The organism is uncultured Draconibacterium sp., from assembly GCF_913063105.1.
In the GTDB taxonomy this organism is placed as follows: Bacteria; Bacteroidota; Bacteroidia; order Bacteroidales; family Prolixibacteraceae; genus Draconibacterium.
The window spans coordinates 1-57,671 of record NZ_CAJXYQ010000016.1 but is presented as its reverse complement, the minus strand read 5'-3'; the positions used below and the strand labels follow the sequence as shown (position 1 = coordinate 57,671).

The window sequence follows — 57,671 nt, the reverse complement described above, 5'->3', positions numbered from 1 at the left end:
CCACAGTGCTATGGCCGATACCAAGGCCACCTACGAAGTGTTAAAATCGCAACTGGATAAATATAAAGGCGTAGCTTATGAAGATGCAAAAGGCAAAAAATCGACACCTATAGAAAACGATGTGGATAAATTAAGCGAATTCTCATCGTACGACCGGAATGTGGATTTTGTTGGACGTATTGTATACGACGAAAATGGGGTAGAGGTATTTAATTTTGGTAAAAATAAAGGCATACCCGTTGAGCAGGTGCTTCAAGAACAACCCGGTTACTTTGGCTGGATTTTAAACAGCGAATTTCCACTGTATACCAAGAAAGTTTTAACACAGTTGAAACTAAAGATGATGAGTAAGTAAGGCTTGTTGTTTTGAAGAAAAGACGATTGAGAAATCTGTTAATTAATTTTTTCGGCATTACAGCCTGATTACTGTGTTCGAAATGACTATGAAATTGAAAAGTTTAATATCATGAAAATAATTTGCATAGGAAGAAATTATGTGGCTCATGCAAAAGAATTTGATGAGTTGGTGCCTGATGAACCCATATTTTTTATGAAGCCAGATACGGCTTTGTTGCGCAATAACGATCCGTTTTATATTCCTGATTGGACAAAAGATTTGCACCATGAGATTGAATTGGTAATAAAGATTAACCGGATTGGAAAAAATATTGAGAAACGGTTTGCCCACCGTTACTACGATGAAATTGGACTTGGCATTGATTTTACAGCGCGTGATGTGCAGGCAGAGCTGAAGAAAAAAGGCCTTCCGTGGGAAAAATCGAAAGCTTTTGATAAATCGGCAGTGTTGAGTAATACCTTTCTGTCGAAGTCAATTTTTCCCGATCCGGATGCAATAAGTTTTCACCTCGATATTAACGGAAAAACAATTCAGGAAGCACATTCGGGATTAATGATTTTTGATTTTGATGAATTGATTGCACATATTTCAAACTACGTAACACTTAAAATAGGCGATTTAATTTATACCGGAACGCCTGCCAATGTTGGACCGGTTGCTATTGGCGATCGACTGGAAGGCTATCTGGAAGACAAAAAATTGCTTGATTTTGAAATTAAGTAACAAGAACTTAAGTGTGGTGCACCGGCTATTGAGTCGGTGTTGTATTTAATGGGCATTAGCTTTTAATATAAAAAGATGCAGGATTACCATTTTGAACTTGAAATGCAGGTTCGCGACTACGAATGCGACATCCAGGGGATTGTAAACAACGCTGTTTATCAGAACTACCTGGAGCATACACGCCATAAATTTTTAAATTATGTTGGGCTTGATTTTGCGCAACTACACAATGATGGAATCGATGCAGTGGTGATAAAAGGTGAATTGGAGTACAAGTTACCGTTGCGCCCCGGCGATGACTTTTTGGTGCGACTAAAAATAGGAAAACAAGGTCGGTTGCGCATCGTTTTTTTGCAGGAAGTAATTCGCAGAGCAGATGAAAAGCTAATGGTAAGAGGCCGCATTACTTCGGTGCTCACAAAAAATGGCCGTCCTGTGTCACCCGAAATTCTTGAAAATAGATTTACAGCAGCAGGCATTGTGTTGGAAAACCTTTAACAAAGTTTCTCTTCAATCCGATATTCTTTTGCCTCAACGCCATTTGTTTTTAGCGCCGATTTAAATCCCTCGTTCATCATGCGTCCCAGGCGCATAGGCATATCCAGTAGTTTGGGGTAATTGCTCTTATCATCAGGATTGTTAAAGAACTGTTTGCAGCTTTTTACATCCGACGAAAGATAAATGCGACAGGCCATTGGGCGTGCTTCGTAAACCAAACAGGCTCCTTCATGTAACAAGGGGCAGGGCGTTTTTGCATTTAGTAATGCATCGCCTTCCAGTTGGGCAAGTTTTTCCCTTTTAAATTTTGCTTTTTTCTGAATTGCAGAGCGAGTTACAATATCAAAATTTTTATGTATAAAGTTGTTCAGGTAATTCAACTCGTAATCAAGTGCAAATACCGGCTGATGACAGCACCATGCACAACCTTTTTTGCATTCAATTGCCTGGTTTTGTTGTCGGGCGTATGCAAATAATGAATCGATTAAACCATCAATAATGGCATACATTTCCCTGATAACAGCATCAGGCACTGTATGGTTGTTCGTATTTTTAAGGGCATTTATGGCCAGTTGATAGCCATCGTGGAAAAAGGCTTTTTCAAGTTGGTCAAATTTTGAATTTGTCATGAAATTATTTTCCTTCAAATTATTGCTTTTCTGTTGAAAAAGCAATACCGGGCTCACGAGAAAAGACCTGGGGCATTAATTATTTTAAGCGTTATTACGCGTTCTTTTAACCAATAGCTTTTCTGCTTTCAAGCGCAAAAAATAGTCTTTGGCCGCCCTTTTAACATACGGCGACAAAAGAATAGTGGTAATAACGGTAGGAAAGGCCATCAGCGCAAAAGCAATATCAATAAGCCCGATAATAACCCGCAGGTTTGACACGGCACCTAAAATTATAACAGCAACAAAAAGGTAATTATAAATGTGCTGGTATTTGGTTCCGGCAACAAAACCCAGGCATTTTACGCCGTAGTACGGAAAGGCAAACATGGTTGACATGGAAAAGAAAATTACACAGGTAGCCAGAATATATTTTCCGTAAACAGGAATGGCAGAATCGAAGGCATGTGCTGTTAAAGTTATTCCATCGGCACTGCTTTCCTGCCAGGTATTTGTAATAATAATGGCAAGGGCTGTCATTGTACAAACAATAATGGTATCGATAATGGGGCCAAGCATAGCCACTAATCCTTCGCGGATTGGTTCGTTGGTTTTTGCTGCTCCGTGTGCCATAGGTGCCGTTCCCAGTCCTGCTTCATTTGAAAAGGCGGCCCGCCGAACACCGGTGATGATTATAGCCCCCAGAGAACCTCCTAATACCGCATTTCCGGTAAATGCATCGGCAATTATAGTTTTAAAGGCCGGGATAATTGCTGAGGTGTTAGAGAAGATAATAAAGAAAACGGTAATGGTGTAGACTACAACCATGGTTGGCACCAATCGTCCGGTAACTTTTCCGATGCGCTTAATACCTCCAATTACCACCAGGCCAACCAGTATCGAAATTATTATGCCTGTAACAATGTTGCTTGTAAACGAAGCCTCTATATTATTTGGAACCAGAATAACATCTCTAATCATTTGTGTGAGCTGGTTTGCCTGAAACAGCGGTGAAACGCCTATCATTGCCATAAGGGCAAAAAATACGGCAAGTGGTCGCCAGTTTTTGCCCAGCCCTTCGGTAATGTAATACATGGGGCCACCCTGAATTTCTCCGGCATCGTCTTTTCCCCGAAACATAACAGCCAGCGTACAGGTGAAAAATTTAGTGCTAACACCCAACAGTGCCGATACCCACATCCAGAAAATGGCTCCCGGGCCACCCATAGTTATGGCTACTGCTACACCACTAACATTGCCCATGCCAACTGTGCCAGCGAGGGCTGTGGATAATGCCTGGTAATGTCGCAGCTGCCCGGCTTCGTTAGGGTCGTCGTATTTTCCGGTTAATATTTGCAAGGCATGGCCAATGTAGCGTAAAGGGGCCAGCCGCGAATATACCAAAAAGTAAAAACCGCCACCAAGTAGCAGTATTAGAATGGGGGCACCCCAAATTCCATCAGATATTTTAATAATGAGTTCACCAGGATTGTCAAGCATTTGATAAAGAAAACTGAAATGATGTTAAAAAACAAATACAAAAAATGTAAAGAAAACTTGTCTTTTGTAGAAATGTAAAGTATGTTTGTCATATTGAAAAGTAAAGTTTACACTAATGAAAATCTACAGCATAATTAGTTTTTGTATTTACATCGGATTACTTCTGTACATAATTCCTTCCTCTGCATTAAGTTTCGATTTGTATGAGCGTAGATTCCGGTTGCTACCAAATTGGTTTAAAACAGTGGCGATCATCTTTACTGCTCTTGCTTTATTGGCACTATTAATTTTTAAAGACGCTATAGCAAACATGAATGAAATGCTAATTTCAGTTTTTAACCTCGCACTATTCGTAACATTTTTCTCGAAACAGAAGACCGAAGATGAATACTCGGAACAGTTAAGATTTAAGGCTTTTACTTATTCGTTTGTAAGTTTGGTGGCTCTGATTTTTGCCTTGAGTACAATGCGTATAACAGGCTCAGATGGCGGTTGTTGGAGTAACTTTATTGTTCAGTCATTTATGGGAGGAGGAATGCTAATTGCAACACTTTACTTTTACCTTACTCTTTATAAACTACGAAAATAAAATTGAAAAATATGGAAACAAAATTGGTTCAAATATTATTGTTAGTACTTGTTGTTTTGTCTATAGGACTTGTGTCGTGGCTTTTTAAAGAAAAGAATGATGAGGCTGTTTTTAAGAAACTTAAGTTGTTTCCTCGCTGGTTTAAACTTGTGGGAATTGTGGTGGTAATTTGTGCCATAACTTTACCATGGATTTTTAAGAGTTTGCTGGTTGATGGAAGTAATTATATTGGGGTTATTTATGTTAATTTTGGATTGTTTCTTATTTGTTTTTCGCGCGATAAGGTTGAGGATGAAATGTCTAACCTGATTCGTTTAAAGTCTTTTTATCGGAGCTTTGGAGCTGGTTTTGTGGGATTCTTTTTTATCACTTATTTAGAAAATAGTGTTTCTGACGATTTTAGTCAACTTTCAGCAGATACATTATTGGCAGTTATTTTGGGATTTTACCTGGTGAGTTATTACGTTACCAAATCAAAAATACGAAGTGCAGAATAGGCTTAAAATAGAACGGGCAATAAAAAATCTTACGCAAGACGATTTGGCAAAATTGATTGGTGTTTCGCGGCAAACGATAAATTCAATCGAAAAAGGGAGGTACGTGCCATCGACAGTTTTGGCGCTTAAAATCTCGACAGTTTTTGAAAAACCGGTAAATGAAATCTTTGAGTTGGATGACTCGGATTAAGAATTTTGCTCGCAGATTTCGCGGATTGCCGCAGATTAGTTTCTTTTAGTTTTTCAAATCTGCTTGAACCAATTCTCTTATTTCAACTGCAGTTGCACAAACACCGGCAAATGATCTGAAGGCCACCGTTGTTCTTTATTATCAGTAAGTACCGCATATTTTAATACCTTAAAACCACGAACAAAAATATAGTCGATACGGGTTTGTAATTCCGCGTCAAACTTAAAACCATTATATGTTCCTACTGGCCCGTAAGGTTTTTGTGCCGAAATATCGCGGCTGTCGTTCAGGTATTTTTTTAGCAGCGAAATGGGTAAGGTTTCGGGCTTTAGGTTAAAGTCGCCGGTTAAAAGTACAGGCAGATTATTTTTGTAAGTCATTTCTTCAATTTTATCGCGGATCAGAATCGCCGAATTTTTTCGTGCTTCATCGCCTCTGTGATCGAAATGCGTATTAAAAACATAAAATTTTTTGCCACTGATTTTGCTTTGAAATTTTCCCCAGGTGCAAATTCGGGTGCAGGCAGCATCCCAGCCTAATCCGGGCTTGGTGCAATCTTCGGCAAGCCAAAAGTTGCCTTTTTCAATTAAAATAAATTTATCTCTGTTAAAAAATACAGGCGAAAATTCACCCCCCTTATCACCATCTTCTCTACCAACGCCAAACCACTCGTAATTCGGAAGTGCTTCATCAATATCTGAAATCTGATTGAACAACGCTTCCTGCAGACCAAAAATATCAGGCTCGTAAAATTGTAGCAGGCCATTAACCATTTCAACACGGTTTGGCCAGGCGTTAATTCCATCATTGCTGTTATTGTATCGTATATTGTAGCTTAAAACATTTATTTGCTGGGCAGTCAGTATAATTGGAAACAGAAAAATAAGGCTGGCAAGAAATCGTTTCATTGTGAACAGTAGTTATAATCGTTAAATCGTTGAGCGTTGTGTTCTCCTTCAATTATGGTATGGCGTTGGTCGCCATTTTTTTCAATAACAAACTGGTGGCAAAATTCTGTAATTACATCAAAATAATCGGTAAAAGGCTGGCTGTGTAATTCGTGTCCTGCTCCGCATGAGGTGTGCAGCCAGCAGGGAACGTTTAGTTGTTTTAATTTTTCAGCAATGGTATGCGAGCCATGCAAGAGCCAGTAGCCTGGTGCTCCTTCTTTGCAGTAATGATGTGGAGCTGAACCATAAGGTACAAGCGGATCGTCTGAGCCATGAAACAAAAGCGAAGGAATAGCCGATTCATCATAAAGCGCCATAGTATCGGCAATTGCACCAGCCATACCGATAACCCCTGCAAACGATACCGGTCCGGAGTCTAAACCGTAGCAATACGGTGGCTGATACGCTGTATTTAAAGCTGTTTCGGCTCCGGCGCTGCTTCCGGCAAGAATAATCTGTTGTGGATTTATTGCATACTGATGCCTGTTCTCGATAAGGAAAAATGCAGCATCCTGCAAATCTTCTGAGGCAGAATAGATTGTGTTGATTTTTACCTGGGTAGGGCAATTACATCCAAAGCCTTCAGCTTTGCCTTTTCGCGTTAATCGGTACGAAATAGATGCAACAACATAGCCATAGCTGGCCAGGTTTGTACAAAACGATTTTATTTTCTCACTGTTTCGTTCACCACTACTAAATCCTCCACCGTGCAGGTAAATTATTGTTGCTCTTTCCGGTTCGTTATCGTATTGAGGGAGGTAAATATCCATATCCAGGTTTTCGCCATCTTTTGTTGCATATGTAGCTGTTTCAACCCTAATTTCTTCAAATTGTTCGTAGGCGTATCGGTCTTGCCCAGCTGCGAATTGGGTAATAAGCAGAAACAGAAAAAGGAGTTTTACATTTCTTTGCATATATTTTTTGTTGTGAATATAGGGTATATCAATTTACCAGCAAAAGAAAATGGAACCCAAAATTGAGTTCCATTTCTTTTAAGGAGTCTTTATTTCAAATCCTTATTTTTTATCTTCCTGATTTCGGATACCATTAAAACAAAATGTATACCATAAAATTAAAATGCATGATATCAGGAAGATAGTTTTAAGAGTGTATTTTTTGTGTTTTCAATATGGGACAATATTCCCTGATTTAGAATAGTTGGCCCGGAATTTTTGTGTTAGTTCTTTCGTGATTTAGCAGCCAGCGCTTGCGTTCTATTCCTCCAGCATATCCGGTGAGTTTACCCGAGCTTCCAATTATTCGATGACAAGGAATTATAATTGGAATAGGATTTTTCCCGTTGGCAAAACCTACTGCCCGCGTATTTTTTTCTGATCCTGATTGCCGGGCAATTTCAAGATAGCTTGCCGTTGCACCGTATTCTATTCCTTGCACCAGTTTCCATATCTTTTGCTGAAACAGTGTTCCTTCCGGTTCTAATTGAAGATTAAACGATTTTAAATTTCCTTGAAAGTAAGCTTCAAGTTGCTTTGCAGTTTGCCCGAGGATTATTGGTTGTTGCTCACTCCAATTTGAGCAGGCATCTACAAATTTAATGGATGTTAACGCTTTTTCTGACGATAATAACCGAAGCCATCCAATTGGTGAAGGAATATATCTTGTAAATTGTTTCATAAAAAAATCCGATACCCAAAGATACCGGATTTTATATGATTTGTTCGCACGGTAATTAATACCTTTCGCGCTTGGTGTATTTTGTATGCAGCAAGTGGTGCGAAATTTCGCCAAGCGGTTCTTTTAAGAAATCGTGATATAATTTCAGAACCTCCGGATTTTCATGCGATTTTCGTATCGTTAAACCTTCATCTTCAGCATAAATTGCTTCTGCACGTTTTTGCCTTATCTCGGGATTGGTTGGAATAGGCTGGCCTCCACCACCCAGGCAGCCACCGGGGCACGCCATAAATTCAATAAAATGATAGTCTGCAGTCCCGGCTCTCACTGAATCCATTACAGTTTTGGCATTTATTAAGCCGTGTGCAACGGCACATTTTAGCTCAACTCCATCCAAAAAGGCCCACTCTTTTAGTGGATTATCAATTTTAATTGAAGCTTCGCGAATGCCATCCATGCCGCGTACAGGAGTAATATTCAGGTTGTCAAACGGTACTTCGCGGCCTGTAACAATTTCGTAGGCTGTTCGTAAAGCAGCCTCCATTACACCTCCGGTGGCACCAAAAATTACTGCTGCGCCCGATGATTCTCCCATTAAACGGTCGTACTTAACCGGTTCAAGTTTGTTAAAATCCAAACCGGCTTGTTTTATAAGAATGGCGAGTTCTCGCGTAGTAAGTACGTAGTCTACATCGCGGTAGCCACTGTCGTGCATTTCAGGGCGGTAAGCCTCGTATTTTTTTGCTGTGCACGGCATAATCGAAACAGATACAATATTTTCAGGTTCAAGGTTGCGTGCTTTGGCATAATAAGTTTTAACCAGTGCCCCAAACATTTGTTGTGGCGATTTACAGGTTGAAAGGTTATTCAAATGTTCGGGATACATGTGCTCGATGTACTTAATCCATCCTGGCGAACAAGATGTTGCCATTGGCAGTGTAACCGACTCATCTTTATCTACCAGGGCTTTTTTCAAACGGGTAAGTAGTTCGGTACCTTCCTCCATAATTGTTAGGTCGGCAGTAAAATCGGTATCGAGTACCGAGTCGAAACCTAAACGTTTTAAGGCGGCTACCATTTGTCCGGTAACGCGTTTGCCTGGTTTTAGTCCCAGTTCTTCGCCTAAACCAACTCTTACTGCAGGGGCGGTTTGTACTACGACATGTTTTTTCGGATTTGCAATGGCTTCCCAAACTTCCTCAATGTAATTTTTCTCTACCAAAGCTCCGGTAGGGCAGTGGTTTATGCATTGCCCGCAATTGGTACAAACCACATCGCGCATAGCCTTCTCAAAGAAAGTGGTAATTTTCATTTTGTCGCCTTTGTGGGCAACAGTCAGCGCATTTACACCCTGCAGCTCGGCACAGGTTCTTACGCATCGCTGGCAGCGTATACATTTGCTGTCGTCTTTCATTATTGAAGGCGAATAAGCATCAATACTATATTGTTTTAGGGGAACGAGCTCGAGAAAGTCCTGGGTCATTATTTTGTATTCCGAGGCCAGTGTTTGCAGTTCGCAGTTTCCGTTTCGGTAGCATTTGGTGCAATCCGCATTGTGTTCTGCCAATAGTAATTCAATGATTTGTTTTCGTGAGTTACGAACTTTCAAACTGTTGGTCAACACTTCCATTCCTTCTTCGCAAGGCGTTGCACATGCAGCCGACAAGCGGTTTTGCCCTGCTACCTCAACCACACACACGCGACAGTTTCCGGCAACGCACAAATCTTTATGATGGCATAAGGTTGGAATGGTAATTCCTTGCTCTTCTGCGGCTTCCAGAATGGTTTTCCCGGCTGCAATTTCAACCGGAAAACCGTTAATGGTTATATTTAATTTTTTACTCATTTCAATACATTTTCCGGGTTAATAAATCATCTCTTCTCTAAAATTCTCAACAATCGACGAAAATGAATTTGCTACAGATTGTCCCAATCCGCATTTTGCAGTATACTGCATGGTTTCAGTTAGCCGCATTAGTTTGTCAAGGTAAGAAGCCGGTTTGTCTCCACGTTTTACAGCCTTTATGCCCAGCAATAATTGTTGGCAGCCAACGCGGCAGGGAGTGCATTGTCCGCATGATTCTTCGCGGAAGAATTCGAGGTAATTATCCAGCACGTTAAACATTGATCGAGAGCTGTTAAAAAGCATCATCGACCCTCCGGTAGGTAACGATATGCCGGTTAATTTTCCACGAAAACCGATAGCAGCATCTTTAAACTTTTTACGCGGAACCAGAAATCCTGAAGCTCCACCCACCTGTACGGCTTTGGTATCGCCATCGCCAAACTCGTAAACAAAATCCTGCAGGCTCATCCCCAGTTCCAGTTCGTAAATACCCGGCTTTGGTGTATCGCCCGATACCGAAAATAATTTGGTTCCTCTGGAATATTGAACGCCTAAATCGTAGAATTTTTTTGCTCCGTATTTAAAAATGGTATAAGTGTGCACCAGCGTTTCAACATTATTAATAACGGTGGGTTTGCCCATGTAGCCTCTTTGTGTTGGAAACGGTGGTTTATTCCGGGGTTCGCCCCTTTTTCCTTCCATCGATTCCATCAGAGCTGTTTCTTCGCCGCAAATGTAGGCGCCACTGCCCATAAATATTTCAATGCTAAAATCGAGATTAATTTCTTTGCAATAGTAGTCAAACTCGTCAATGGCTTTGTTTAGTTCGGGTTGCAAAAATTTGTATTCACCACGCAGATAGATAAAGCCTTTGTTAGCTCCGGTGATGTAACCACAAATGGCCATTGCCGTTAAAACTTTATAAGGCACCCGTGATAGAATTTCGCGGTCTTTAAAAGTTCCCGGCTCTCCTTCATCGGCATTACAAATTACGTATTTCTGTTTTTCTTTTGCCTCGGCAGTTAGTTTCCATTTTAGGCCGGTTGGAAACCCTGCGCCTCCTCTTCCTTTTAATTCTGAACTTATCAGCTCATTAATTAAATCCTGCGGTTTCTTTTTAATGGTTGCGGAAAGTATTTTTTCCCAGTCGTTTTCATTTCTGAAAATGAAATCAACACGTTTTAGTTGATGAGAACTTGCCATAGTTGCTTTTTTTAATGGTGAACGTTTTGTTTCATGTAATTCGACAGAATTTCCCTCACTTTTTCGGGTGTGAGTTCAGTATAAACGTCATCGTTTATCAGCATTGCAGGTGCCTTGTGGCACCATCCCAGGCAGTTGGTCTCTAAAAGCGTAAATTGTTTGTCGGGGGTGGTTTCCCCTAACTTAATTTTTAACATGTCTTGAATGGCAAATAAAACCTGGTTTTTACCTTTCATTGCACAGGTAATAGTTTTACATACCCTGATGGTGTATTTACCTGCTGGTTTTGTCTCAAGAAATGAATAAAAGGTTGCTGTTCCATAAACATCGGCAGCCGGAATGTCAATCTCTCTTGCAATTTCAATCATTGAGCGTTCCGACAGGAATTTCTCATGCTCAACAACGCCTTGCATAATGGGTAAAACACTTTCTCTGCGTCGTCCATGTTTATCAGCAAGATCTTTAATTAACGATTGGATTGGATCCATGTGATAAGTTTTTGTTTATAAAATGGTTTTTAGTTGTTATTGTTAAATATGGCGCCGGTTGCGGCAGGGTCGGTTGCTGATTTTTACTTTTAAATAAAGATAAAATTCTTTATTAGCTATAAACAAATGTACGCAGATAGTTGAGAAAAAAATAACGTATTTGCTTGATAACATGATGTTATTCAGCAGAAAACAATGATAGTAATTAAGTCTGTTTTTAAATAAGCAGAATTGGCTAACTTTTGTCATGTAACTTTATGTTCTTTAAAATGTTTTATGGGTGTTGCATACAATGTAGTCTAAATAAGGATTAGCTTTTTAAAAAATAATAAAGAATTATTTAACGATTTTTTGATAAAGTTTGAAACATAAAGCAACCTTTCTCTGCTCTTTTTTGTCTATTTTTATAGAGCCATAAACAATTTGAAACAATACAAAGAATGAAAACAGTATTAATCACCCATTTCGCCTTGCTTTTATTTGTAATTCCAGGTATCGGTTGGGCCCAGGTTGTTGCCATAACAGGTTATGTTAACGATGGCAGCAACGGAAAAGCTTTAGAGAATGTTAGTATTTTTGATAAAAACTCAGGAATAGGCACCATTACGAACCAGAATGGATTTTATAAGCTTATACTTGAGAAAGGAGATGTTAATTTATCGGTTTCAACAGGTGGCTTTAAACCGGCCATGCATCTTGTAAAAGCCATTTCTGATACTACGCTTGTGGTTAGCTTACAACCAAGGATAAACAGTAAAAACCGCCCCAAAAAGGAGGAGCAGGTACATGCAGATTTAAAGCCTGAAAAAAAGAGCAGGAAAGGATTTAATCTGTTTTAATTGCAAGGGCCTGGTGTTACTCGTAAGAACGTTTACTTTTTCAGTATTTCACTAATTATTTTTCCCTGGCATTTGTCGGGAATAGGAACATTAATTAGCTGCGCCAGTGTTGGTACTAGGTCAGCAGCATTGTAGGTGGAATTAATTTGTTGTGGTTTTATGCCCACTCCCCATAAAATTATAGGTATTCGCGATTGATCAGTGTAATTAACCCGTTTAAATTTGTAGCCGGGTTGCCAACCTTCTTTCAAGGTGTAAACAAAGTCACCCGAGCGGTTTTTATGGTAAGTGTTGTACAAGGGCTCAAACAGACCGTTGGCAGAGCTACCCTGCTCGAGCTGAAATGCCGGCATTGAAACCTGCACGCCTGTAAATTGATTGATAAAGTTTGAACATACCTCCCGAAGTTCGTTTAAGCTTACCTGGTTGCTTTTATTAATAATGTCGTGGTCGAGGTAAAGTTGTAAATCAGAATAATGTTCAATCCAGTTTTGTTCGCCATAGGTGATATTCAGGTATGAAGTAAGCAAAGCAATGGCACTTTCCACATTAAAATAGTCAACAGTAAGGTGAAACTCTTCTTTCAGGTACTCAATGGGGTACGATGCCGAAGTATTTGCTGTTAGAAAGAAAAGTACATTGTCCTTGCCAAATTTTTTCTCTGCCTCATCAATCAGTTCACCAATATATTGGTCGAGATATAGATACGTATCCATCATTTCAAGCGAAGCCGGTCCGAATGAGTTGTTTTCGTAATCCATACTCGAAAAAACAGCAGTCACAAAATCGGTAACATCATCTTTGCCAATATCTTCGTTTTCCAGCAGACGAAGGGTAAAATCTTTAATCATCATATTGGCAGAGGGTGTAGTTTTAAAAGGCCTGAAATCGCCTGTTCTTTTTATATACTTGTTTATGGCGTGCGGAAAGGTATTAAACTCGCCAAAGTAACCTCGCTCAAGCAGGTAGTCGTCGCGCAGGCATTCGGTATAGCTGGTTTCAGGCAGTAAGGTTGTCCAGGTGCGGTGACTGTAGATGTCGGCATAATTCTCGCTGTTAAACACCCGAACCCAATCGGGGAAAGTACTGACATAAAAAGAACTTGAAATCATACGGCCCGATTCGGTATCAAACCAGTAAGCACCGTCGGCGGCATGGCCGGCAGCAAAAATTGCCGATTCGCGGTTTAAAGCCGCACTAAATACTTTGGCTTTTCCTCCACTTAAAATTTTAAGGTTATCGGTAAGGGTTGTCGACAATAGGTTCGCTGGCGAAGCATTACCGGCATCGGTATCGGCACCCACAGTAAAATAATAGTCGTCTTCGGTACTATCAATCTCCTTTTTCTTTAACCTGTCGTACCATTGGTTTGAAACTATTCCGTGAATAGATGGATGAACACCTGTAAATAGTGTTGCCGTGCCACTGGCATAGTTTTGTTCGTGCAGGGTAAGTTTTACATTTTGGCAAACGGCTCCCTGCGAATAAATTTTCTTAAATCCATTGGGTTGAAATTTATCCCAAAACCGCTGAATATAATCGGAGCGCATATTTTCAACAACAATTCCCACCACCACTTTGGGGTTATTGTTTTTCGATTGCAAATTATTTTGAGCATGCGAGTAGCCACCAAAAATGAATAACAAAAAAACAATAATTACAACAACACTAAGCTTCATGATCAATACAAATTTAAGCTGCCAAAAGTAAGCATTTTGAATACCATCCACAAAGGAAACGGATAAAGTGCTTAAAAAATATCGGCCTTCAAAAAATTGTTTGTCAGGCGCTTGGCAAGACAGGTGGAAATAAATGAAAAAACTATAAGAAAAAAGTAGGGTGTTGAGTTTGAATTGCGGATTATATTCAGAAAGGGCAACTAAAAAAAGAAATTGATGATGCCTAAGGTTTTTTTGGGTATGGTATTTTATTAAAAAATACCGGTGATGTTAAGTTTTTGGCAAGAGATAAGAGAGATTAATTTAGATAAAAACAATTAAATTTTGAGCAGATGAAAAAAATTATTGGTTTCACAGTTATTGCATTAGCAGTAGTTTTATTTTCATGTAATACCAACACTAATGATGGTGTTGAGATTCCTGAAATAAGCGCAGAGTTAACAGCGAAATCGGCTGAAATTGCTGTAGCCGAAATTCATGCAGAAGCTGCAACAACAGAAGGGGCATACGAGGTAGAATTTTTTGCCAATGCTGAAGGTTGGTTGTCGCGCTGGTGGAAGATGGGCAAGCATTTTACCTGGAGTAACAAGCTCCGTTACCACAAAAATCATTGCCCCGATGTTTCTATTGAATCAGGAGACGATGGCGGTTACCCAAAAACAATTACCTTAAACTACGGCGACAGCACCTTGTTAAACAATGGTAAAGTGCTTAGCGGAGAAATTGTGATTGAGATTTCGGCGCACAGAAGTAGTCAGGATTACACGCGAGAAGTAATTTACAACAACTTTGGTGTAGATTCGTTGCTGATTAACGGAACATCAGAAATTGTAGTTGATAAAGTGGACAGTACGTACCGTAAATTCGAATCAGAACTGACCTTTGTTTATCCTGACGGAACCACCATTGTAAGAAGTGCCGAACGAATTTGGCAATGGAGTAATGGCTTAGATACCGATGAAGACCAAAGTGATGATATGGTGCACATTACTGGAGAGTTGACAGCCACCATTACCTGGCCCGATGGCTCTTCTGAAACTTATACCAAAGAAATTACTCAACCCTTAAAACGAATGGCAACTTGCCAGTATATTGTTGAAGGCGAGGTACAGGTACACCTGGGAGGTAACCTTGTATCGGTACTCGATTATGGATACAGCGAAGGCGACGATGAATGCAACCACTACGCTTTGCTAACCAATGCCGACGGTGAACAGGTAATCGACCTATCGGAAAGGAAATACAAGGGTAAAGAAGAGAAGAATGAGAATGGCGGTCAACAGGATAGTGACAATCAAAACGGTAATGGCCAAAACGGCAACGGATAGTGATTTTTACGAAAAATGGCGGTGAGAATATTGCCGCCGTTTTTCCCAAAAGTCGCAAACTAATGTAACTTTGCTTAAAACAATTGCTTCCGGATTTTGACTAAGAAAGAATTTAAAAAACTATTTGATGAGCATTTTGCGCAAATTCGCAGTTATGTGTTTTACCGGTCTGGAGATACCGAACTGGCAACCGACATTGCGCAGGAGGTTTTTCTTACCATCTGGGAAAAGCAACTACAGATTGATTTGAAACGAGTAAAGGGACTACTTTATAAAATTGCGAACAATATTTTTGTTTCACATTGCCGCAAAGAAAAACGTTCATTCGATTTTTTCGATCATTTCGAATACAATGGCGAATCAAGATCGCCCGAAGAAGAGATGGTGTTTTCTCAGTTAAAAGAAAACTACCGATTGGCACTGGCTAAAATGCCGGAAAAACAACGAACCGTTTTTTTAATGAGCAGAGTAGAAGCTCTGAGTTACAGAGAGATTGCCGAGATAACAGGTGTTAGTATAAAAGCAATAGAAAAAAGAATGAAACTTGCACTTGCTTATTTAAGAACAAGCTTAAACACTAATGAGTGAAAAAAAATTACATAGTAAGGCTTTAAATCACCTCGAAAAAGATCTCTTTGAGAAGGGAAAGATTAACTGGAACAGGTCGGACGAGGATGTTTGGGCAACATTGCAACGAGAGATTGATGATAAACCAGCCAATGTTGTTTCCTTTAAACAGGATGTAATTCAGTGGGTGGCAGCTGCTGTAATTTTTGTATTGGTCGGACTGCTTGGAGTGGTGTCAACCTATCATAAAACCATAAACTGTTTACCCGGCGAACGAATGACTGTTCAATTGCCCGATGGCTCTATTGTTGAGATGAATGCGGCATCAAAACTAGTTTATTACCCCTTAAAATGGAAGTTGGAGCGTAAGGTGAATTTTGAAGGAGAAGGATTCTTTAACGTTGAGAAAGGTTCAAAATTTACGGTGAAATCAAAATATGGCTCCACACAGGTTTTGGGTACATCATTTAATATTTTTGCCCGCGACAAAAAATACCGGGTAACCTGTTTAACCGGCAAAGTACAGGTGCGCACGGGAAAAGACGAAGCCGTGGTTTTATTGCCGCAAAACCATGCCGAACTGGAGGAGGGTAAACTGGTTTTAACAAAAATATTTAACACAGAAAAAGCTGTTAGCTGGAAACAAAACTTTTTCTTTTTCGCCGGCCGGCCGCTAAAAGAGGTAATTGATGAAATTGAGCGCCAGTATGCAGTAACAATAAAACTCGATCCGGAATTAAATAATCGTAACTTTGGAAGCAATTTTTCGAAACAACACAGCGTTGAAGATGTGTTGGATTTTGTTTGCAAACCCATGAGTTTGAAGTATACCAAACAAAACGAGAATGTGTATTTTGTTACAGAGGAAAGTTAATGAAGAAACTAGTTTCCCTGGTTTTTGTTTTATTAATAGGCGTACAGTTATTGGCACAAAAGCAGGGCACCATTGAAATTAACACGCGAAAAACGCCTTTAAATCAGGTATTACTTGATTTAAAGGAAAAATATGGTTTCGAGTTTGCTTACGACAGCGACTTACTTTCCGCATTCCCGGTAACAGCTATCAATAAACATTTCAACAGTAACGAAGAGGCTGTGCAATTCCTGATAAAGGATTTGCCCCTGAAGCTCGAACGCTCAGGCAATGTTTTGCTTATTATTCCGAAGAAAGAACCCCGGCAAGTTACCGGATTTACCCGCATATCAGGAAGGGTTATGGAGGCTAATACATTCGAGCCCTTACCTTATTCCTACATTTTAATTAACCGGCTTCCTGTTCAATCCGATTTGCAGGGACAGTTTAATTTTATAGCATCTGCCGATACCACTTTTAACCTGCAAATTTCGCACCTGGGGTATTTTGTGTACGATACAGTTGTTACCGGAAGTATTCATCGTAACTTTTTTTTGTATCCGCAAATTGAACGAATACAGGAGATTAAAATTTATAGTAACCCAATTGAAAAGTCGACATTGATTGGCGATATGCCGGGACAAATGAAAATTAACCATCAGATAGCACCAGTTTTGCCCGGACACGGCGATAATTCGGTTTTTAACCTTTTGCGATTAATGCCCGGAATTCTTGCATCAGGAGAACAATCAAACGATTTGTTAATCTGGGGTGCCTATGAAAGTCAAAGCAAGATTCAATTTGATGGTTTTACTGTTTTCGGCCTGAAAAACTTTAATGATAATATTGCAGTAGTTAATCCTTTTGTGGTAAAAAACATTGAAGTGCTGAAAGGTGGATATGGCGCCCGTTATGGCGAAAGGGTTGGCGGAATTGTTGACATACAGGGGAAAAACGGGAGCTTGTTGCAACCTGCTTTTACTTTTAATATTAACTCAACCACTGTGAATTCGATGTTGGAAGTGCCGCTAAGTTCAAAATCGTCGCTGCTGGCAGCCTACAGGCAAACCTATTATCAGCTTTACAACCCAACCAATATTACCTGGTTTGCCCGCGATAACTCAAACGGAAATGGGCAAGGTGCAGCACAGGGAAACAGTTCATCAAATGCCATTGATTTTGAAGTACAACCCGATTTTGTTTTTCGCGATGCTAACCTGAAATATGTTTATGAAGGGGAAAAAGGAAAACGTTTTGCATTTAGCCTGTATGGCGGTGGCGACGATTTTAATTATGATTTGGAAAGCGAGTTTGGCCGTACTATTTTTAATCGTTCAGAAAAGGAAAAGAATCAGCAATTGGGAGGTTCGGTGCAAATTGGTTTGCCGCACCGCAACGGAAATACAACCAATTTAACCTTAAGTTATGCTTTGTTTGAAAGACAAATATTTGAAAGAAACAAAACCGAAAACAACAGAACAGGCGAAATAAAAATCAGAAGAGAAATTACCAGTGAAAATACCGTGGATGAGGTGAGTTTCGGGGCTGAGCATATTTTTAATATGAAAGATGGTCATCGGGTGATTGCCGGTGCCGGAATTATTGATAATAATGTGGAGCTTTTGCGCATCTCTCTTAACCAGGAGCTGTTAAACATTACCAATCACTCGCCACGTTTGTGGGGCTATGTGCAAGACGAATATCCGCTTGGTAAACACCTGTTGTTTAAAACGGGTGGGCGTGTTACCTATGTTAACGAAGTAGAAAAATGGTACTTCGAACCACGATTATCAGCATCAATTAAGCTTTCTGAATCGGTAAAACTTAATGCATCATGGGGAAAATATAACCAGTATTTATCGAAAACAACTGTGGTTGACAGCTCGAATAATTTTACCAATTTCTGGATTAATGCCGATAATGATTTGGTGCCTGTTTTACATGCAGAACATTGGGTTGGCGGAATGTCGTACAATAAAAACGGATTTACGGTAAGCGCCGAGGTCTACAACAAAACTACCACAGGATTAAACCGTTTTTTTATAGGAAATAAACGCATAAACCAGGGCTTTTACACAGGTAGGGCTAAAAGCCGTGGACTTGATTTGTTTGTTAAAAAAGAATTAAAAAGGCACATGGCCTGGGTTTCCTACACCTTAAGTAATACCGAAGAAAACTATCCGTTTTATGTGTCCGATGAATGGCGACCCGCTCCGCATCAGCAAAAACACGAGCTTAAATTTGCAGGAGTGTTTAATTACCGGTCATTTTATCTATCGGCCAATTACATTTATGGTTCGGGTTTCGAGCGCTTTGATATCGACAGCAGCCTCGATCTCGACAGACCTTATCGGCGGCTTGATGCATCGTTGGTTTATAAATTCAAACCGGGCAAAGTTAAGGCCGAGGCCGGAATTTCCATTCTTAATATTTTGAATACCGACAACATAAAGTATTCAAATATTAGAGTGAGTACAGTGGATAATGTAAATTTAGTTGGTGTATATTCTGATGCTGTGGCTTTTACGCCGGCAGTTTTCTTTAAAATTACATTTTAGGCACCAATAAATCGCTCACTTAATTATTTGAAACTCGAAAATGTACCTCAATCATCCCCCTCAATTTCAGCTATTAGCGTTAAGGCCTGGTCTCGCAGTGGTTTAAACTGAATATACCACCAAATTACACCAACCAGAAAACTAAGCCCAAGTACAGGGGCAAACCAAATTTGTGTTTGCCAGATGTTACCATCTCCCGTGTGGTTAAGCACTAAGCCCGCATCTATAAAAAGTATAGCCAGCAGTGCCCATAAAGCCTGCCATTGAAAAAGCTTATGGCGGTAGGCTGCCTTTTTTAACATTTGCAGGGTTGGCAACGAGTAATCAACTTTGCTGTATGTTTTGTAGTAATACCTCATTAGAAAAGCAAAAATTAGCATGCCCGATAAAAAACAGGCACTTCCTATTACTTCCGTAAACGGATCATTGTTAAAAAGGTGTATAACAATAAGAATGAGGTACAAGGGAACTAAAACCCAGTAAATAGCTTGCACTCCTTTTACGATATTGGCGTATTTTGAATCGGCATTTTTTAGCCTTTGTATTAATTTGTTCAGGTTGTTTTCTGTGCTTTCAGTCATGGCTTGTATCCTCCAGTTTTTTTCTGAGTTGCGATTTAATACGGTGAATTTTAACTTTTACATTACTTTCTGTAATGCCAATAACGTCTGCTATTTCTTTCATGGTAAGGCCTTCCAGCATTAACGATATAAGTGCTTTCTCAATAACCGACATTGTATTTAGTTCGTTTTGCAGACGTTGCAGTTGCTTTTCTTCTACCAGCTTTTCTTCTAAAGTTTCAACATCCATTATCGAAGCAAGCTTATGCTGCTCGGCATCAACCATTACTTTTAAATGCTTATAGGCTTTACCTGTGTAACTTAACGAGGTATTAATAGCGATGCGGTAAATCCAGGTGTTTATTGAAGAATCGCCTCTGAAATTATCGAGACTCTTCCAAATGTTCACCAAAATCTCCTGGTACATGTCTTTTTGGTCGGTAGTGTTCGAGTTGTAATAACTGCAAATTCGCCGAATACGATTGTCGTTCTCTTCCACTAACCGGTTAAACTGTTCTTCTTTCTTCAACGATTTTTGATTTTTGTTTGCTACTTAGTTTCCGAAAGATACAAATGGTTACATTTTTTATTGTTTTATTTTTGTAAACGCTAAAATTTTATTGATAAGTTAGAATTAGAAATGACTGATAAAAACAGCAAAGTAGTTTTTTTGCCGAACCTTAAAAATTGAAGGAGTATGAATGGAGTATTTTGTATTTTGCGTTTTTAGTTCTTTTTCCTGAACCTATTTCAAAACTTTTGGTTAGAATATTCTGAAACATTTAATTGAAACATGAACAATAAGTATCTCGCACGATTTTTAAATATTGTTGAAAAAGGAGGAAATGCGCTGCCGCATCCTGCTACCTTGTTTGCCATTTTTGCGTTTTTGGTTGTTTTGCTTTCCGGTTTTTTAAGTTTGTTTGATATTCATGCCTTGCATCCCAGAACCGGTGAAATGATTGAGCCTGTAAACCTGATGTCGAAAGAGGGCCTGGGAAAAATACTCAAAGAAATGGTTACTAATTTCACCAGTTTTGCTCCGTTAGGAACAGTGCTAGTGGCTATGTTGGGTATTGGTATTGCCGAAAGCAGTGGCTTTATTGCTACTGTTTTGCGCCTGTTGGTAACCTCGGCACCAAAGCGTTTACTCACTTTTGTAATCGTATTTTCAGCTATATTATCAAACACTGCCAGCGAGGTGGGTTATGTGCTACTCGTTCCGCTGGGAGCCATTATATTCCTGGCTGTTGGCCGGCATCCCCTGGCCGGTATGGCGGCTGCTTTTGCAGGAGTTTCGGGTGGGTACAGTGCCAATTTATTGTTAGGCACCATCGATCCCTTGTTGGCCGGGTTATCAGAAGAGGCAGCTCAAATTATCGACCCTGAATACCTGGTAAACCCTGCCGCTAATTTCTATTTTATGTTTGTATCTACCTTTTTTATTGCCATTGTGGGAACCTGGGTAACCGAGAAAGTGGTTATTCCGCGATTGGGGGTTTACGATGGAGATGAAAAACCGGAAGAGTTACGCAAGTTAAGTAAAGACGAAAAACGCGGCCTGCTTTATGCACTTGTGGCGGGAGCTTTTTTAACTGCATTTTTATTATTTGGTGTAATTCCGGAGCATGGGTATTTGCGCGGCGAGAATGGTGATATATTACGTTCGCCATTTTTAATGGGTATTGTTGCCATAATTTTTATTGCCGCTGCCGTATTGGGGGTAGCCTACGGAATTGGTGCTAAAACCTATAAAAACGACTCGGATGTAATGAGAGGTATGGGGAAAGCCATGGAGACCCTGGGAATTTATATTGTTCTCACCTTTTTTGCAGCTCAGTTTGTGGCCTATTTTAAGTGGACAAATATCGGGTTGATTTTTGCCATTGAATCGGCCGATTTTATCAAATCCCTTGACCTGGGCTCCATTCCTTTAATGATTGCCTTTATAATTTTGGTTGGGGTGCTTAACTTATTTATGGGTAGTGCTTCGGCAAAGTGGGCCATTCTTGCGCCGGCTTTCATCCCCATGTTTATGTTGTTGGGCTATTCACCCGAGTTAATTCAAAATACCTATCGTATTGGCGATTCTGTTACCAATATAATTTCGCCAATGATGTCGTACTTTGCCTTAATTGTTGCCTTTTTTCAACGCTATGATAAGAAGGCCGGTATTGGAACCATTATCGCTACCATGCTGCCCTATACGTTTTTCTTTTTCCTGGTTTGGGTAATTATTTTGGTTGTTTGGTTGTTGTTGGGTTGGCCTGTAGGGCCTGATTCTGGCTTGTATTACCCGGGCTAAAAGTTTTATTTTATAGCCACTTGACTTTTAACAAAAAATGTATTAATTTAGATAAAGCAAGCAAAAATGATAAAACAGCTTGCTTTTTTACCCTGTTATAAACCGAAAAAAACTAAAAACTACTAGCGTTAAAACAATGACTCCATCCATTAAAAAAACTCATAATAATTAAAAAATTTAAGTGGGATTTAGCGTGGCTAAATCAATATCAAAAAAATAGTGAGGAAGGGACAGTGCACCGCCTTTGGGGTTTAAATAGCTCAGGGGCGGTTTTTTTTGTGGTTGACTTTTGTCGTTTTGCTGTTCGTATAATTCCCACTATTAAACTTTTATAAAACCTTGTTTTAATTAAGCTGTTGTTTCTTCTATCAACCCAATGTTTTGGCCGATGAAAAAATATATAGCCTTGTTGCGTGGCATAAATGTAAGCGGAAAAAATAGTATAAAAATGGCACAACTTCGGGCTATGTTTGGAGCGGCCGGTTTTAAAAGCGTAAAAACATACATTCAAAGTGGTAATGTTTTATTCTTTTCAGAAAATGACAACCCTGGTGAACTGGAAGTTTTAATTGAAAAGCAAATTGAGAAAGATTTTGGATTTTGTGTGCCTGTAATGGTTTTTGCTCTTGACGATTTTCAGAAAACGGTGCAGGATAATCCTTTTCTTTCAAATGAAACTCTGGATAACTCATACCTTCATATCACTTTTTTAGATGCTGGTTTTAAAAGTCAGCAGGAGACGAAACTGAGCTTGCAAATGCAAAATGGTGAGCGGTACTTTTTAAGCGAAAAGGCGATTTATATCTATTGCCCGAACGGCTACGGGAAAACAAAACTTACGAACAATTATATTGAAAAGGTATTTAAAACGCGGGCTACCACACGTAATTTAAAAACGGTTTTAAAACTTTTGGAAATGAGTGCTGAAAATACAGCATAGTAAAGAATTGTTATTAGTATGTGCAATTGCAGGAACCGTCTGCGTTTTTTCTGTTTTTAATAGTTTTTTTACTCATTACCGAATTTTCCCAGGAATTAAAAATGCGCATGGCAAAAGCATCGCTGCTTTCGGTAAAGCATTGTTCGCCAAGGCTATGGATGTGTTTCTTTAACTGCCAGCGACGCTTGTAAACAAAACGTAATAAATAACTTTGTTGTGTTTTGGCCGAGCAATATATCCTTTTTTCTTTGATGCCGGTATGGAATAAATTTAAGTCGTGCAATTCACCCAATTTACTCGCGAGCCGGCCTAAATCATTTATAAATACTCGGATGGAATTGGGCCAGGCTTTATTTAAAAGCATTAAGTGATACATTAAATATTTAACCTGTTTGCGCCAGTAGTGGTATAGTTCTTCATCGTTTAAAAGTCCGGTAATTTCAAAAGCACTGCGCGCTTGCCGGTAAATATGTTTTAAGCTTTTTAGTATGAATAATTCCGGGTTTCCTGATAAGGATAGTTCATGCATCATTTGTTGCAAACCAAGAATCATTTGCTTAAGATTTTCGGCATTGCCAGACTGATTAAACAAATAGAATGCCTGTTTTCTGGTATCATCGTGTTGGGCTATAATTATCCCCAAATCCTTTTTAACGGCTGTGTCTTTTATTCGGTTTTTAATTTCCTGCAGTAATTCTATTTGCGAAGTATCGTCTCGTAAAACGGCCACTTCTGCCGCCAGGTTTTTATAGTGTGAATTCATAAGCTGATAACTGTCTTCGCCAATTTCGTGTCGCAGTAAACGCAGAATTCCGCGTATTTTTTTTATGTTAGTTCGTAACTCGTGAATATTGTGGTGCTGCTGTGTTTTGGCCGTAATAAACTTCGCAGCATCAAGGTGTAGCTTATCTAAAACCCTGAATATTCCTTCTTCAAAATATTCTTGTTCTTGTATTTCCAAAACAAAATGCTCATTCATCATTATTTCATTTAAACATGGTTGAATGTAATTAAATTAACGTGATCAATTTTAAAAAGTTAACTATTGTTTTTATCCTGAAGAATGGAAAATTTGATTCGTGCAATGTAAACAGATTTTACTGTCAGGCCGTTTTTCGGTAGCGCCAAATGGCCAGGCTTAAAAAGGTAATTCCCAAAAAGGTTAAAGAAATAAGTTCGCGAAGTAACTCGGTGAAGCCTGATCCTTTTAAAACAACCATACGCATTATTCGCATAAAATAGTACAGTGGGTTAAGATGGTCGATAGTTTGTGCCCAGTCAGGCATACTTTCAACCGGCGTAAAAATACCTCCCATCAAAATAAACATCATTAAAAAGAAGAAACTCACAAACATTACCTGTTGCTGGGTATCGGCAAGGGTTGAAATAAACAAGCCTAAACCAAGTATACCAATAAGGTAAATTCCGGCCATAAAAAACAGGGTAAACAGGCTGCCCACAATCGGAAGATCGAAAACCAGCCAGGCAATTGCCAACCCAAAAGCCAGATCGAATAAGCCAATTATCCAAAACGGTACTAGTTTGCCGATAATAAACTGGTATTTTTTTAGTGGCGTTACATTAAGTTGTTCTATGGTGCCAATTTCTTTTTCGCGCACCAGGTTCATTCCCGACATAAACATGCCAATCAGGGTTACCAGAATGGCCAAAATACCCGGAGCCATAAACCACTTGTAATCCAGCTCTGTATTGTACCAATAGTTTTCAGCAATGTTAATTTGTGCAGGTACTTCAAACTCCGGAATTGCTTTCCATTCCGAGATGATCTGTTGATTGTAATCGGCCACAATATTGGCAGCGTAAGTGTATATGAGTTGAGCTGAGTTACTCTCAATGGCATTAACCAGGAGCTGAATGTTTGTGTGGTTGTGGCGAATAAGCTTTCGCTCAAAATCCATCGGAAAAACAAGAACTACATCTGCTTCCCCCGTCAGTAATTTTTGTTCGGCAAGTTTTTCCGACTGTTCCAGCTGAAGCATATTAAAAAATGGAATTCCGTTGAATTTGGCAATCAGTTCTTTTGAATTTTCCGACAGGTCGTGGTCAACTATCACCATATCTATTTTTTTCATGTCGTAAGTGGCAGCAAATACCAAAATCAACATCTGAATAATGGGCACCATAAAAATCATTGGCAGCATGGTGCGGTTCCGAAAGATTTGCCGAAACTCCTTTTGTAGTATGTAGCTTATGGTTTTCATTTAGAAAATTACGCTTGTTCTTTTATTCCCATTCCATTAAAACTGGACTATTTTTACTCCAATCTTATTTTAAATTTCTTTACACTTACGGCTATAAAAAAGAGGGTCATTCCCAGTAGAACTGCCGTTTCTTTCCAAATAAAGAGTATTCCTGTCCCTTTTAGCATAATGGTTCTTACTATTGAGATGAAATACCGTGCCGGCATAATGTGGCTTAAGTATTGCAAAACTACGGGCATATTTTCAATGGGGAAAATGAAGCCCGAAAGCAAGATGGTTGGCAGCATCAATCCAATCATTGAAATAAACATGGCGGTCATTTGGTTTTTTGCGGCGGTAGAAATGAGGATGCCAAGACAAAGCGCCATTAAAATAAACAGTATTGTTTCAAGCATCAATAATAAAAAACTACCGTTAACCGGCACCTTAAAAACAAAATGGCCAATTAGTACAATTATAAAAGCATTTACAATCGACAACAACAGGTAGGGGAGTACTTTGCCAATAATAATCTGACTTGGTTTTAAAGGCGAAACCAATAAAATTTCCATGGTACCCAGCTCTTTTTCGCGGGTAATCGAAATGGAAGTCATCATGGCAGAAATCAGCATCAGAATAAGTGCCATTACTCCCGGAACAAACATATAAGCACTTTTCATTTCTTCGTTAAAATACATGCGCACCTCGGGTGTTATTTGCATGGGCTTTTTTGTTTCACCGAAGCTTTTGGCAATATAGTCGTTAACAATTGCCCGGGTATACGAAATGGCCAGTTTTGCCGTGTTAGGGTCTGATGCGTCGGCAATTAACTGCATTGCAGCCCTGCCTTCTTTGCCCAGGTTGTTACCAAAATTATTCTCGAAAACGATAACTTGCCTTACTTTTCCTTTTTTGAATATGGCATCAATTTCGTTAAGGTTGTCGAGGTTTTTGTCTAAAACAAAATAGCCCGACGAAAGCAGTTTGTTGGTAATTTCCTGCGTAGTTACATCTTTCGACTGGTCGTAAATGGCAATGTGAACATCTTTTATCTCGCTTTTAATAACCGTACCAAAAATTAGCAACTGTGCCACCGGAATGCCAAACAAAATGAGCATGGTTCGCGGATCGCGAAAAATGTGGTAAAATTCTTTTTGTATAAATGATTTCAGTTGTTTCATTTTATTTGCTTATTTAAGGCTGCAAGCGTTTTTTTCTGCGGATTTATCGGGCAATTTTTAAAAATACTTCGTCCATATTGGTGGCGCTGTACTGTTTTTTTAGCCCGGCCGGCGTGTCGAGCGCCACTATCTTTCCGGCATTCATTATGGAAACCCGATCGCAGTATTCTGCTTCGTCCATGTAGTGTGTGGTTACAAAAATGGTAATTCCATTACTGGCCGCTTCATAAATCAAATCCCAGAATTTACGTCGCGTAACCGGGTCAACTCCGCCTGTCGGCTCATCAAGAAAAACGATTTTTGGTTGGTGAAATATGGCAACCGAAAAAGCCAACTTTTGTTTCCAGCCCAAGGGTAAGTCTCCTATCAGTTTATTTTTAACCGCTTCCAGCTCAAGCCGTTTTAAAAGTTGTGCTTCTTTTTCAATTCGTTGTTTTCTTTTAATTCCATAAATACCGGCATATAGTTTTATGTTTTCTGAAATGGTAAGGTCTTCGTACAACGAAAATTTTTGGCTCATGTAGCCGATGTTTTTCTTTATTTTTTCGGTTTCGCTGTAAATATTAAAACCGGCAACTGTAACTTCGCCTGAACTTGGTGCTGAAAGTCCACATAAAATTCGGATTGCAGTGGTTTTACCAGCACCATTTGCTCCGAGGAAACCAAAAATTTCTCCTTGTTTTACATTGAAACTTAATGCATTATTGGCTGTAAAGCTGCCAAACTTTTTGGTTAAGTTTTTTGCCGATATTATGTTTTCCATTCTCATTGCAAGTTTAACTCTGTTGTTCCATTAGGTTCATAAAAACATCTTCAATTCCTGCCGGAATTTCTTCCACCAGCACTTCAGTGTGGCCCTTTTGATGCAAATACCTGTCAATCTCAATGGGTTCAACCTGGTCGTTAACCCCTGTGAAATGCGCATGTTGGCCAAAAGCATAAACCGCTTCTGCGGCTTTAAAAGCACGTAAATCATTTATTAAGCGGTACATATTTTTGGCTCCTACCTGTATTATTTTCCTCGGAAATTTTTCAGTTATCCGTTGGGGCGCATCTACATCAAGGATATTTCCTTTTTGAATTAAAGCAACGCGGTCGCATAAATTGGCTTCATCCATGTACGGTGTAGACACCAGGATTGTAATTCCTTTTTGCTGCAGGTTTTTAAGCATTTCCCAGAATTCTTTTCGCGAAACCGCATCTACGCCGGTTGTTGGTTCGTCGAGCACCAGTATTTTAGGCTTATGGATTAATGCGCACGAAAGGGCAAGTTTTTGTTTCATTCCCCCCGAAAGTTTACCTGCCCGGCGTGTTTTAAAAGGTTCTATTTGGTGGTAAATGTCGCGGATAAGATCGTAGTTTTTCTCGACACTGGTACCAAAAACGGTAGCAAAGAATTTAAGATTTTCTTCAACGCTTAAATCCTGGTACAGCGAAAATCGTCCCGGCATATAACCTACTATCCGCCTTATTTTTTTATAGGCGTCCACCGCATTTATTCCATCAAGGGTTGCCGTGCCCGAGTCGGGTAAAAGCAGGGTCATTAAAATTCGAATCAGGGTTGTTTTCCCGGCACCGTCGGGGCCAATTAAACCAAAAAGTTCGCCTTTGTTTATATGCAGGTTTATGCCTGCCAGCGCCCTGGTGGTTTTATACGACTTGCATATTTCGGAAATCTCGATCATGAAAAACAGCTATTATTGCCAACGCACTTCGCCTGGCATTCCTATTTTTAATGTTCCATCGTTTTTTACAGCTACCTTAACTGCATAAACCAGTTTTACCCGCTCTTCTTTGGTCTGAATAATTTTTGGGGTGAATTCGGCTTCAGGCGAAATCCATGATATGGTGCCGGTTAACGATTGGTTTTCTGTTTCATTCCGGTCGGTATAAACGGTAACTTTCTGTCCAAGTTTAATTTGCGGCAGTTGCGCACCGCTAACATAAACCTTTAGCTCCAGTTGGTTTATATCTGCAATTTTAAATAAGGCCCGGCCGGTTGCTGCCAGTTCACCCCGTTCGGCATAGGTTTCCAAAATCGTTCCTGAAACGGGAGATTTAACGGTACAGCGTTTTAACTGATCAATGAGCGATTGCTCTTGAGCTGCTAACACGGCATACTCTTTTTTGATGAGTAAAAACTGTGTTTTTGTATTCTCAATTTGTTTTTCAATTACACTTATTTGTCCTTGTAAATCATCAAGTTGCTTTTGTGTTGCCGCACCATCGTTAAGCATTTGTTTTATGCGCGCTTCGTTCACCTTTAGGTTTTTCATTTGTTCTTCAAGAACAACAATTTGCGATTGAATTGAACTTCGTTTGCTTATAACAGCCGCCTGCTGTGCTTTAGCCTGCAAATGTTGCAAATGTAGTTGCGTGGTATCAATAAGTACAGCCGGAAATCCTGCTTTTATGATGTCGCCTTTTTTAATGTTTAGCGCTATAATTTTTCCGGTATTTTCGGCAGAAACAATTACCGATTCTGTCTCAAAGTTGCCATAAGCATCGGCCGTTTCGGTGTTTCGTTCACAAGAAAATAGCATAACAGCAATTGAAGTAAGGACGAGTATTTTTTTCATAACAAGTAATAGTTTAATTGATTTCATTGCCGCTTTTTAGCGTTTTTCCGTTAAGCAGCATATATTTTTCGTGGGCCTGATTTAACTGAATTTTGTGCAGTTCGAGCTGTAATTTGGCAATGGTTTCTGTTTGCAGTTCCTGAACATAGTCTGTGGCAGTAATTACATTGTTTTCAAGTTTTGAGGCTGTTGCTTTGGTAATTTCCGTTCTTAAACCAACAAGTTGGCGGTCGTTATTAATTAAAAGTTCCAGCTTGGCTATTTCCTCTTTTTGTTGAATAAGAACAATGCTCATATTTTGTAAAAAGGTTTGTTCCTGGCTTTGGAGCATGTCTTGCTGAAGGCGTAAAACCTGTTGTTGACGGCTGGTTTTTTTCCAGTCGAAAGCATTCCACGATACACCAACTCCCAGGAGATAGTAGCCTTTAAATTCGTCGAGTAGCATATTTAAACCCGGTTTTCCGTAACCTAACTGGCCAAATCCATAGAATTTAGGATTTCGTGTTTTTTGTATTAGTTCGCTTTGGAAACTAAGCTGTTCTCGTTGGTTGGCCAGCAATTGCAACTCGGGGCGAACAAGTCTTGTGTCAGGAGTAAATGTGGGCTGAAAAAGGAATTTCGATTGTTCATTCACCGTTTTGCCGATTAAAACCGCCAGCATTTTACAACTTGCATTGCGGGCTGCCTGAAGCTCAACAATACTTTGTTTTAGATTAATTTCCTCCGCTTTAAGCACCAATGCTGCAGCTGGCTCGGTAACACCATTGCGAATTCCTGACTGTACGAGTTCCAGTTTTTTAGCAATCACTTTTAACTGGGCTAGTATCACTTGTTTCTGTTGGTCTACAAGCAGTGTAGTAAAAAAGGCGCGCAACACCTGGTCGTTTAACTGATAGAGTTCAAGCTCTAGCTGGCATAGATTACTTTTTAAAATGGCTTGCTCCAGTGTTTTGCTGGCTTTGGTAACTCCCCCGTCCCAAATTGATTGTTGCAGCTCGGCATAAGTGCTGTACCTGTCTTTTGAGGCGGTTGGAATAGACATGCCCGGTATCGATACCGAAATTTCAGTAACATCCGACTGGTAGCTGATCTGTCCGTTTAAGGTGAGTTGTGGCAACAAATTAGTTTCCTTATTTTGAATGGAAAGTGCGCTAATCTCTTTCCATAATTGGGTGTGTTTAAGGTTTGGGTAATTTTGCCTTGCCCAAACATAACAACTATCAAGGTGAATGTTGGTTTGGGCAACAGCCAGTTGCACCGGAAGAATTAGAAGTAACAGAATCTTTTTCATTGGCTTGTGTTTATTTCGTTACACGATTCAGCAGTTTTACGCCTCTTTTTTTGTGTTTTAACTACTCTTTTTTACCAGAATAGAATTTAAGATGAATTCTTTTACGCTGGTTTTACGTTGTTCAATAAAAGCATCGTAATCTTTTTGCTTGTTTTCAAAAAACATTACCGACATTAATGGCTTTGCGGCAATAGGGAAAATGCTTAAACTAAGTATGTTAATTAGTACTTCGCGCGGGTCCATTTTTCGAATGTTTCCCTTCTCCATTTCTTGCTCCAACATGTTAAAAACCTCTGTAGGATTTATGCCATTACTTTTTATAACCTTGGCCAGAAAGGCTGCATCGCGGTTAATTTCTTTTAAAATAAATGTGGGGAGAAATGGATTTTTGCTGAGGAGGTCGATGTAGTTTTCGATAAATAGGCCAAGTTTGTCTTCAATTGGGCGGTTAGAGCGTACCATTTGCATGATGTTGGGTAATATTTTACCAAAAACTTTCTTAAAAATAGCGTTGAATAACAGCTGCTTCGATCGAAAATAGTAGTGCAGCAGCGCTTTGTTTATCCCTGCCTCATTGGCTATTTCCTGCATGCGTGCCCCATCCATGCCTTTCTGAATGAATACTGTTTGGGCCGCTTTCAGAATTTTCTCTTCTGTATTGTCTTTTTTTGTTTCACTCATAAAATTAACCAAAAAGTTTAACCATATGGTCAAAATTAAAAAGTGTTGATTAAAAAAACAAGCTTTTAGTCAAAAAGTTTAACCAACTGGTTAATTTTTATTTTTTTCATAATAGTTTACCTTTACTCTCATTAACTAAATCAATAAAAATCATCAATAATGATAAGGTACAACAACTATTTATTACAAGTTTTTCTGGTAAGTGTTTTATTTTTAAGCTCTTGCACAAATGCTGATAAAAAACAGCAAAGCTCGGCAAAACCAGGTGAAAACTGGATTCAGTTATTTAATGGAAAAGATTTAAACGACTGGCAAGTAAAGTTTAAAGGTGAAGTTTTAGGAGAGAATTATAAAAATACATTTCGGGTTGAGGATGGAATATTGCGCGTGTCGTACGAAAACTGGGACGAGTGGAATGGCAAGTTCGGGCACTTGTTTTACAAGGACACTTTTTCGCACTACAGGCTTCGGGTTGTTTACCGCTTTGTTGGCGCACAGGTAAAGGGTGGTCCGGGCTGGGCTTTTCGGAATAATGGTTTAATGATTCACGGGCAAAGTGCCGAATCGATGGAGTTGGACCAGGATTTTCCGACTTCAATTGAGGTACAGCTATTAGGCGGAATTTCGGGTAAAGGCGAACGCTCAACAATGAACTTATGTACTCCGGGAACTAATGTAATAATGAATGGTGAGTTGATTGAACAGCACTGCATTAATTCTAAATCTGATACTCAGCTTGATGACGAGTGGGTGATTGTTGAAGTTGAAGTGCGTGGTGACAAAATAATCCGCCACTTTGTAGATGGTAAAGAAGTAATGTACTACGAGCAACCACAGCTCGACCCGCGAGACCAGTACTACGAAAAACTGTTACCGGCTGATGGCAACAAATTACTTACAAAAGGAACGATTTCTATTCAGGCCGAAAGCCACAATACCGATTTTAAGACCATTGAACTGCTGGTACTGGAAGAATAAGAAACAACGATTTTTGAAAGACCGGATAACTGATAAGAAACAGTTATTCGGTTTTTTTTGTTTGTTGTTTTTGCTGATCCCTTCGGTTGGCATAGTTAAGGCTTATTAACGACAAGGCAATTACCAGCATACCTAAAACTGAAATTAGGTCGGGTTTTTCGTTGCTTAACAAAAGCCAGCTAAGGGCTGCACCCAACACCGGGATTAAAAACTTCCAAACATTTAATATTGAAACCTTAACGCCGGGGCGTTTTAACAATGAATACCAGATGGTAATAGCAGCAGCAGACAAAAAGCTTAACCATGCCAGAGCATACCAATATTCTGCCGGGAAAGGCCCCAGATGAATTCCCTCGAGTGGGACCGATACCACCGAAAGCATAAGACCTCCGATAATTAAGGAGGTGGAGCTTAAAACCACCGGCGAAATACCCGAAGTGTTTTTGGCAATCAGCACATTTGAATAGCCTGAAACAATATTATTAATCAGTAGAAGGCAAATCCCCAGCCATTCCAGTTCGCCTTGCATTTCAACACTTGTGCGCCCAAGCGAAATAATGGCAATTCCCACCACACCAATTAAAATACTCAGTGTTTTTCGCAATGTCATTCGGTCGTTATGAAATGAAAAGTGTGCAACCATGGCAATAAAAAGTGGTTGAGAGCCAATAATCATTGCCGAAAGCGAACTTGGAAGTAGGTTTATGCCACTGTAAAAAAGGGCATATTGCGCAAAAATTTGAATTAGAGATAGTAGCAGAATAAACTTTAAATTTTGTTTTAGCTGCAGGAGATACTGCCTGGGTTTACCGAAATACAAAAAGATGAGTACTCCGGAAATAAAAAAACGGATACCTGCAAACTGAAACGGAGTATGGTGCTCTAAGCCAATTTTAACCCCAACAAAGGCAGTAGACCAAAGCCAGCAGGCAATAATGGCTAAAAAGGTGGTGGTACGTAAAATATTCTTCATGCTAGAAATTGAAGTGCAAAGGTTACGAATTTCTGTGAAATGCAGACCGTTAGGTCGCGAAATTATGCTTAATCTTTGCAGTGAATTTTTATACAAATGGTTTAAAAAATTGAACATAAAGGATTAAAATTCAGTGTGGCATTGTAAAAGCTTTCTAAAATATGAATATTCGGCTTGCTGATTGCATTTATACTTCCCTAAAAAGGCTTAACTTGGCGCATCAATTAGCAGAATACACTTTCAATGGAAAAAAGAATTATAAACAACTACGAGGATTTTGAAGCTCTTTTGGGGCAGGTTATCGGGGTTTCTGATTATGTACAGATTACCCAGGAACAAATTGACAAGTTTGCCGATGCAACGCTTGATTATCAGTGGATTCATACCGATCCTGAGCGTGCAGCAAAAGAGTCGCCGTTTAAAACAACCATTGCACATGGTTACCTTTCTTTATCGATGCTAACCTATTTGTGGTACAATGTGGTTGATGTACGCAATGTAAAAATGATTGTGAACTACGGAATTGAAAGTTTACGTTTTCAGCAAGCGGTAAAGGTGAACGATAAAATACGTGCAACCGTATCGTTAAACGACATTAAGAATCTGCGTGGCATCGCTAAAATTCAGGTAAAAATTGTTGTAGATATTGAAGGCGAAAAGAAACCTGCCTACGACTGTTTGGTAAATTTTCTTTACCATTTTGAATAGCCAGAAAAAAGCTGAATAATGATTTTATTATTCAGCTTTTTTCTTTTCAATTGCATTCAGAAACCCCTGACAGGCATCCTCCAGTAAATCAAGCACCAATTCAAAACCCGCTTCTCCTCCGTAATACGGGTCGGGTACTTCATCGTAGCTACTTTCTATGCCAAAATCAGTCATTTTGTGCAGTTTTGCCAGATCGGCTGCACTGCGGGTCATGTTTTTAAGGCTGCTCATATTTTGGTCATCCATTCCAATGATATAGTCAAAATATTCAAAATCGCTTGCCGGATTAAATTTTCTGGAGATGCTTGTTAAATTGTAGTTGCGGCGTATGGCATGGCTTTGCATACGCCGGTCGGCGGGTTCTCCGGCGTGCCAACCCGATGTGCCTGCCGAATCAACCTCAAACTGTTTACTTATACCGGCCTGTTTTATTAAGCCGTTAAAAACAGCTTCGGCACTTGGCGAACGGCAAATATTACCCATACAAACAAAAAGAACTTTTGTTTTATCCATAATTCGTTGTATTTCTGTTTTTACTATCGTAATGAGTCAACGCTGTTTTTTACCTTTTCGTAAAAAAAAGATATTGCGCTTGAGTTGCGTGTTAATAAAAAACTATTCTCCTGACTGCCAGATTTCGTACGACCTTTTTGCCTGGTTCAGTAACATCTCGTAACCGTTTTTTATGGTAGCGCCATTGGCTGCTCCTTTGGCTAAAAATTGGGTTACTTCAGGATTGTAAACCAAGTCAAAAAGCAAGTGCTTCCCGTTAATAAACTCGTAGGGAATATTTGGGAAGGTCTCAACTTTTGGATAGGTGCCCAGCGGAGTGGCGTTTATTATAAGCGATCGTTCGTTCATCATTTGCTCGTCGATATCTTCGTATCGAATTTCATTTTCTTTCAACTCTTCAATAGATGCCGAAATGTATTCGATTCCTAACTTGCCAAGTACATATTTTAAGGCTTTTGACGCACCACCGGTTCCTAAAATCAGTGCTTTTTTATGGTGATCTTTCAGAAAGGGTTTCAACGACGATTCAAAACCAAAAGTATCGGTGTTGTATCCTTTTAAATGAATACTGTTTTCGGTTCGGGTTACCCGGATTGTATTAACAGCTCCAATCTCTTTGGCCGAATCATTCAACTCGTCGAGGTACTGAATAACCTGTTCTTTGTACGGAATTGTTACGTTAAAACCAACTACCTCGGGATTATCTTTCACTACTTGCGGAAATTTCTCAATGCTATCAATCTCAAAATTTTCATAAGTCGCCGCCGTTTTTTCATTTTCAAAACGCTCGGTAAAATAACGTTTCGAGAAAGAGTGGGTGAGTGGGTAGCCTAATAAGCCGTATCGTTTCATGTGCTGATGTTTTAATTGCTAATGTAGAATTTTCAATGTTCAATATCCAAATATCCATGTTTTGTTTGGTTGATGGATGTTCTGAACTGAATATTGGATAATTGATATTTTTCGTTTGTTGTTTACAGAGACTGTTTATTTTTTCAATTTCTTGCCAATTCCTTCTACCACAAAAATTAAGGCAAAACCAGCAAGGGCCAGTATAATTGCTCCCAAAAGCCAGGCCTCGTTTCCCGTTAATTGTTCGTAGGTGCCCGGTAAAATATTTCGTTCAGCAATAGGCTTAAGTTCTCCGTGGCGGTCGATAATGGTTTGCGTAACTTCTTTCCACGGCCAAACCTTGTTTAACGATCCCACCATAAATCCGGCTAAAACAGCAATAGTGGTGTTGTGAAATTTCCTGAGCAGCCACGACAAAACATTGGAGAATGCGATTATTCCAATTGCTGCACCTGCCATAAAGGTTAAAATAACGGCCAGGTTCATGTCGCCAACAGCCGATAAAATAAATTTGTACATGCCTAATAAAACCAGGATAAAGCTTCCGGAAATACCCGGTAAAATCATGGCGCAAATGGCAATTGAGCCAGACAGAAATATAAACCAGTAACTGGTGTTGGCTTCAGCCGGTGTAATTACAGTAATCAGGTAGGCGATAATAATGCCTACCAATCCGCCAATAACCGTATCGGCTTTCCATCGTTTTATAGAGCGTGCCACATAAATGGCCGACGCAACAATTAGTCCGAAAAAAAACGACCACACCAAAATCGGATAGTGGTGAAGCAAATACTCGAGTCCTTTGGCCAGCGAAAATACGCTAATGCCTACTCCTATAAACACACTAATTAAAAAAGAACCATTTATAGCCTGCCAGAATGCGGCCAGTTTAAAACTTAGCAGAAGTTTTATTGCGTGCAGGTTAACCGATTTTATAGAGTTGATAAGCTCTTCGTAAATTCCTGTAATAAAAGCAATTGTGCCTCCTGATACCCCGGGTACCACATCGGCAGCTCCCATGCCCATACCTTTTAGCGCCAGTGTAATATAGTCTTTTGCTGATCTGTTCATCTATGGATTGAATTTGTGTCGTAAAACTTGCGACGTTTTGGGACGCCAAAATACAAAAACAAATTGTAAAACAGCAGTAGATGTTTTTGGCCAGGTAAAGAGTTAATAATGTGTTTGAGAAAAAGCCAACACCATAGGTTTATTTATCACCCCGGCGGAAATCGTCAACCACTTTTTTAAGCTGTTTACTTTTTAAAGCTCTGGGGTAAATATCAAAGAGGTAGTTGATATTTTCAAAGTCTTGTTTCATAGCTGTTCGCAACCACTCGTAGGCTTCTTTTCGTTTTTTGCATTGCAGCAATAGGGCCACAAGCCGATACTTTAACATCGAGTCGTCGTTGTTCTTAATACCTTTTTTAATGATGCGTATGGCATCCGAAATCTGATCGTTTTTTTTCAGGGTTTCGGCCCAGGTTAGCCATATTTCGGTATTTTCCGAATCAACACGTACGCCTTCTTTAAACGCTTTTACCGCATCATCGAGGTGTCCGGCGTCGTTGTTAACTTTCCCAAGGGTAAGCCAGTATTCCGAGTTTTGCTTGTCGAGCCGGGCAGCTTTGCCGATATATTCAATGCTTCTGTCAAATTTTTTCTCAATCCACATAATAAGGCCAATACCAAAGTATGCTGTATCGTTGTCGTTGTTAATGCGTAGGGCTTTTTGGTAATAATGCTCCGCTTTAACCAGGTTGTCGAGGTTTAAATAACACTCGCCCAGGTAACAATGTACATCATCGTTATCGGGTTCAAACTCCAGATATTCCAGGTATTTTTCTATGGCTTCTTCAAAACGAGTGGCATTGGCCAATGCATTTCCGATATTAAATAATGCCATGTGGAAATTTTCGTTTATGGCAAGGGTGTACTCGTAAGCTTCAATGGCTTTGTCGTGCTTGTCGGCTTTATTAAAAACAATTCCCAAATTAAACCAGGCAGTATAATTGTATGGGTCGTTATCAATAAAACGGTTGTAGTATTTAATACTGCTTTTGTAATCGCCAATCTGATCGCAAAAAAATGCCAGATCGTATAAAGCCAGTTCGTGTTTTGGGTTTAATTTTAATGCCTTTTTAAAATAAGAAATGGCTTCACTCATTTCGCCAATTTGTATAAAAGCCGACCCAATGTGGTACATCACATCATCGGCCTCGCCGCCTGCAACTTTAATTGCTTTTTTAAATGCTGCTTGTGCTTCATCCTCTCTACCCATAATTAAGGAAGCCGAGCCCCTTAACAAATGAACATCGGGGTTGGCCGTTTCAACACGTTCGGCAAAGTCGAGATATTTTTGTGCCTGCTGGTATTTTCCTTTACTTAAAAGTATTTGGGCATATTTTAAGTGCAGCGGAACGGCATTAGGGTGAATTTGAATTCCCTGTTTAGCAGCGATTTCTGAGGCCTGCAAGTCGCCCTCTTCCATCAGGTACTCAACAATTCCTTCAAATTCCGATACATCAAAGTATCGCTTCCTTCCCGATACCAACGAGCTTTTAAATCTTCTGAGTGCTTCGCTAATATCTTCTTCCCTAAAACTATCTCTTTCCTCGTTCATTGGCAAAAATGAGTTCGCGAAATTAATAATTCGCCCCAAAACACAAAAACAATCTTACAGATGTTGATCGCGCAATAAGTCGTTAACTGTTTTTACCGGATTAAATGTTTCAATCGGAACTTCAACAAACAGGGTGTTCCAGTTGCTCATTGCACCGTTCCATAAGCCGGGTAACTCCTGTGCTTTCAGTTCTTTTCCGTCTTTCGATTTTTTTGAAATAAAACCGGTAGCCGGATCGGTAAATTGTGTGAGGTCGTATTTTTCGCCTTTGTAATTTTTAACGGCACAAACCAGGTCAACCGGGTTAAAATGTGTAGCGTGTTTTACAATATCTTGCTGTTGCACACTTTCCGGATTAATTTGAGAGCTTTCAACTACCTGTAACGATACAGTCCCGTCGGCATTGGTTGCCCAAAATGGGCCGCCACCGGGTTCACCTTCGTTTTTAACCATTCCGCAAACCCGCAGCGGACGGTTAAATTTCTCTTTCAGGTAGTGGTATAACTCTTCTCGTTCGGTGTAATAATGATTTTTTTCCGGTTTGGTATTTAATGTGTTTTCTAAAAAGTTGGCCGCCTCGGCTAAAAAGCCGCTCTGTAGTGCCGTGTAATGTTTTTCGTTTAAAGCCTGTTGATAATAAAAAAGCTTTTCCTGGTGTTTTAGCAATACGCCTGCAAGTCCTTTTTTATAATCAACAGTGGGTTGTTTTAAGCGGTCGGGCACCACGTTGTCGATATTTTTTATAAAGATGATATCTGCATCAAGGTCATTCAGATTTTCAATAAGTGCGCCGTGACCAGCGGGTCTGAACAACAAACTGCCATCCGCATTTCTGAATGGTTCATTTTTCAGGTCAACTGCAATAGTATCGGTTGATGGTTTTTGTTGGCTGAAACTAATATCAAAACGAATACCTAGTTTTGTTTCGTATTTTTCTTTTATTTCATTCAGCAAATCTTCAAATCCGGGCAAATGTTCGGGCGAAACGGTAAAGTGCAAACTTGCTTTTTGTTCGCTATCAGCAGCATACATGGCTCCTTCAACCAAATGTTCTTCAAAAGGAGTTCGGGCACCATCCGTGTAATTATGAAATTTAAGCAGTCCTTTTGGTTTTGCCCCGTAATTCAGGCCTTTCTCAGTTAACAGAAAATCGATTTTATTTTTTACCGAATCTTCTGTATTGCTCATGGCTTGTTTTAGTTCTTCAGCAAAAGCAAATTTGTTGAGACCGTCAATGTATTCATTAGCGGCTTTGTTCTTCTGAAGCACTTCTTGTTCAGCCGTTGAACTGCAGTCTTCCAATGCTTCAAAAAGCGCTTTGAACATTCGGCTTGCGGCACCCGAAGCCGGCACAAACTTCAGGGCTTTTGTGCCCGATGCTATTTTTGAATCATAACGATCGCATCTTTTCTTTAAATCTTCCGGATTCAGATGAATGATGCCATTGCCAATTGATGCAGCGTCTTCAATATGTAAAAAAGGGAAACCCTTTTTAAAATTTTCAATTTGGTTTTGCACGGTTTCCAGTTTACTGCCGCGCTCCTGAATTTGCTTTTTATCTTTTTCTGAAAACATAGTTGTCTGAATTTTTCTTAAAAATAGAGATTTGGCGTTGTATTTAAAAAGCAATACCTGTTTCATTCGCCGAAAGTTTTCAAGAGTTGTTGATAAGTTTCTGTTATGAGGATGGAAGTTTTAAAAATGAGTACTTTTGCAGTCTTACAAAAACAGCATGCAAAATAAGGTATACAGTTGGGGGCACGACAGGCGCTATAATGATTTTCCGACATATTTTAGAGAACGCTTCTCGGGGCGGGTGCAGAAAGTTTCGATTGATGCCGGTTTTACCTGTCCGAACCGCGATGGAAGCAAGGGAGTTGGAGGTTGCTCGTATTGCAATAATAAAACATTTAAACCCACCTATTGCAACCTGGAAAACAGTGTAAGTAAGCAAGTTGAGCAGGGCGTTGCTTTTTTTGCCCGCAAATACAAAACCATGCGTTTTTTGGCCTATTTTCAGGCTTATACCAATACCTATGCTCCCCTAGCCGATTTAAAACGTTTGTACGAAGAAGCCCTGAATCATCCCAAAATTGTTGGTTTGGTGATATCTACACGGCCCGATTGTTTAAATGACGAATTGCTTGATTACCTCGCCGAACTAAGCCGAAAAGTTTATGTAATGGTGGAGTTGGGCGTGGAGTCGCATCTCGACCGTACGCTAAAAAGTATAAATCGTGGGCATACTTTTACTGATGCTGCCTGGGCAATTAAAGAAACGGCCAAAAGAGGCATTAATAATTGTGCGCACATGATTTTAGGGCTCCCGGGCGAAAGCCGTCAGGAAGTTCTGGATCAGGCGAAGGTAATTTCTCAATTACCGGTTAAAAACCTGAAGTTGCACCAGTTGCAGATTCATAAAGGCACTTTGCTGGAAAAACAGTTTGACGAAAACCCGGATAATTTTCATTTATATACGGCCGAAGATTATATTGATTTGGTTGTGGATTACCTGGAACTGCTAAATCCTGAAATTATTGTGGAGCGTTTTATTAGCCAGGCACCACCCGAAATGCTGATTGCCCCGAAATGGGGACTAAAAAATTTTGAATTTGTTGCCAAGGTGGAAAAACGTTTAAAAGAACGTGATACCTGGCAGGGCAGAAAATATAAAAAATAAGCCCGGAAAACTTCCGGGCCTGTTGTTTCGCTTATTTTATGGTATGTCCTGTTCGGTCTTCGATAACTACCAAGCGGTATTTATGGTCATTCATTACCACACGATGCGTGTCGATATGCAGGTGTTTTGTTTTTACCTTATTATTTATAACAAAATCGCGAATAAGAACCATTTCCGAAAGGTTTGAGCCGGAAAGTAAATCGCGTAGCTGGCAGCGTTTACAAAATCCACCGTCTTTTGCCGTAATTTTTTCGCGCTGGGTACAGCCCATTATTTCGCAGAACTCATGTCCAATAATATCTCCCTTGTCGCTTTTTGAAAGCTTTTGGAATGATTTATTAAAATATTTTACCTTAAAATCGTGGTCGGTTAAAAAAATGGCTTGCGGATGATGCTCAATCAGTTGGTTAACCAGGTCGTTGGCCTCCTCTACTTTTACAAATTCTAATCTCATGGCGCTTAATTTTAACAGGTTATTACATTTGCCTGGCGAATAAAAGCAAGTATTTGTTCATTCAGGCTAAATGAAATTATGAAATATTGTGCAATTATTCAATCAAATATGTTTTACAAGCTAAAAATTATGGTGAAGACAATTAGGAGTCAAGCGAGCCAAATACTTTCTTTAACAGGCTTGTAACCCGGGCAGCAGGGTCTTCACGAATAAGTTTTTCTTCGGCGGCAATTTTCAAAAATACCCCATCAAGTGCTTTGGTTGTCAGGTAGTCTTCCAGCTGAGTATCAACTGTTTTTAACCCGGCTGTTTGCCCCAAAAAAGATCCGGCAACCTGGTTCCATTTTCCCACCAGGGTGTCCCAGCTTTCTTTGGTTGATACGCCACCAACCAGTTCCTTTTCTACTGATGTTTTTATTTTTGGTCGGTAAAGATCAAAAAGCTGCTTGTACGTGGTTTTGTGCAGATAAGTGGTTGCAGCATTGTCGGTACCTTTTAAAATGCCAACTGCATCGTTAATAGTCATGCTTTTTATGCTGTTTACAAATATCGGGGCGGCTTCTTTTGCAGCATCTTCGGCAGCGCGGTTAATAGTAAGTAAAACATCGTCGAGCAGTTTTTCACCACCAGGTACTTTCCCAATATTGTCAACAATAATATCTGCTTCAGGCGGGAGTAGTATTTTTACCAGCTCGTCTTTGTAATATCCGTCTGTTGCACCCAGTATATCAACCGATTTATTGGTGCCGGTAATCAGTGCCTCTTTCAGTCCACCCACAATTTCTGTTTGGGTAAGTGGAGCATCCCCTTCAAGGGTTTGCTGTGCAATTTGCATTACCTCGGCACAACCTGCCAAAGTAAGGGCTAATAACAATGCAAGCAATCGTGTATTTTTCATATTCATAAATTATTTATTTTCTAAGGTATTTTATGGAATTCGTTCGTTCCAATTATCCCGGTGGGTGTCGTTTATTTTCAGACTCGTTTTATTGCTGTTTGTTTTTGTTTTTATTGAAAAGCTTTTTAATCAGGTCGTCGCGTCCTTTGGCTTTTAAATCCCGAATAATTTTATTCCGAAATTCCTTTTTATACCAGAAAAAGAACTGGCGTTGTTGTTCTTTGGCATCTTTGTTACGAGCTGTATAAATTTGTTCCATGGTATAGGGGTGATAGCCCGAATAGTATACTACAGTTGCCAGGGTCATGGGGGTAGGAGTAAAGTCCTGAACCTGCTCCAGTCTGAAATTCATATCCTTTGTTTGAATCGCCAGGTTGGCCATGTCTTCCGACTTGCTTCCGGGATGGCTGGAAATAAAATAAGGAATAAGCTGTTGGTTTAGCTTTTCTTCTTTGTTGATTTTTACAAATTCGTTATTCAATTCTTCAAACAGCTTGAATGATGGTTTACGCATAAATTTAAGCACTTCGTCCGACGAGTGCTCGGGCGCCACTTTTAGCCGGCCCGAAACGTGATGTTTAATTACTTCGCGCAGGTATTTTCTATTGTTTTCATTAACCTCCTTGTTGTTTGTTTTTTCAAGTATCATGTCATAACGAATACCGCTGCCAATAAATGCTTTTTTAATCTTCGGATTGTTTCTTACTTTCTCATAAAGGTCGAGCATGGGTTTGTGGTTAATATCAAGGTTTTTGCACACCGACGGGAAAATGCACGAAGGCCTTTTGCATTTTTTACAAATTTCCTCGTGAATTCCTTTCATGCGGTACATGTTTGCCGATGGGCCACCAAGGTCGGAGATGTAACCTTTAAAGTCGGGCATTTCGGTAACTTTTTCCACTTCTTTTAAAACCGATTTTTCCGACCGGCTGGCAATAAACTTACCCTGGTGGGCGGATATGGTACAAAACGTACAACCACCAAAACAGCCGCGATGGATGTTAATGGAATGCCGGATCATTTCGTAAGCAGGAATTGAAGCCTTACCGTCGTAACGGGGGTGTGGCAACCTGGTGTAGGGGAGGTCGTATACCCGGTCAATCTCCTTTTCTTTAAAGGTAGGCCAGGGCGGATTAACTACTATTTTTTTCTTTCCGAAAGCCTGAATCAGTTTTTTTGCCTCCATTTTATTCGATTCTTCTTCGATGTGCATAAAATTTCGGGCAAATTCTTGTTTGTCGGCTAAACAGGTTTCGTGCGAAGCTAACTCCAACTCGTCCCAGTTTTTTTTGGTAGCATAAGTTTCTTCTTCATCTACCATAAAAACCGTTTGGGGTATGGTTGTCAAACTTTCAATGGGAATACCGCGTTTAACCAATCGGGCAAACTCCACAATCGATTTTTCGCCCATGCCATAAAAGAGCAGTTCGGCCCGGGTATCTGCCAAAATAGATGGCATTAACCGGTCCGACCAGTAATCGTAATGGGTTAAGCGGCGCAGCGATGCTTCAATTCCTCCAATAACCAAAGGTACGTCAGGATATAGTTCTTTTAATATTTTTGAGTAAGTAATAGTGGCGTAGTCCGGACGTTTTCCAATCTGTCCACCCGGAGTATAAGAGTCGTTCGAGCGTTTACGTTTTCCGGCAGTGTAATGGTTCACCATCGAATCCATATTTCCGGCAGTAACCGCAAAAAACAGCCTGGGGCGCCCCAGCTTCTTAAAATCGCGTAAATCATCGGTCCAGTTGGGCTGCGGAACAATGGCAATTCTTAAGCCCTCGGCTTCCAATACCCGCCCAATTACTGCAGCTCCAAACGATGGATGATCCACGTAGGCATCACCGGTAAATAAAATAACATCAAGTTCCTCCCATCCCAGCTGTTTAAGCTCTTTTTTTGAGGTGGGCAGCCAGTCGGTAATATGTAGTTTGTTTTCTGTCATCTAAATATTTTGTTTCCTTATAACAAATTAAAACCAAATATGATTAAAAAAAGAATGATAACACAAGAATAAAAATTCTGATACTGACAGCTCAATACAAATGTGCTTACAGAATTTGACAGAGATCAGCGATAATTCAAAAAACATTTTATTTTTGTAATGAAGTATTTGAAGTTATTATAGCTGAACAGCAATAAATGGAATTACTTAAGCCAAAAGATCTTTTTAAAGATCGTCCTGCTTTACTCGCCAGCGGCGATTATTTCGCCAAATTTCTGATGTACATTCTGCGTTTTAATAAATTGAATAAAATTTACAGTCAAATTGCTGAAAAGCAAGGGGTAGATTTTATTGATGAGTTAATAAAAACACTGGAGTTTAACATTGAATTTGATGAACAGCAGTTAAAAAAGATACCCAAAGAAGGGCCGTTTATTATTGTTGCCAATCATCCGCTGGGAGGATTTGACGGGCTTTTGCTGATAAAATACCTCTCGTTGGTTAGAAATGATGTAAAGGTGCTGGCCAATTTTCTATTGAAAAAAATCGATGCCGTTTCGGATTATTTTATGGAAGAGAATCCGTTTGACGATGCAGGGAATGGCAATTACACCGGTTTAAAAGAAGCTTTTGGGCATTTACAAAATGGGGGTGTTCTTTGTCTTTTTCCGGCCATTGATGTAAATACCAAAGATTCGTTTGAAGGCGTTACCGATAAGGTTTGGCAGTTTCCGGTGGTGAAATTTATTAAAAAGGCACAGGTGCCGGTTGTGCCGGTTCTTTTTCAGGGAACTAATAGTCGCCTGTTACACCTGGTGGCAAAAATTCACCCCTCGTTAAAAAGCGCCAGACTTCCATCTGAGATTTTAAGTAAAAAACATAAAAAAATTAAGCTGCGCATTGGCAGTGCCATAAAAGTTGAAGAGCAGGAAAAGTATTGCGATGTGTACCAGTTTGGACGTTTTTTGCGTGCCAAAACCTATTGCATGGAATCGGATATTGAAATACGGCGCTTTTTTAACTATGCACTAAAGCCAAAAGTAAAACCCGACACTATAATCGATCCGGTTCCTTTTGAATATATCCAAAAAGAAATACTGGCGATTAAAGCAGACCACACCTTATTTCGATTAAAAAATTATACGGCCTACTGTGCACCGTCGGCTTTAATTCCGAACGTTTTAAACGAAATTGGGCGTTTACGCGAAATTACCTTTCGGGAAGTTGGTGAGGGCACAAATAGAAGTTTGGATATTGACGAATTTGATTTGTACTACCACCAAATGTTTATTTGGGATGAAGATGAAAACCGGATTGTTGGCGCTTATCGACTGGGAAAAGGAAAAGACATTATGGAGCAATATGGCAGAAGAGGTTTTTACCTGCAATCGTTGTTCCGTATTGCCGAAAACTTTAAACCGGTATTAAAAGAAAGCATTGAATTGGGGCGCTCGTTTGTAATTAAAGAATACCAGCGTAAACCCATGCCCTTGTTTTTGTTGTGGAAGGGTATTTTATATTTCCTGCTTAAAAATCCGGAATACCGTTACCTTATTGGTCCGGTAAGTATTAGCAACAATTATTCAAAAGTTTCGAAAGATTTAATTATCAGGTTTATCATGAAGAACCATTTAAACTGGAAAATGGCTCAGCACATAAAACCACGAAACAGCTATAAGTTTAAAAGCGACAATGTGGATTTAAACCTGTTAATGGAAAATATGGAGCACGACATTAACCGGCTTGATAAAACTATTGGCGATTTGGATGAATTAAATTCGGGGTTGCCGGTGCTTTTAAAAAAATATATTAAGCTAAATGCTAAAATTATAGGTTTTAATGTTGACCCGAAATTTAATAACTGCCTCGACGGATTAATCGTTTTGGATGTTTATGACGTACCCAAAAGTACCATCGAATCCTTATCAAAAGAAGCCAACGACGGATCGATTCTGGATCGTTTTTACGGCAGTCGCGAGTAATCGGGCTGCGGGTATGGCCTCAAAAAAAACATTCATCGATTGATAAATGGGCATAAAACTATCAAGATTCCCGGGAGTTACCAACAGGAATGAGAGTAGTACAAAAATTCATCTAACGCTCCCTTAGGGTAAGTCAATAGATTTTGAACCAGCTATTACCATTGACTTTTAAGAGACTTTCAGAAAAAAAGGCAAGCCCTTTCGGAACCTGCCTTTGTATCATCTTGTTGAAAGTTGTTGCTATTCAAGTGGCTCAATAACCATAAGCACATCTCCTTTTACTACAGAGTCTCCCTGGTCGTACTTAATTTCGGTTATCGTACCATTTACTGCTGCATCAAGGTTGTTCATCATTTTCATGGCTTCAAGCACCACTACAGTTTCGCCAACGGCAACTTTGTCGCCCACTTTTTTCTTGTATTCTACAATCATACCCGGAATTGGAGCCATAACGCTTCCTTCTGCCGAAACCTCTTTTGTTCCCCCACCTTTAGTTCTGCGCATACGTTGTGGTGCAGCAGCAGCATTTGGGTCGTTAATTTCAACGGTAAATACCTCGCCGTCAACTTTAACTTCCAGTTCGCGTGTTGCGCCGCCTTTGCCTTTCGAGGTCAATTCGCCTGATAAAGCTTTTCGAATCAGTTCTTCTTCTTTTTCTACCTGCTCCATTGTTTTTGCTTTAAACTCGGCAGGTACCTCTTCCATTCCATATTTCCATTTCAGAAAACGTTTGCCGGTTACCGGGTACAAAGCGCATAACACTTCGTCGTCAATATCTTTTGCCAAATCGGCAAAATCAGCTTTTACTTTGTCCATTTCCGGTTCCAGAATAGCTCCGGGGCGTTCAGTTATTGGCTGTTCGCCACGCGGATAGCCTTTTAAGGCTTTTGCTCTTACTTCCGGATTAATTGGCATGGTGGTTTTGCCATACAAACCGTAACACAGGTCTTTTACCTCTTTGGTAATCTGGGCATATTCTCCTTCATACGAATCGAAAAGTACATTGTTTACCGTTTGCACCCCTACAATTTGAGAGGTAGGTGTAACCAATGGAATATTTCCAAGGTCTTTGCGCACTTTTGGCAATAAACGGAATACCTCTGGCAGCTTGTCGAGCGCATCCATTGCTTTTAGCTGGTTAACCAGGTTCGAAAGCATACCCCCCGGTGTTTGGTGCAGCAGCACATTAATGTCGGTTGTGGCATATTTTGGATTATTGTCGAGGTGTTTATATTTTGGAATGTATTTCTCCATTTCTTCCGCAATCGCAGTAATCTGGTTGATGTCCATACCCGAGTCGCGGTTGGTGCCCAGCAGCGACATAATAATTGGCTCAACAGCAGCATGCGAAGTACGATAAGCATATGGTCCAATACAGGTGTCAACAATGTCTACTCCGGCTTCAATGGCTTTAAAAATTGCCAAATCGCCCATACCCGAAGTAAAGTGAGTGTGCAGGTTCAGCGGGATGTCGGTAACCTTTTTAATCTCGCGAACCAGGTTGTAAATATCGTATGGAGCTATTAAGCCTGCCATATCTTTTATGCAAATGGAATCAACACCAAACTTAACCAGTTCATTTACCTTGTTCAGGTAGTAGTCCATGTTGTACACATCGCCACCCAGTCGGGGTTGATTTAAGGTGTAGCATACCACGCCCTGAAAATGCTTGCCATTGTCTTTAATTACCTTTGCTGCGGTTTCAAAATTGCGGTAATCGTTTAGTGCATCAAAACAACGGAATATATCCATTCCATTGTCGATGGCACGCTGAATAAAAGCTTTAACCACATCGTCGGCGTAGTTGCGGTAACCCACCACATTTTGTCCGCGCAGCAACATCGAAAATGGCGTTTTCGGCATATGTTTCTTCAGAGTGCGCAGGCGTTCCCATGGGTCTTCGGCCAAAAAACGGTGCATGGTATCAAAAGTGGCTCCTCCCCATGTTTCAACAGCATTGTAGCCGGCATTGTCAATCATTTCGGCTACCGGAAGCATGTCTTCGGTACGTCCGCGTGTGGCAAATAACGACTGGTGGCCATCGCGCAAACTTACATCGTTAATTTTTATAGGGTTGCTTGCTTTGGTTCTGTCGGGCCCAAATTCAAGCTGCGACATTTCCAAAACTCCATGTTTATCGTAATTCATCTCTTTGTTTCTTTTTTCGGTTATTTGTAGTTGTGTAAAAAACTAGGCACGTTTTCGTAGTGCACGACCGCGGCGCTGAACCATGTTGCGGTTATCCATAAGTACTTCTTTGCCCGAACTTACCCAGGCACTGTAGTCTTTTACTTCCAATTTGTTTATGGCTGCTTCCTGTTCCAGGTAATAGGCAACGGCAATCATAGCAGCTCTTCTCTTTTTTTCTCTGGCTGTCATAATCAAAAAATTTTAGAGTGGAATATTTCCGTGTTTTTTTGGTGGTAAAATCTCTGTTTTGGTCGACATAACTTCCAGGGCATCAATTAAACGTATTCTTGTTTCGCTTGGCAAGATTACATCATCGATGTAGCCGCGTTTTGCCGCTAAATACGGAATGTTGAAAGCTTCTTCGTACTCCTGAATTTTTGCCTGAGTCATTTCTGCTTTGTTTTCGGCTTCTGCAATTTGTTTGCGGTAGGTTGAAATTACTTCAACAGCACCTTTGGCTCCCATTACTGCAATTTCGGCTGATGGCCACGCAAATACCAAATCGGCTCCCAGTGGTTTGGAACACATGGCCAGGTATGCGCCTCCGTAATCTTTACGTGTAACCACCGTAAATTTCGGCACGGTAGCTTCGGCATACGACCACAGCAGTTTGGCACCGTGTCGGATTATCCCGTCCCATTCCTGCTGAACGCCGGGAAGGTACCCGGGAACATCCACAAAGGTGATCATTGGAATATTGTAGGCATCGCAGGTGCGCACAAAACGGCTTATTTTGTCAGAGGCGTCAATGTCAAGGCATCCGGCTTGTATCATAGGCTGGTTGGCAATAATACCTACCGAACGGTTGTTCAGGTGACCAAAACCAACAATGGCATTTTCGGCATAATGCTCGTGTACCTGCATAAATTCGCCATTATCAAGCACCGACTCGATAATGCCAACCATGTCGTAAGGTATTTTCGAATCATCGGGAATAATAGTATCCAGTTCATCGCACAAACGGGCAGGGTCGTCGCCCATTGGTACTTTTGGCGCTTCTTCCAGATTATTGTTTGGCAAAAATTCTAACAATTCTTTAATGGCTTCAATGGTGTCTTCGTCGCTTTCGCAGGCAAAGTGCGCATTACCGCTTTTTGTATTGTGTACCATGGCGCCACCCAGTTCTTCAAAAGTGGTTTCTTCGCCGGTAACGGTTTTAATAACATAAGGACTGGTAATAAACATATGGCTTTGCTTTTTTACCATAAAAACAAAATCAGTCATTGCAGGAGAGTACACGGCACCACCGGCACAAGGCCCCATAATGGCCGAAATTTGTGGAATTACACCCGATGCACGCGAGTTGCGCATAAAAATTTCGCCGTAGCCTTTAAGTGCATCCACGCCTTCTTCCACACGGGCACCACCCGAGTCGTTTAAGCCTACCACGGGTGCTCCGGCTTTTACCGCGAGGTCCATTATTTTGCAGATTTTTGCTGCATGCATCTCGCCCAGCGAACCACCGCGCGAGGTAAAGTCCTGCGAGTAGGCAAATACCGGTCTTCCGTTTACCAAACCATGGCCAACAATCACTCCGTCCGAAGGAATATCTACCTTTTCAAGTCCAAAGTTCACCGAACGGTGTTCAACAAACATGTCTACTTCTCTGAAGCTGTCTTCATCAAAAAGCAGGTTTAAACGCTCACGAGCAGTTAGTTTTCCTTTCTCGTGCTGTTTCTCAACGCGCTTTTCTCCACCCATTTTCCGGATCTCTTCGCGTTTTTTCTTAAGTAACTCTATTTTTTCTGATACTTTCATCTCATCAAGTACTGTGCAAAACCATTAATACTGTCAATTCCGATACAAAAATAATCTCAAAAGCAATACCATTTACATGATTTAAGGCAGAAATGGTAATTAATAGCGAAAAAATTCTTTATATAGAAAAATTCTTTATAAGACAGTTTTGTAGTTCTAAAATTTCAAACTCATGTAAGTAATAGATACACAGGAGTTAATAGGTGGTTTATTGTGTTTTATTAGTGAGAGTGCATATGTTGCAATAGAGAATTAAATCTTTAATAAATTTGTGTTAATAATGTGTTGTGTCCGTAATGCTCAGATATTCAATTGGTTAAGTTTGTTCTGTTTGGGATTTGAACCTATGTGGGTGTGTGGGTTTTGATTTTTAACTGAAAGTCAGGTGTTTGTAATAATTTGTAAGTGCTGGTTTTACCGGGAGTTTAGCAGATAAACTCCCGGTAAAAAATCAAGTTGAAATGATTGTTTTAACACGGCCCACTTCGCCACTTTTTAGCATTACTTTTATGCCGTGTGGATGTATGGCCGATTTGGTTAAAATCTTTTGAACAGTGCCACTTGTTAATTCGCCTGATTGTTGGTGTTGTTTTTTTACAATCTCAACCTGGGCGTTAAGTTTAATGTTTTTTCGTTGCGTATTCATATCGTGATAATTGTGGTTTTAAAACGCCTTTATAATTTTCGGAGGTTTGCATTTATCAGTTAGCTTAAACTGCATAAAGTTTTTCGCGCAGGGCATGAATTTTATCGTCTTCAATATATTCGTCGTAGGGCATTAGTTTGTCGATTATGCCATTGGGTGTTAGCTCAATAATACGGTTACACACCGATGAGATAAACTCATGGTCGTGCGATGACATGAAAACGTTGCCCGGATATTTTATCAGGTTATTGTTAAAAGCCTGAATCGATTCCAGGTCGAGGTGGTTGGTTGGCGTATCCAGAATTAATGCGTTGGCGTCGAGTAACTGCATTTTTGCAATCATGCAGCGCATTTTCTCGCCTCCCGAAAGTACGTTTACTTTTTTGTATATCTCGTCGCCGGCAAACAACATTCGGCCAAGGTAACCACGAATATAAATTTCGGTAGTATCAGAAGTAAACTGGCACAACCAGTCGAACAGGGTCATGTCGCTATTGAAAAATTCCGAGTTGTCTAATGGCAGATAAGCTGATGTAATGGTTTGTCCCCACTGGTAGCTTCCTGTGTCGGCTTCACGTTTCCCATTAATGATTTCGAAAAAGGCAGTCATTGCACGGTGGTCGCGCGACAGGAATACAATTTTTTCTCCTTTTTGCGCCGAAAATTCCACGTCTTTAAAAAGTGTGGTTCCTTCAATGCTGGCACTCAGGTTTTCTACATCCAAAATACGGTCTCCGGCCTCGCGCTCGGGGGTGAAAATAATTCCAGGGTACTTTCTTGTTGATGGTTGGATTTCATCAACATTCAGTTTTTCGAGCATTTTTTTACGGCTGGTAGTTTGTTTCGATTTAGCGACGTTGGCACTAAATCGAGAAATAAACTCCTGCAATTCTTTTTTCTTCTCCTCGGCTTTTTTGTTTTGAGCCTGCTGTTGACGCAGTGCCAGTTGGCTACTCTGATACCAGAAACTGTAGTTTCCGGCAAACATTTTTATATCGTTATAATCAATGTCGATGGTGTGGGTAGATATGGCATCGAGGAAGTGGCGGTCGTGCGATACTACCAAAACCGTGTTTTCGTAGTTAGCCAGGTAATTCTCGAGCCAAACAACGGTTTCCAGGTCGAGGTCGTTGGTAGGTTCATCGAGCAGCAGATTGTCGGGGTTTCCGAATAAAGCCTGCGCTAACAAAACACGAACCTTTTGGTTCCCGCTCATGTCTTTCATCAGTGTGTAGTGGTACTCTTCTTTTATACCAAGGTTGCTCAACAGTGTAGCTGCATCGCTTTCGGCATTCCATCCGCCCATATCGCCAAATTTTTCTTCCAGCTCGCCGGCTAAAATTCCGTCGGCTTCCGAAAAATCAGGTTTCATGTAAAGCGCATCTTTTTCTTTCATCAAGTCCCAAAGCTCGGCATGTCCCTTCATAACAGTATCTAGTACCGAGAACTCATCAAAAGCAAAGTGGTCCTGGCTAAGAACCGACAGGCGCTCGCCTGGTTCAAGCGAGATATGCCCTGCCGTAGCATCAATCTGCCCCGATATTGCTTTTAAAAATGTTGATTTTCCTGCTCCGTTTGCTCCAATAACGCCATAACAGTTTCCGGCCGTAAATTTCATGTTAACGTCCTGAAATAGTATGCGTTTGCCAAACTGTATTCTTAAATTCGATACTGTAATCATTGTCTAAAAATGTTTTCAATTTTTACCCTTTTTTCAAAGGGAATGCAAACGTAGACAAATAATTGATTTTGGATGTTAAGCGAATAATAAGGGTGTGTGGACTTAGTTTTAAATTAATACAGCTAACATTATGTTATTATTGGGATTTAGTATTTGTTAATTGTCGAAAAAAAAGTCTGGTTTTGAAAACCAGACTTTTTTAAAGTTATGTAACAGGTTATCTATTCAGGTAAACCGTATTTCTCAACTACAAAGTCGATGTCTTTATCGCCACGACCGCTGAGGTTTACCAAAATTGATTTTTCCTGGTTGTTTTTCGCAAGTTTTAAAGCGTAGGCAACCGCATGGGCACTTTCCAATGCAGGTATTATTCCTTCCAAACGACTGAGTTCGTAAAAGGCATCAATGGTTTCTTTATCATCGGCAACACCATAAGTTACTTTACCCATATCTTTTAACATACTGTGCTCTGGTCCAACGCCGGGATAGTCTAAGCCACTGGCTACTGAATAAACCGGTGCGGGGTCGCCGTTTTCGTCTTGCAGGGTATAGCATTTAAAACCGTGGATAACGCCGGGTGTTCCGTAAGTAATGGTACTGGCATGCTCGCCCAGTTTTGTTCCAACACCTCCCGGTTCAACACCGTGCAATTCGGTTTCTTCAATATCGAGGAAGCCTGAGAACATGCCCATGGCGTTACTTCCACCGCCTACACAAGCTACTACGTGATCGGGGTTTTCACCGGTCATTTCGAAGAACTGCTCCTGGGCTTCAATTCCTACCACGCGCTGAAAATCGCGAACCATCATTGGAAAGGGGTGCGGCCCAACCACCGACCCTATGCAGTAAATGGTGTTAACCGGGTCTTTCAGGTACGATTCAAACGCCGAATCAACGGCTTCTTTCAGTGTCTTTAATCCGTGGCTAACCGGCACAACTTCGGCGCCTAATATTTTCATCCGAACCACATTGGGGTGTTCTTTGGCAATATCAACCTCACCCATGTGTATTTCGCACTCCAAACCAAAATAAGCTGCTGCAGTTGCCAGGGCTACACCGTGTTGTCCGGCACCGGTTTCTGCAATCAGTCGTTTTTTGCCCAGGTGTTTGGCCAGTAAGGCTTCGCCCATGCAGTGGTTTAATTTGTGTGCGCCCGAGTGGTTCAGGTCTTCGCGTTTCATGTAAATGCGGCCACCGTATTTTGCTGATAAGTTCTCGCAAAAATAAACGGGTGTAGGACGGCCCTGAAAATGTTTTCGAATGCTGCGTAACTCGGAAATAAAATTGTGCGATTTGCTAATAGAATGGTAAGCCTTGGTAATCTTAGCCATTTCGGTTTGTAACTGCGGAGGAATAAAAGAACCTCCGTATTCTTTATAAAATCCTTGTTGGTCAGGATATTGTTTAAAATAATCTGCCATGAGTTTTTTGTTTTATTAAAATATAATTGAATCTGATTTTTTACTGATTGGAAGGTTTAGTAACTCATCGGTAAAAATGAAAATTAATAATACAAGTAGCGTTTAATTTTGTGTGTTGCTGTTTTCTGGAAAGGCGACGGTTGTGCAATAACCAATTGCACGCGCGAGAATTTATTAACCCGCTCGTTTATGTAATGTTGCAATTCTATCCTTAACTCATCAATTGTTTCATCAACGCGTTGCGAAATAACTTCAACTTTTTCGTCGATTTTTGTGCTAACACCTGCCCGCATTTCACTGATGCGCTGCTCCAGTTCTTCGCGGTTAAAATGAACCATGGCCACCAGTTTGCCTTTTTTTTGCACAACCAGCGATTCAACTACGTGTCTGAAGTTGTTAATGATTGACTCAATTTCTTCAGGATATATGTTTTCGCCATTTGCTCCAACAATCAGGTTTTTCAATCTTCCCTTGTGGCTTAACCATCCATCTTTATCAAAAACACCCAGGTCGCCGGTTTTAAACCACCCGTCTTTTGTAAGTACTTTGCGGGTTTCTTCTTCGTTTTTATAATAACCCAGCATTACGTTTGGCCCTTTGGCCCATATTTCGCCTTCGCCGGTTAGCGGGTTGGGTTTATTAATTTTTACTTTGCAGTTAATAACCTTTGGACCGATTGCCTGCAAGCGGGTTTGAGTTGGGTTTGAACCCGCCAGTAGTGGTGCCGTTTCTGTTAGTCCGTAACCAATGGCATAGGGAAATTTGGCATTACGCAAGAAACGTTCAACGGTAGCATCGAGTTTGGCTCCGCCAATTCCAAAAAACTTTAAACGGCCTCCGAATGTTTCCATCAGTTTTTTTCCGGCAAGCCGATGAATAAGTTTGCGTGTTGGGCCAAACCGGTGCATCAGGCGAGTGGCCGCCTTTTTGTTAATCCCCGGTAAAATACTGTTTTTGTATATTTTTTCGATGATTAAGGGCACGGTTAGCATGATGTCGGGCCGCAGCGATTTTAAGGCCGGAAGCAAAATGCTTGCTGTTGGTGGTTTGCGCAGGTAAGTTACGCTGGCTCCGTTATAAATCGCCAATAGAAAGCCGATCGTATTTTCGTAAGTGTGCGACAGTGGTAAAACGGATAAAAACCGAAAATCTTCTTTTATTTCCTGAACAGCTCCCGATTGTATAACATTGCTTATTATATTTTTTTGCGAGAGCATTACGCCTTTTGAGTTACCTGTAGTGCCGGAAGTATACAATAAAACAGCCATCTCGTTCTCATCCGGAATGTAATTGATGGTGCAATCGGCATCTTTTTTAAAATGAACGTTACTTTTTTGGGCACTCAAAACCTCAAAGTTTTCAAGTTTAATTACAGCTGATAAGCTTTGGGTATCAGCTTCGTTAAGCTTGTAGCGTAGGTTTTCAGAAACGAATAATGCCTTCGACTCCGAGTGCTTTATTACATTATCTAATTCGGCTGTACTAAATTCGGGCAGAACGGGTACGGCCACTATTCCCGAGCACTGTAGCGCAAAATACACGATGCCCCAGTTAGGCATATTCTGACTGTAAATAATTACTTTATCGCCGCTTTTTAGGCCAAGTTGGTTTAAAAACGCCTGTACGGCTTTTATGTTTTTACCTAATTCGGTATAAGTAATATATTCTTCGTCAATAAAGCCAAGTGCCTTATTGCTACCGAAGTTTTTTACCGAGTTGTGTATAAAGGAGGAAAAATTGTACTCTTGCTCTGTCTGCATATCAAATACAAATATGGTTAAAGTTGGAATTTGTACAAAGTTTTAGCTGTTAATTTGTGTTACCAGCGCTTATTTCAAAAATAAATTACTGTCGCCATAACTTAAAAAACGGAAATTGTTTGCCAGTGCATAATTGTACACGTCTCGCCAGTTGTTGCCTAAAAAAGCACTTATTAACAGTAGTAATGTGCTTTGCGGTTGATGAAAATTGGTGAACATTCCACGGATAAGTTTAAAATTGTAGCCGGGTAAAATGATAATTTGTGTGGCAAAGCGAATACTTTTTTCGCCGTTTTCAACCAGAAAATAGATGATATTTTGCAGGGCTTTTTCCATTGAAATGCTGGCTTTGTTTTCGTAGGGCTCCCACTGTTTTACTTCCGGGCGGTAGGGGTTAAAACGTTTTTCTTCAAGCTGTAAGCCAATCCAGTACAAGCTTTCGAGCGAGCGTACCGAGGTGGTGCCAACCGCAATAATATTTTTAGTATCCTCAACAAAGCGGCGTAAAATATCAATAGGTATAATTACCTGCTCGTGGTGCATGGTATGCCCGTCGATGGTTTCCGATTTTACTGGCTGAAAAGTGCCTGCTCCAACATGCAGTGTAATTTCGTTGGTGCTAATTTCTTTTGCGTTTAGCGTTTCCAAAACCTGCTTTGTAAAATGTAATCCGGCGGTAGGAGCCGCAACCGAGCCATCAATTTTGGCATAAACGGTTTGGTAACTTTCTTCATCCGATTCTTCAGTATCCCGGTTCAGGTAAGGAGGAATCGGGAGTTGACCAATTTTATCAATTATCTCGGAAAAATGCACACCTCCGTTCCACATAAACCGGATGTGAAACGAGTTGCCCTCCTGCGCAGTTTTTGCCGCAGTAAGTTCAATTGTTTTTCCATTAATTTCAAACTTCAGACTCAGAAAACCTTCCTTCCATTTTTTTGAATTGCCCACCATACATTTCCATGTCACTTCTTCGGTATCCTGAAAAGCCACCTGGTAGTCGGCAGGCGAAACAGGCTCGAGGCAAAAGATTTCTATTTTGGCTCCGGTTTCCTTGTAAAAAAACAAGCGGGCATGAATTACCCGTGTGTTGTTAAAAACCAACTGCGATCCTTCGGGCAGGTATTTCGCGCAATGCTCAAAAGTATCTTCTTTTATTTGGCCGTTGCACCAGGTCAGTAATTTCGATTTATCGCGCTCTGCCAGTGGGTATTTGGCAATCCTGTGGTCGGGTAAATCGTAGGTGTAATCGCTTATTTTTATATCCTTGTATTTACTCAAAACGTAATTTTTTGTGGCAGCAAAAGTAATATTTTTATTGTTTGCTGATTTACAGCCTCGGGCGGAGTGACAAGGTCAGTAGAAGAAAAATTGTACTTTTGCCAAAAAGAGAAAAAGTCATGATAAAAGTAGGAGATAAGGTTAAGTTTTTAAATGATGTTGGCGGAGGTATTGTAACCGGTTTTATTAATAAGAACACAGTTAATGTTGAGGGTGAAGATGGTTTTGAAGTGCCTTACCCCATTAAAGAACTGGTAAATATTAGTGCACCGGAATTAAACGAAAGCACGACTTCGCCTACAGTTGAAACGGCGCCAGAAATTCAGCCAGAGCCGGATTTTCTGGAGCCCGAAGGAGAAATTATAAATGGAAAGAACTCTCCTGATTTTTATTTTTGTTTTGTTCCCAATAACTCAAAAAATCCGTTAAATGCCGAAATTGAAATGTTTTTGGTAAACGATAGTAATTACAAGCTGCTGTATAATTATTTGCACCTGAAAACTGATGAGGTTGTTGCTGTTAAGCAGGGTACTGTTAAGTCCAATTCGCGGGAAAAAATTGATGCATTGGTTCAGGAAGATTTGAGTGATTTGCCTGATTTTGGCTTTCAGCTCATTTATTTTCGAGAATCGGAAAGTACGTGGAATCAACCGGTGGTGAAAAAGTTTAGAGTGAATCCGGTAAAGTTTTACAAAGAATCAACATTTCGTAGCAATTCCTATTTCAGAAAAAATGCACTGGTTTTGCAAATTACACCCAATCCCATGCAAACCGAGTTGGATAAGCTAACGCAAGATGATTTTAAAAAAGTTGTGAAGGCAAAAGAAAAAGCAGACCTGCCAAAGCAGAAGGAACGGAAGCGTTCTTCTGAAGAAACTGTAATCGATTTGCATATTACTGAGTTAATAGATAATACAGAGGGATTGAGCAACCGCGAAATGCTGGAAATTCAGATGGAGGCTGTTGAATCGGAAATGAACCTGGCCATAAAGAATCATGTGAAACGAATTGTATTTATTCACGGTGTGGGCCAAGGGGTTTTAAAACAGGAAGTCGCCAATATTTTGCAGCGCAAATTCAAAAAATACTATTTCCAGGACGCTTCGTTTAAGGAGTATGGCTATGGCGCAACGATGGTGATTCTTAGAAAAGGATGATTGATAAAGGATTAATTTGAAGGATTAACTATAACGATGAAGGATTAATGATTAGGGATTATTGGGAAGATTATGTAATTTGTGAATGTAATCACCAATAAATTCTAATCATGAACAAAGAAAAAGACCTCAAACTAAGAACTAAAAGCTTCTGTATTGATTGTATTCGTTTAGCAGAAAGTCTACCCAATAATTATTTGGGAAAACATATTCAGGGGCAGTTAATCAGATGTTCATCTTCGGTAGCAGCAAATTACAGGGCGGCGAAATTAGCTCAGTCAACAGCGGCATTTGTCCCGAAGATCAGTATTGTAGTAGAAGAAGCTGATGAAGCGCAGTTCTGGCTTGAATTAATTGATAACTTAAGGCTCATTAATTCCGAGCAGCGAAACAATCTTGAAAAGGAAGCGTCGGAACTTGTTGCTATCTTTGTATCATCGCGTAAGAAGGAGACTGTAAAATAAACTCTGTCTATAAGTTTAAAACATTTAATATTGCAACTTATGACAGACAGGAAAAAAGAA

55 protein-coding genes (1 of these 55 running past the window's edge) are annotated in these 57,671 nt (G+C 40.2%); 19 read left to right on the top strand and 36 right to left on the bottom strand.

What is annotated here, in order from left to right:
- The 3 genes from QZ574_RS14800 to QZ574_RS14790 all read left to right on the top strand — a co-directional run.
- A protein-coding gene (locus tag QZ574_RS14800) for a 3'-5' exonuclease (RefSeq protein WP_297090886.1) crosses the window boundary here: on the top strand, positions 1-355 show its final stretch. The gene continues 452 nt to the left of window position 1, outside the view; only the last 355 of its 807 coding nucleotides appear in the window; the start codon falls outside the window, past its left edge; it ends in the stop codon at positions 353-355.
- A gap of 111 nt (positions 356-466) precedes the next feature.
- On the top strand, positions 467-1,081 hold the full coding sequence (locus QZ574_RS14795; RefSeq protein ID WP_297090883.1) for a fumarylacetoacetate hydrolase family protein: 615 nt from the start codon (positions 467-469) through the stop codon (positions 1,079-1,081).
- A 75-nt stretch (positions 1,082-1,156) separates the two neighbouring features.
- On the top strand, positions 1,157-1,579 hold the full coding sequence (locus QZ574_RS14790) for an acyl-CoA thioesterase (protein WP_297090881.1): 423 nt from the start codon (positions 1,157-1,159) through the stop codon (positions 1,577-1,579).
- Here the strand turns inward: QZ574_RS14790 and QZ574_RS14785 are convergent.
- On the bottom strand, positions 1,576-2,208 hold the full coding sequence (locus QZ574_RS14785; protein WP_297090879.1) for a YkgJ family cysteine cluster protein: 633 nt from the start codon (positions 2,206-2,208) through the stop codon (positions 1,576-1,578). The two genes, QZ574_RS14790 and QZ574_RS14785, sit on opposite strands and share 4 nt — an antisense overlap.
- Before the next feature lie 84 nt (positions 2,209-2,292).
- Complete coding sequence (locus QZ574_RS14780; RefSeq protein ID WP_297090876.1) at positions 2,293-3,687, bottom strand: alanine/glycine:cation symporter family protein; 1,395 nt, start codon at positions 3,685-3,687, stop codon at positions 2,293-2,295.
- A 115-nt stretch (positions 3,688-3,802) separates the two neighbouring features.
- On the opposite strand from QZ574_RS14780, the gene QZ574_RS14775 reads away from it, so the two are divergent.
- Genes QZ574_RS14775 through QZ574_RS14765 form a run of 3 tightly spaced genes read left to right on the top strand, consistent with a single transcriptional unit; the run spans position 3,803 to position 4,963 of the window.
- Complete coding sequence (locus QZ574_RS14775) at positions 3,803-4,276, top strand: hypothetical protein (protein ID WP_297090874.1); 474 nt, start codon at positions 3,803-3,805, stop codon at positions 4,274-4,276.
- Between the two features lie 11 nt (positions 4,277-4,287).
- Positions 4,288-4,773: a hypothetical protein gene (locus tag QZ574_RS14770; protein WP_297090872.1), complete on the top strand. Its 486-nt coding sequence runs from the start codon at positions 4,288-4,290 to the stop codon at positions 4,771-4,773.
- Positions 4,763-4,963, top strand: coding sequence for a helix-turn-helix transcriptional regulator (locus tag QZ574_RS14765; RefSeq protein WP_297090870.1), 201 nt, complete (start codon positions 4,763-4,765; stop codon positions 4,961-4,963). The genes QZ574_RS14770 and QZ574_RS14765 overlap by 11 nt, the downstream gene beginning before the upstream one ends.
- A 77-nt stretch (positions 4,964-5,040) precedes the next feature.
- On the opposite strand, the gene QZ574_RS14760 is transcribed toward QZ574_RS14765, so the two are convergent.
- The 6 genes from QZ574_RS14760 to nuoE all read right to left on the bottom strand — a co-directional run bounded on the left by QZ574_RS14760 (position 5,041) and on the right by nuoE (position 11,085).
- Positions 5,041-5,871, bottom strand: coding sequence for an endonuclease/exonuclease/phosphatase family protein (locus QZ574_RS14760; RefSeq protein ID WP_297090868.1), 831 nt, complete (start codon positions 5,869-5,871; stop codon positions 5,041-5,043).
- Positions 5,868-6,827, bottom strand: coding sequence for an alpha/beta hydrolase (locus QZ574_RS14755; protein WP_297090866.1), 960 nt, complete (start codon positions 6,825-6,827; stop codon positions 5,868-5,870). Before QZ574_RS14755 ends, QZ574_RS14760 begins: the two co-directional genes overlap by 4 nt.
- A gap of 235 nt (positions 6,828-7,062) precedes the next feature.
- Complete coding sequence (locus QZ574_RS14750) at positions 7,063-7,548, bottom strand: methylated-DNA--[protein]-cysteine S-methyltransferase (protein WP_297090864.1); 486 nt, start codon at positions 7,546-7,548, stop codon at positions 7,063-7,065.
- A 55-nt stretch (positions 7,549-7,603) separates the two neighbouring features.
- A complete protein-coding gene (locus QZ574_RS14745) occupies positions 7,604-9,394 on the bottom strand; it encodes an NADH-dependent [FeFe] hydrogenase, group A6 (RefSeq protein WP_297090862.1) in 1,791 nt (596 codons plus the stop codon).
- A gap of 18 nt (positions 9,395-9,412) precedes the next feature.
- On the bottom strand, positions 9,413-10,597 hold the full coding sequence (locus tag QZ574_RS14740; protein WP_297090860.1) for an NADH-ubiquinone oxidoreductase-F iron-sulfur binding region domain-containing protein: 1,185 nt from the start codon (positions 10,595-10,597) through the stop codon (positions 9,413-9,415).
- 11 nt (positions 10,598-10,608) lie between these two features.
- Positions 10,609-11,085: an NADH-quinone oxidoreductase subunit NuoE gene (gene nuoE / locus QZ574_RS14735; protein WP_297090858.1), complete on the bottom strand. Its 477-nt coding sequence runs from the start codon at positions 11,083-11,085 to the stop codon at positions 10,609-10,611.
- A 440-nt stretch (positions 11,086-11,525) separates the two neighbouring features.
- Here nuoE and QZ574_RS14730 point away from each other — a divergent pair, with 440 nt between their 5' ends.
- A complete protein-coding gene (locus QZ574_RS14730; protein ID WP_297090856.1) occupies positions 11,526-11,924 on the top strand; it encodes a carboxypeptidase-like regulatory domain-containing protein in 399 nt (132 codons plus the stop codon).
- A 32-nt stretch (positions 11,925-11,956) separates the two neighbouring features.
- Here the strand turns inward: QZ574_RS14730 and QZ574_RS14725 are convergent, their stop codons facing one another.
- Entirely contained in the window at positions 11,957-13,603 is a 1,647-nt protein-coding gene (locus QZ574_RS14725; protein WP_297090854.1) for an alkaline phosphatase family protein, read from the bottom strand.
- 332 nt (positions 13,604-13,935) lie between these two features.
- Here QZ574_RS14725 and QZ574_RS14720 point away from each other — a divergent pair, with 332 nt between their 5' ends.
- The 4 genes from QZ574_RS14720 (at position 13,936) to QZ574_RS14705 (ending at position 18,909) form a co-directional block, all read left to right on the top strand.
- Entirely contained in the window at positions 13,936-14,931 is a 996-nt protein-coding gene (locus QZ574_RS14720; RefSeq protein ID WP_297090852.1) for a hypothetical protein, read from the top strand.
- 96 nt (positions 14,932-15,027) lie between these two features.
- A complete protein-coding gene (locus QZ574_RS14715) occupies positions 15,028-15,519 on the top strand; it encodes a sigma-70 family RNA polymerase sigma factor (protein WP_297090850.1) in 492 nt (163 codons plus the stop codon).
- Positions 15,512-16,372: a FecR family protein gene (locus QZ574_RS14710; protein ID WP_297090848.1), complete on the top strand. Its 861-nt coding sequence runs from the start codon at positions 15,512-15,514 to the stop codon at positions 16,370-16,372. Before QZ574_RS14715 ends, QZ574_RS14710 begins: the two co-directional genes overlap by 8 nt.
- Positions 16,372-18,909, top strand: a complete 2,538-nt coding sequence (locus QZ574_RS14705) for a TonB-dependent receptor plug domain-containing protein (protein ID WP_297090846.1) — start codon at positions 16,372-16,374, stop codon at positions 18,907-18,909. Before QZ574_RS14710 ends, QZ574_RS14705 begins: the two co-directional genes overlap by 1 nt.
- A 47-nt stretch (positions 18,910-18,956) precedes the next feature.
- On the opposite strand, the gene QZ574_RS14700 is transcribed toward QZ574_RS14705, so the two are convergent.
- Complete coding sequence (locus QZ574_RS14700; protein ID WP_297090845.1) at positions 18,957-19,490, bottom strand: hypothetical protein; 534 nt, start codon at positions 19,488-19,490, stop codon at positions 18,957-18,959.
- Positions 19,483-19,998 (bottom strand): RNA polymerase sigma factor, encoded by a 516-nt coding sequence (locus QZ574_RS14695; protein WP_297090842.1) that lies wholly within the window; start codon positions 19,996-19,998, stop codon positions 19,483-19,485. The genes QZ574_RS14700 and QZ574_RS14695 overlap by 8 nt, the downstream gene beginning before the upstream one ends.
- 264 nt (positions 19,999-20,262) lie before the next feature.
- Here QZ574_RS14695 and QZ574_RS14690 point away from each other — a divergent pair, with 264 nt between their 5' ends.
- Together QZ574_RS14690 and QZ574_RS14685 are read left to right on the top strand one after the other, a co-directional pair.
- Complete coding sequence (locus tag QZ574_RS14690; RefSeq protein ID WP_297090840.1) at positions 20,263-21,774, top strand: AbgT family transporter; 1,512 nt, start codon at positions 20,263-20,265, stop codon at positions 21,772-21,774.
- Between the two features lie 388 nt (positions 21,775-22,162).
- On the top strand, positions 22,163-22,714 hold the full coding sequence (locus tag QZ574_RS14685; RefSeq protein ID WP_297090838.1) for a DUF1697 domain-containing protein: 552 nt from the start codon (positions 22,163-22,165) through the stop codon (positions 22,712-22,714).
- A 13-nt stretch (positions 22,715-22,727) separates the two neighbouring features.
- Here QZ574_RS14685 and QZ574_RS14680 read toward each other — a convergent pair whose 3' ends face one another.
- The 8 genes from QZ574_RS14680 to QZ574_RS14645 form a co-directional block, all read right to left on the bottom strand.
- Entirely contained in the window at positions 22,728-23,696 is a 969-nt protein-coding gene (locus QZ574_RS14680; RefSeq protein WP_297090836.1) for a CHAD domain-containing protein, read from the bottom strand.
- 121 nt (positions 23,697-23,817) lie between these two features.
- Positions 23,818-24,936 (bottom strand): ABC transporter permease, encoded by a 1,119-nt coding sequence (locus QZ574_RS14675; RefSeq protein ID WP_297090834.1) that lies wholly within the window; start codon positions 24,934-24,936, stop codon positions 23,818-23,820.
- Between the two features lie 53 nt (positions 24,937-24,989).
- Positions 24,990-26,096, bottom strand: a complete 1,107-nt coding sequence (locus QZ574_RS14670) for an ABC transporter permease (RefSeq protein ID WP_297090832.1) — start codon at positions 26,094-26,096, stop codon at positions 24,990-24,992.
- A gap of 43 nt (positions 26,097-26,139) precedes the next feature.
- Positions 26,140-26,859 carry an ABC transporter ATP-binding protein gene (locus QZ574_RS14665; RefSeq protein ID WP_297090830.1) on the bottom strand — a complete coding sequence of 240 codons (720 nt, stop codon included), beginning with the start codon at positions 26,857-26,859 and terminating at the stop codon, positions 26,140-26,142.
- 13 nt (positions 26,860-26,872) lie between these two features.
- On the bottom strand, positions 26,873-27,781 hold the full coding sequence (locus QZ574_RS14660) for an ABC transporter ATP-binding protein (protein WP_297090828.1): 909 nt from the start codon (positions 27,779-27,781) through the stop codon (positions 26,873-26,875).
- A gap of 12 nt (positions 27,782-27,793) precedes the next feature.
- On the bottom strand, positions 27,794-28,675 hold the full coding sequence (locus QZ574_RS14655) for an HlyD family efflux transporter periplasmic adaptor subunit (RefSeq protein ID WP_297090825.1): 882 nt from the start codon (positions 28,673-28,675) through the stop codon (positions 27,794-27,796).
- Positions 28,676-28,688: 13 nt separating this feature from the next.
- Entirely contained in the window at positions 28,689-29,966 is a 1,278-nt protein-coding gene (locus QZ574_RS14650) for a TolC family protein (RefSeq protein ID WP_297090822.1), read from the bottom strand.
- Positions 29,967-30,023: 57 nt separating this feature from the next.
- The gene (locus tag QZ574_RS14645; protein WP_297090820.1) at positions 30,024-30,647 is read right to left on the bottom strand and encodes a TetR/AcrR family transcriptional regulator; all 624 of its coding nucleotides are present in this window, start codon (positions 30,645-30,647) and stop codon (positions 30,024-30,026) included.
- Positions 30,648-30,806: 159 nt separating this feature from the next.
- Between QZ574_RS14645 and QZ574_RS14640 the strand changes: the two genes are divergently transcribed.
- A complete protein-coding gene (locus QZ574_RS14640; RefSeq protein WP_297090819.1) occupies positions 30,807-31,625 on the top strand; it encodes a DUF1080 domain-containing protein in 819 nt (272 codons plus the stop codon).
- 43 nt (positions 31,626-31,668) lie between these two features.
- Here the strand turns inward: QZ574_RS14640 and QZ574_RS14635 are convergent, their stop codons facing one another.
- On the bottom strand, positions 31,669-32,598 hold the full coding sequence (locus tag QZ574_RS14635; RefSeq protein WP_297090817.1) for a DMT family transporter: 930 nt from the start codon (positions 32,596-32,598) through the stop codon (positions 31,669-31,671).
- A gap of 243 nt (positions 32,599-32,841) precedes the next feature.
- On the opposite strand from QZ574_RS14635, the gene QZ574_RS14630 reads away from it, so the two are divergent.
- Positions 32,842-33,306 (top strand): MaoC family dehydratase, encoded by a 465-nt coding sequence (locus tag QZ574_RS14630; protein WP_297090816.1) that lies wholly within the window; start codon positions 32,842-32,844, stop codon positions 33,304-33,306.
- A gap of 27 nt (positions 33,307-33,333) precedes the next feature.
- Here the strand turns inward: QZ574_RS14630 and QZ574_RS14625 are convergent, their stop codons facing one another.
- The 5 genes from QZ574_RS14625 to QZ574_RS14605 form a co-directional block, all read right to left on the bottom strand.
- Entirely contained in the window at positions 33,334-33,819 is a 486-nt protein-coding gene (locus tag QZ574_RS14625) for a low molecular weight protein-tyrosine-phosphatase (protein WP_297090815.1), read from the bottom strand.
- Positions 33,820-33,921: 102 nt separating this feature from the next.
- Positions 33,922-34,671 carry a shikimate dehydrogenase gene (locus QZ574_RS14620; RefSeq protein ID WP_297090813.1) on the bottom strand — a complete coding sequence of 250 codons (750 nt, stop codon included), beginning with the start codon at positions 34,669-34,671 and terminating at the stop codon, positions 33,922-33,924.
- A gap of 135 nt (positions 34,672-34,806) precedes the next feature.
- On the bottom strand, positions 34,807-35,742 hold the full coding sequence (locus QZ574_RS14615) for a DUF368 domain-containing protein (RefSeq protein WP_297090811.1): 936 nt from the start codon (positions 35,740-35,742) through the stop codon (positions 34,807-34,809).
- A 139-nt stretch (positions 35,743-35,881) separates the two neighbouring features.
- Complete coding sequence (locus QZ574_RS14610; RefSeq protein ID WP_297090809.1) at positions 35,882-37,294, bottom strand: tetratricopeptide repeat protein; 1,413 nt, start codon at positions 37,292-37,294, stop codon at positions 35,882-35,884.
- A gap of 54 nt (positions 37,295-37,348) precedes the next feature.
- Positions 37,349-38,869: a DUF4301 family protein gene (locus tag QZ574_RS14605; protein WP_297090807.1), complete on the bottom strand. Its 1,521-nt coding sequence runs from the start codon at positions 38,867-38,869 to the stop codon at positions 37,349-37,351.
- Positions 38,870-39,026: 157 nt separating this feature from the next.
- Between QZ574_RS14605 and QZ574_RS14600 the strand changes: the two genes are divergently transcribed.
- Positions 39,027-39,974 (top strand): TIGR01212 family radical SAM protein, encoded by a 948-nt coding sequence (locus QZ574_RS14600; RefSeq protein WP_297090805.1) that lies wholly within the window; start codon positions 39,027-39,029, stop codon positions 39,972-39,974.
- Between the two features lie 31 nt (positions 39,975-40,005).
- On the opposite strand, the gene QZ574_RS14595 is transcribed toward QZ574_RS14600, so the two are convergent.
- The 3 genes from QZ574_RS14595 to QZ574_RS14585 form a co-directional block, all read right to left on the bottom strand.
- Positions 40,006-40,428 (bottom strand): PAS domain-containing protein, encoded by a 423-nt coding sequence (locus tag QZ574_RS14595; RefSeq protein ID WP_297090802.1) that lies wholly within the window; start codon positions 40,426-40,428, stop codon positions 40,006-40,008.
- Positions 40,429-40,570: 142 nt separating this feature from the next.
- The gene (locus QZ574_RS14590) at positions 40,571-41,326 is read right to left on the bottom strand and encodes a DUF4197 domain-containing protein (protein ID WP_297090800.1); all 756 of its coding nucleotides are present in this window, start codon (positions 41,324-41,326) and stop codon (positions 40,571-40,573) included.
- 88 nt (positions 41,327-41,414) lie between these two features.
- Positions 41,415-43,271, bottom strand: a complete 1,857-nt coding sequence (locus QZ574_RS14585; RefSeq protein ID WP_297090798.1) for a YgiQ family radical SAM protein — start codon at positions 43,269-43,271, stop codon at positions 41,415-41,417.
- A gap of 197 nt (positions 43,272-43,468) precedes the next feature.
- On the opposite strand from QZ574_RS14585, the gene QZ574_RS14580 reads away from it, so the two are divergent.
- Positions 43,469-45,253 (top strand): GNAT family N-acyltransferase, encoded by a 1,785-nt coding sequence (locus QZ574_RS14580; protein WP_297090796.1) that lies wholly within the window; start codon positions 43,469-43,471, stop codon positions 45,251-45,253.
- Positions 45,254-45,493: 240 nt separating this feature from the next.
- On the opposite strand, the gene QZ574_RS14575 is transcribed toward QZ574_RS14580, so the two are convergent.
- The 8 genes from QZ574_RS14575 to QZ574_RS14540 all read right to left on the bottom strand — a co-directional run bounded on the left by QZ574_RS14575 (position 45,494) and on the right by QZ574_RS14540 (position 55,990).
- The gene (locus tag QZ574_RS14575; protein WP_297090794.1) at positions 45,494-47,401 is read right to left on the bottom strand and encodes a pyruvate carboxylase subunit B; all 1,908 of its coding nucleotides are present in this window, start codon (positions 47,399-47,401) and stop codon (positions 45,494-45,496) included.
- A 42-nt stretch (positions 47,402-47,443) separates the two neighbouring features.
- Positions 47,444-47,632, bottom strand: coding sequence for a hypothetical protein (locus tag QZ574_RS14570; RefSeq protein WP_297090793.1), 189 nt, complete (start codon positions 47,630-47,632; stop codon positions 47,444-47,446).
- A 12-nt stretch (positions 47,633-47,644) separates the two neighbouring features.
- Entirely contained in the window at positions 47,645-49,201 is a 1,557-nt protein-coding gene (locus tag QZ574_RS14565) for an acyl-CoA carboxylase subunit beta (RefSeq protein WP_297090791.1), read from the bottom strand.
- A gap of 451 nt (positions 49,202-49,652) precedes the next feature.
- Positions 49,653-49,847, bottom strand: a complete 195-nt coding sequence (locus QZ574_RS14560; protein WP_297090789.1) for a YwbE family protein — start codon at positions 49,845-49,847, stop codon at positions 49,653-49,655.
- Between the two features lie 64 nt (positions 49,848-49,911).
- Complete coding sequence (locus QZ574_RS14555) at positions 49,912-51,528, bottom strand: ATP-binding cassette domain-containing protein (protein ID WP_297090787.1); 1,617 nt, start codon at positions 51,526-51,528, stop codon at positions 49,912-49,914.
- Positions 51,529-51,749: 221 nt separating this feature from the next.
- Positions 51,750-52,949, bottom strand: coding sequence for a tryptophan synthase subunit beta (trpB, locus tag QZ574_RS14550; RefSeq protein ID WP_297090784.1), 1,200 nt, complete (start codon positions 52,947-52,949; stop codon positions 51,750-51,752).
- Between the two features lie 83 nt (positions 52,950-53,032).
- Complete coding sequence (locus QZ574_RS14545) at positions 53,033-54,709, bottom strand: AMP-binding protein (protein ID WP_297090782.1); 1,677 nt, start codon at positions 54,707-54,709, stop codon at positions 53,033-53,035.
- A 69-nt stretch (positions 54,710-54,778) separates the two neighbouring features.
- Positions 54,779-55,990: an S-adenosylmethionine:tRNA ribosyltransferase-isomerase gene (locus tag QZ574_RS14540; RefSeq protein ID WP_297090780.1), complete on the bottom strand. Its 1,212-nt coding sequence runs from the start codon at positions 55,988-55,990 to the stop codon at positions 54,779-54,781.
- A 119-nt stretch (positions 55,991-56,109) separates the two neighbouring features.
- On the opposite strand from QZ574_RS14540, the gene QZ574_RS14535 reads away from it, so the two are divergent.
- Positions 56,110-57,147 (top strand): DUF2027 domain-containing protein, encoded by a 1,038-nt coding sequence (locus QZ574_RS14535; protein ID WP_297090778.1) that lies wholly within the window; start codon positions 56,110-56,112, stop codon positions 57,145-57,147.
- A 110-nt stretch (positions 57,148-57,257) separates the two neighbouring features.
- A complete protein-coding gene (locus tag QZ574_RS14530) occupies positions 57,258-57,611 on the top strand; it encodes a four helix bundle protein (protein WP_297090776.1) in 354 nt (117 codons plus the stop codon).
- Positions 57,612-57,671 lie beyond the last annotated feature (60 nt).

Bases quoted from the DNA above. Each gene is read 5' to 3' on its own strand.
- QZ574_RS14565 (WP_297090791.1), bottom strand. From the start codon at position 49,201: ATGAAAGTATCAGAAAAAATAGAGTTACTTAAGAAAAAACGCGAAGAG.
- nuoE (WP_297090858.1), bottom strand. From the start codon at position 11,085: ATGGATCCAATCCAATCGTTAATTAAAGATCTTGCTGATAAACATGGA.
- QZ574_RS14660 (WP_297090828.1), bottom strand. From the start codon at position 27,781: ATGATCGAGATTTCCGAAATATGCAAGTCGTATAAAACCACCAGGGCG.
- QZ574_RS14675 (WP_297090834.1), bottom strand. From the start codon at position 24,936: ATGAAAACCATAAGCTACATACTACAAAAGGAGTTTCGGCAAATCTTT.
- QZ574_RS14655 (WP_297090825.1), bottom strand. From the start codon at position 28,675: ATGAAAAAAATACTCGTCCTTACTTCAATTGCTGTTATGCTATTTTCT.
- QZ574_RS14705 (WP_297090846.1), top strand. From the start codon at position 16,372: ATGAAGAAACTAGTTTCCCTGGTTTTTGTTTTATTAATAGGCGTACAG.
- QZ574_RS14665 (WP_297090830.1), bottom strand. From the start codon at position 26,859: ATGGAAAACATAATATCGGCAAAAAACTTAACCAAAAAGTTTGGCAGC.
- QZ574_RS14635 (WP_297090817.1), bottom strand. From the start codon at position 32,598: ATGAAGAATATTTTACGTACCACCACCTTTTTAGCCATTATTGCCTGC.
- QZ574_RS14610 (WP_297090809.1), bottom strand. From the start codon at position 37,294: ATGAACGAGGAAAGAGATAGTTTTAGGGAAGAAGATATTAGCGAAGCA.
- QZ574_RS14575 (WP_297090794.1), bottom strand. From the start codon at position 47,401: ATGAATTACGATAAACATGGAGTTTTGGAAATGTCGCAGCTTGAATTT.
- trpB (WP_297090784.1), bottom strand. From the start codon at position 52,949: ATGGCAGATTATTTTAAACAATATCCTGACCAACAAGGATTTTATAAA.
- QZ574_RS14745 (WP_297090862.1), bottom strand. From the start codon at position 9,394: ATGAGTAAAAAATTAAATATAACCATTAACGGTTTTCCGGTTGAAATT.
- QZ574_RS14690 (WP_297090840.1), top strand. From the start codon at position 20,263: ATGAACAATAAGTATCTCGCACGATTTTTAAATATTGTTGAAAAAGGA.
- QZ574_RS14780 (WP_297090876.1), bottom strand. From the start codon at position 3,687: ATGCTTGACAATCCTGGTGAACTCATTATTAAAATATCTGATGGAATT.
- QZ574_RS14730 (WP_297090856.1), top strand. From the start codon at position 11,526: ATGAAAACAGTATTAATCACCCATTTCGCCTTGCTTTTATTTGTAATT.
- QZ574_RS14585 (WP_297090798.1), bottom strand. From the start codon at position 43,271: ATGACAGAAAACAAACTACATATTACCGACTGGCTGCCCACCTCAAAA.
- QZ574_RS14640 (WP_297090819.1), top strand. From the start codon at position 30,807: ATGATAAGGTACAACAACTATTTATTACAAGTTTTTCTGGTAAGTGTT.
- QZ574_RS14605 (WP_297090807.1), bottom strand. From the start codon at position 38,869: ATGTTTTCAGAAAAAGATAAAAAGCAAATTCAGGAGCGCGGCAGTAAA.
- QZ574_RS14785 (WP_297090879.1), bottom strand. From the start codon at position 2,208: ATGACAAATTCAAAATTTGACCAACTTGAAAAAGCCTTTTTCCACGAT.
- QZ574_RS14770 (WP_297090872.1), top strand. From the start codon at position 4,288: ATGGAAACAAAATTGGTTCAAATATTATTGTTAGTACTTGTTGTTTTG.
- QZ574_RS14625 (WP_297090815.1), bottom strand. From the start codon at position 33,819: ATGGATAAAACAAAAGTTCTTTTTGTTTGTATGGGTAATATTTGCCGT.
- QZ574_RS14630 (WP_297090816.1), top strand. From the start codon at position 32,842: ATGGAAAAAAGAATTATAAACAACTACGAGGATTTTGAAGCTCTTTTG.
- QZ574_RS14790 (WP_297090881.1), top strand. From the start codon at position 1,157: ATGCAGGATTACCATTTTGAACTTGAAATGCAGGTTCGCGACTACGAA.
- QZ574_RS14720 (WP_297090852.1), top strand. From the start codon at position 13,936: ATGAAAAAAATTATTGGTTTCACAGTTATTGCATTAGCAGTAGTTTTA.
- QZ574_RS14580 (WP_297090796.1), top strand. From the start codon at position 43,469: ATGGAATTACTTAAGCCAAAAGATCTTTTTAAAGATCGTCCTGCTTTA.
- QZ574_RS14685 (WP_297090838.1), top strand. From the start codon at position 22,163: ATGAAAAAATATATAGCCTTGTTGCGTGGCATAAATGTAAGCGGAAAA.
- QZ574_RS14530 (WP_297090776.1), top strand. From the start codon at position 57,258: ATGAACAAAGAAAAAGACCTCAAACTAAGAACTAAAAGCTTCTGTATT.
- QZ574_RS14750 (WP_297090864.1), bottom strand. From the start codon at position 7,548: ATGAAACAATTTACAAGATATATTCCTTCACCAATTGGATGGCTTCGG.
- QZ574_RS14755 (WP_297090866.1), bottom strand. From the start codon at position 6,827: ATGCAAAGAAATGTAAAACTCCTTTTTCTGTTTCTGCTTATTACCCAA.
- QZ574_RS14535 (WP_297090778.1), top strand. From the start codon at position 56,110: ATGATAAAAGTAGGAGATAAGGTTAAGTTTTTAAATGATGTTGGCGGA.
- QZ574_RS14615 (WP_297090811.1), bottom strand. From the start codon at position 35,742: ATGAACAGATCAGCAAAAGACTATATTACACTGGCGCTAAAAGGTATG.
- QZ574_RS14670 (WP_297090832.1), bottom strand. From the start codon at position 26,096: ATGAAACAACTGAAATCATTTATACAAAAAGAATTTTACCACATTTTT.
- QZ574_RS14740 (WP_297090860.1), bottom strand. From the start codon at position 10,597: ATGGCAAGTTCTCATCAACTAAAACGTGTTGATTTCATTTTCAGAAAT.
- QZ574_RS14645 (WP_297090820.1), bottom strand. From the start codon at position 30,647: ATGAGTGAAACAAAAAAAGACAATACAGAAGAGAAAATTCTGAAAGCG.
- QZ574_RS14595 (WP_297090802.1), bottom strand. From the start codon at position 40,428: ATGAGATTAGAATTTGTAAAAGTAGAGGAGGCCAACGACCTGGTTAAC.
- QZ574_RS14650 (WP_297090822.1), bottom strand. From the start codon at position 29,966: ATGAAAAAGATTCTGTTACTTCTAATTCTTCCGGTGCAACTGGCTGTT.
- QZ574_RS14570 (WP_297090793.1), bottom strand. From the start codon at position 47,632: ATGACAGCCAGAGAAAAAAAGAGAAGAGCTGCTATGATTGCCGTTGCC.
- QZ574_RS14795 (WP_297090883.1), top strand. From the start codon at position 467: ATGAAAATAATTTGCATAGGAAGAAATTATGTGGCTCATGCAAAAGAA.
- QZ574_RS14760 (WP_297090868.1), bottom strand. From the start codon at position 5,871: ATGAAACGATTTCTTGCCAGCCTTATTTTTCTGTTTCCAATTATACTG.
- QZ574_RS14680 (WP_297090836.1), bottom strand. From the start codon at position 23,696: ATGATGAATGAGCATTTTGTTTTGGAAATACAAGAACAAGAATATTTT.
- QZ574_RS14545 (WP_297090782.1), bottom strand. From the start codon at position 54,709: ATGCAGACAGAGCAAGAGTACAATTTTTCCTCCTTTATACACAACTCG.
- QZ574_RS14775 (WP_297090874.1), top strand. From the start codon at position 3,803: ATGAAAATCTACAGCATAATTAGTTTTTGTATTTACATCGGATTACTT.
- QZ574_RS14555 (WP_297090787.1), bottom strand. From the start codon at position 51,528: ATGATTACAGTATCGAATTTAAGAATACAGTTTGGCAAACGCATACTA.
- QZ574_RS14710 (WP_297090848.1), top strand. From the start codon at position 15,512: ATGAGTGAAAAAAAATTACATAGTAAGGCTTTAAATCACCTCGAAAAA.
- QZ574_RS14700 (WP_297090845.1), bottom strand. From the start codon at position 19,490: ATGACTGAAAGCACAGAAAACAACCTGAACAAATTAATACAAAGGCTA.
- QZ574_RS14725 (WP_297090854.1), bottom strand. From the start codon at position 13,603: ATGAAGCTTAGTGTTGTTGTAATTATTGTTTTTTTGTTATTCATTTTT.
- QZ574_RS14600 (WP_297090805.1), top strand. From the start codon at position 39,027: ATGCAAAATAAGGTATACAGTTGGGGGCACGACAGGCGCTATAATGAT.
- QZ574_RS14590 (WP_297090800.1), bottom strand. From the start codon at position 41,326: ATGAAAAATACACGATTGCTTGCATTGTTATTAGCCCTTACTTTGGCA.
- QZ574_RS14560 (WP_297090789.1), bottom strand. From the start codon at position 49,847: ATGAATACGCAACGAAAAAACATTAAACTTAACGCCCAGGTTGAGATT.
- QZ574_RS14620 (WP_297090813.1), bottom strand. From the start codon at position 34,671: ATGAAACGATACGGCTTATTAGGCTACCCACTCACCCACTCTTTCTCG.